Genomic DNA, 57,275 nt, shown 5'->3' on the forward strand with positions numbered 1-57,275 from the left:
ACCTTGGCGAACGCGGTCTGCGCGGTGAGGGCCTTGGCCTGTGCAGCTGTGGCTTTGGGAGAGGTGGCGTTGGCGGGTGCGGCGTTGGTGCTGCGAGAGTCACTGCTGCCGCAGCCTGCGAGACCGGCCGTGAGGACGGTGGCCGCTGCGGCGAGGGTGAGGGTCTTTCTCATGCCGACGATCATGAACGTTGGCCGGATTGTACGTAAGGGGTGTGGCTGAGTTGTGATGCTATGTTCGGGCGGTGCAGGTCACAGGACCGCCCACATCCGTTCCGGTCCGCAACTTGAAGGCGATCGCGTCGATCACCTCCCGGTGAGTCCCTCCAGGGACCACCCCGCATCGGTGTCCGGTCCGGGAGCAACGGCTCGCTCCGCGTCCACCGCGCGTCAGTCAACGGCACTTCCGGACCAACGATCCGCTGATCTGAACGAAACGCCCCAAGTCTGCGGGGTGACGGCCCGGACGGGCGGGTACCGCATCTCAATCGGGCCAGGCGAAGAACAACTCGCCTGGCCAGCTAGGCTCCCCGTGAACTTCAGTACCGGCGCAGGCCGGGGCTTCTTACGCGGGTGCTCCCAGTCGGGGCACGGGGGGTGGGCGAATGATGAATGCTTCTGCGTTCGGCAGACGGGCCGTCGCGGCGGCGGGTGTGGTGTCGGTGCTGGCGCTGACCGGCGCGTGCGGTGCGGACAGCGGGGACGACGCTGGAGCACGTGAGAAGTCTGCGAGTGCCGGGTCCCCCTCGCCTGCGAGCTCGGTGCCGCAGCAGGCATCCGGATCGCCCGTGGCCGAGACCGGGAAGGGGCTTGACCAGAAGGGCCTCGACCGCTTGGCGCTGACCGTGCGCGACGTCCCCGGCCATACCGTCGGCACCGTCACGGGCAAGGGCCGCCCGGTGGACCACGACGTGCTCACCGCCTACCGCGCCGTCACCCCCGCCCCTTGCCGCCCCGTCTACGCGGCCGCAGAGCTGGGCAGCCTGCACGACTTCACGGCCCAAGTCAGTCAGGACGTCGTGTCCGCCTCCGACGATCTCGGGCAGCACGCGAGCGTCGGCCTGACGTCCTACGCCCCTGCCGATGCCCGCAGGGTGATGACCGAACTGCGCGCAGCGCTTGCGAAGTGCGCTACCGCCGAGATGCGCCCGTCCGCTGCTCACCCCGATGCTGGGCTGGGGTATTCCGGCGCCCGGTCCCGGTCCGTTTCCGGCTACGGCGACGAGAGCCTCGCTTTCGACGCCACCCAGGTCGTCGTCGACGGCGGCAAAGGACCCAGCATCCCCATCACCGTCCTGGTCGTCCGCCAGGACTCCGTCATCGCCACCTTCATGTCCGTCAACCCCATCCAGCCCCCGACCATCCCCCAGGACATCGTCGACGCGCAGCTGAAGAAGCTCGCCTGACCTCTCCGGGCGGGGGGATGACGTACGCGCCGCGGTTCACAGCACACCTTCGAGCTCGCTCAGAGGGCCGAAGCACCTCACGCGCCCTGGCTCGCCAGAACGCGGAGGAGCTGAGGCAGGGCGGTGCCGATCGGCTCCCGCACGATCTCGTCGGCCCGGTCGTCGTACGGCGTCGGCTCGGCGTTGACGATGACCAGCCGGGCGCCGTGGTCGGCGGCCACGCCCGCGAGGCCGGCGGCCGGCTGTACCTGGAGGCTGCTGCCGACGGCGATGAAGACGGTGCAGGCCTTGCTGATGGCGAGGGCCTCGCCGAGGACGTCCGGGTCGAGCCGCTCGCCGAACATGACGGTGGCCGACTTGAGGATGCCCCCGCACTCCAGGCACGGCGGATCCTCCTCACCGGCCTCGACCCGGGCGATCGCGTCCGCCATCGGTCCCCGCGCACGGCACCCGGTGCACACCACCTCTCGTGCGGTGCCGTGCAGTTCGAGCACCTTGCGGGCGGGCATCCCGGCGAGCTGGTGCAGACCGTCCACGTTCTGCGTGATCACCCGAACGGGCGTGCCCGACTGCTCCAGCTCGGCGACGGCCCGGTGCGCCGCGTTCGGCTCGGCCCTCAGCGTCCGGTTCTTCCGCCGCATCTGCCAGGACCGGCGCCGGATCTCCGGATCGCCCATGTAGTACTCGTACGTCACGAGCTTCTCGGCCCCGGGATCCTTCCGCCACAGCCCGTTCGGGCCGCGGTAGTCGGGGATCCCCGAGTCCGTCGAGATACCGGCGCCGCTGAGGATGGCGACGAGGGGCTTGGTCATGTGTTCGAGGGTAGGGCGGGCCGGGCGCGGGCGGCGAGCGGATATCGCCAGGCCCGGCCGCCCGCCCGCTCGGCCGCCGGCGCGGCCCGCCCGCTCACCCCACGCGGTCGCCGTTCTCCAGCTCGGCGGTGCCCGAGCCCTCGGTCACCACGTCCAGCGCGATCAGGACGCGCCGTCCCAGCGCACCCGGGAGGTGGGCGGTGATCTCCTCGCGGGGCACCAGCCGCCAGGAGAGCAGCTCCTCCTCCTGGAGCCTGATCGCCGCGAGGTCCGTGTCGGCGAGGACACCGCCGTCGTACACGTACGCCACGATGGGCGGCCGGCCGGTGCCGTGCACCCAGTCCACGGTCAGCAGCCGGCCCATCTCGCGGTCCAGGCCGATCTCCTCCAGGGTCTCCCGGCGGGCGCCCTGGCGCGGGGTCTCCCCGTCGTCGGACTCGACGGTTCCGCCCGGCAGGGCCCAGCCGTCCCGGTAGTTGGGTTCGACGAGCAGCACCCGTCCCTCGGTGTCCCGGAAGAGCGCGGCGGCCCCGGCGAGGATCCGGGGGAGGCTCGCGATGTACGCGGCGTAGGTGTCGGTGGTGGTCACTCTGGCAGGGTAGCCAGCTCGCAGGCCGCGTTCGTCCGGGCCAGCCGCACCGTGCGCTCCGCCAGGTCGCTGACGCGGGCCCCGTCGAAGCCGAAGACGGCGCTGCGCACCGTGTCCTCGAGGGGGGCCCGCCACCGGTCCGGAATGGCCGCCGCGCCGGTCAGCACCCCGGCCACCGAGCCCGCCGTCGCGCCGTTGGAGTCGGTGTCCAGGCCGCCGCGCACGGTGAGGGCGATGGTCCGGGTGAAGTCGCCGTCGCCGTGGAGCAGCCCGGCGGTGAGCACGGCCGCGTTGGGGACGGTGTGGATCCAGCCGAGGCCCGCGGTCTCGGCGGCGACGGTGGTGAGGGTGTCCTCCCAGCTCAGCCGGGCCTCGTACAGGCAGACGACCCGGCGCACGGTCCGGGCCAGGCGGCAGCTCGCCGGTACCACGGTGAGCGCGGTGTCGACGGCCTGCCGCGCCGTCGGCGCGGTGAACGCCGCGGAGATCAGCGCGGCGGCCCACATGGCGCCGTACACCCCGTTCCCGGAGTGCGACAGCACCGCGTCGCGGCGGGCCAGGGCGGCGGCCCGGTGCGGGGCGCCCGGGCAGGTCCAGCCGAAGACGTCGGCGCGGATCAGCGCGCCGATCCATTCCTGGTACGGGTTGTCGTGGGTGGCGGTGAGGGGCGGTTTCAGCCCGATGGTGAGGTTGCGGTAGGCGGCCCGTTCCGCCGTGAAGGTCTGGAGGTACGGCAGCCGTTGCAGCCACAGCTCGCCGACCTGCTCGGTGCTGAAGCCGAAGCCGTGGGTCTCCAGGAGGTGCAGGCCGAGGATCGTGTAGTCGACGTCGTCGTCACGGCAGCTGCCGTGGATCCGCCCGCGCACGCACTGCCGCCACTCGGGGCGCAGCGCGAGCGCGTCGCTCTCGCCGGCGGGCTCGGGCAGGTAGTCGGTGAGCGGCAGGGCGGCGGCCCGCCGCAGATAGCCGTCGATGCGCTCCCGGGTCCACAGGTCGCCCCGCTCGACCGGTTTGCCGAGCATGTTGCCCGCGATCCGGCCGAGCCAGCCACCGAGCACACGGTCGGCGAACTCGGACCCCAGACTGCTCATGGCTGTGGTCTACCCGTTTTCGCAGGCGGTTCCCAGCCTCTTCCCAGGCTTCGGGCGGGGCATGACGGGGAGGGTGTCCTCCGGTTAAGGTCACAGCGGCGCGACTGGCCTTGACGTGCGCGGGGCCCGGAGAACAAGGGGATACAGGTGACACAGCGCGTGCTCATCGCCGCGGACAAGTTCAAGGGCTCGCTGACGGCCGTACAGGTCGCCGAGCGGGTCACGGCGGGGCTCAGGCGGGTCGTGCCCGGACTCGACGTCGAGGCGCTGCCCGTCGCGGACGGCGGGGACGGCACGGTGGCCGCCGCGGTCGCGGCCGGGTTCGAACGGCACGAGCGGCAGGTCGCCGGGCCGCTGGGCGAGGAGGTCACCGCCGCCTTCGCGCTGCGCGGCGACACCGCGGTCGTGGAGATGGCCGAGGCGAGCGGGCTGCAGCGGCTGCCCCGCGGGGTCTTCGCACCTCTGACGGCCTCCACCTACGGCTCCGGAGAGCTGCTGCGGGCCGCCCTCGACGCCGGTGCGCGCACGATCGTCTTCGGCGTCGGGGGGAGCGCCACCACCGACGGCGGCGCCGGGATGCTGTCGGCTCTCGGGGCGCGGTTCCTGGACGAGGACGGCGAACCGGTGCCGCCGGGCGGCGGCGGCCTCGCGGACCTGGCCCGCGCGGACCTGTCCGGGCTGGACCCGCGCCTGGCCGCCGTCGACCTGACCCTCGCCAGCGACGTCGACAACCCGCTCACCGGCCCGACGGGCGCGCCCGCGGTGTACGGCCCGCAGAAGGGGGCCGCGCCGGACGACGTGGCCGCTCTGGACGAGGCGCTGGGCCACTTCGCGAAGATCCTGGAGGCCGAGGTCGGCCCGCGCGCCGTCGAGTACGCGGCGGCGCCGGGCGCGGGCGCCGCCGGGGGCATCGGGTACGGCGCGCTGCTGCTCGGCGCCCGCTTCCGGCCCGGTATCGAGGTCATGCTCGACGTCCTGGGCTTCGCGCCGGCGCTGGAGCGGGCGTCGCTCGTCATCACCGGCGAGGGCTCGCTGGACGAGCAGACCCTGCACGGAAAGGCCCCGGCCGGGGTGGCGGCCGCGGCACGCGCCGCCGGCAAGGAGGTCGTCGCGGTGTGCGGCCGCCTCGCCCTGCCGCCCGAGTCGATCGGCCGGGCCGGGATCCGCCGTGCCTACCCGCTCACCGAGCTCGAACCGGACGTGGTGAAGTGCATCGCGGAGGCCGGGCCGATCCTGGAGCGGGTCGCCGAGCAGATCGCGCGCGACTTCCTGAGCTGAGGCCCTGCTGGGGGCTGCGCCCCCGCCGCCTCCTGCGTGGTTCACCTCTCGGCGCACCGGCCTCGTGTCCCCGCCACGGAAAAAGCGGAGGGCCCCGGACCAAGTGGCGGTCCGGGGCCCTCGACGGCTTCGGCTACGGCAGCTGCGCCGCCCGCGCCTCGCGCCGGTTGTCGCGGAAGTTGTTCACGCGGCGGGCCGTGGCGAACAGCGGGATCACCGCGCCCATCACCAGTTGCAGCGCACAGCCGGTCTGGAGGAGCAGCTGGCCGCCGGGGGCGTCGAAGGCCCAGGCCGCCAGGAGGCCCATCGACAGGACGATCCAGGCGAGCATCGCCCCGGCGAGGCGGCCGCGCGGCTTCGGGTACTCGACCCGGCTCACCATCAGCCATGCCGTGCCGAGGATCGCCAGCAGCGTCGCGAAGAACGGCAGCTCCAGAAGGACGATCGAGACGACCGTCAGCGCCCCGAAGGGGCTCGGCATGCCCTGGAACATGCCGTTCGTCGGCGTCACGCACGAGAAGCGCGCCAGTCTCAGCACCACGGCCAGGAGCACCATGACCGCTCCGACCGCGGCCACCTTCTGGTACGCGTCGTCGGCCACCATGCCGTAGACGAGCACGAAGTACGCCGGCGCGAGGCCGAAGCTGATCAGGTCGGAGAGGTTGTCCAGCTCCGCGCCCATGGGGGAGGAGCGCAGCTTCCTGGCGACCAGGCCGTCGAACAGGTCGAAGACGGCCGCACAGAGCATGAGGATGACGGCGGTGGCGGCGCTGTGGCGTGCCATGCCCGCCGACTGGTCGTCCCCGGTGAGGTGCGGGATCAGGATGCCGGTGGTGGTGAAGTACACGGCCATGAAGCCGCACGTCGCGTTGCCGAGCGTGAGGGTGTCCGCTATCGAGAGGCGGAGAGAGAGCGGCATCTCCTCCTCGTCCTCGCCGATCTCGTCGGCCTCGGGCACCCAGCCCGCCTGGGTCTCAGGATCAATCACGGTCAATGCGAGTCACCCCAGCCACGGTCTTCTGGCCGACCTCGACCGCGACCTCCACGCCCTCCGGCAGGTAGATGTCGACGCGCGAGCCGAAGCGGATCAGCCCGATGCGGTCGCCCTGCTCGACCTTCGTGCCCTGCGGGACGTAGGGCACGATACGGCGGGCCACCGCGCCGGCGATCTGGATCATCTCGATGTCGCCGAGTTCGGTGTCGAAATGCCAGACTACGCGCTCGTTGTTCTCGCTCTCCTTGTTGAACGCGGGAACGAAGCCGCCGGGGATGTGCTCCACCGACGTCACCTGGCCCGCGAGGGGCGCGCGGTTGACGTGGACGTTGAGCGGGCTCATGAAGATCGCGACGCGGGTGCGGCCGTCCTTCCACGGCATGATGCTCTGCACCACACCGTCGGCGGGGGAGATGACACGGCCCTGGGCGATCTCACGCTCGGGGTCGCGGAAGAACCACAGCATGCCCGCCGCGAGCGCGGTGGCGGGCACGGCGACGGCCTTGGCGGCGCCGGAGCGGCGGGCGCGGAGCAGGCTGACGGCTGCGGTGGCGACGGTCGGGAGAAGCCACGGCGATGCTCCGCGCGCGAGGCGTACGCCGGCCAGGCTGTCTCGATGTGCAGAGGTTTGGCTGTGGGGCATGGATGACCTTCGTAGCGGATGATGCCGCGCGGGAAATGGGGACGGCGGCTTTCCGGGATCGTACCGGTCGCGGGCCGCAACTGGGCAAGCCAGGAAGCCGAGTCGGCGGCCGAAGACCGTTGACGGGGTGTGATCTTCTTCTCGAAGAAAACACCCCGTACCCGGACAATCAACCCTGGAATCGATACTCTTCGAGCAGTCGTCGCCCGATGATCATTTTCTGGATCTCGGCGGTGCCCTCGCCGATCAGCAGCATGGGCGCCTCGCGGTAGAGGCGTTCGATCTCGTACTCCTTGGAGAAGCCGTAGCCGCCGTGGATCCGGAAGGCGTCCTCCACGACCTCCTTGCAGTACTCGGAGGCGAGATACTTCGCCATCCCTGCCTCCAGGTCGTTTCGCTCCCCGGAATCCTTTTTGCGTGCGGCGTTGACCATCATGGCATGCGCGGCCTCGACCTTGGTGGCCATCTCCGCGAGCTTGAACTGGATGGCCTGGTGCTGGGCGATCGCCTTGCCGAAAGTGTGACGTTGCTGGGCGTACCGGATGCCCAGTTCGAACGCGCGCTGCGCGACGCCGCAGCCGCGTGCCGCCACGTTGACGCGACCGACCTCGACTCCGTCCATCATTTGGTAAAAACCTCGGCCGGTGACCCCGCCGAGCACCCGATCGGCCGGAATCCGCAGCCCGTCCATGATCAGCTCGGTGGTGTCGACGCCCTTGTAGCCCATTTTGTCGATCTTGCCGGGGATGGTGAGGCCGGGGCGGACCTCTCCGAAGCCGGGCTCCTTCTCCACCAGGAAGGTCGTCATCGACTTGTGGGGGGCCGTGCCCTCGGGGTGGCCTTCGTCACTTCGCACGAGGACGGCCACGAGGGACGACGTACCGCCGTTCGTCAGCCACATCTTCTGGCCGTTCAGGACGTACTCGTCGCCGTCCTTCACCGCCTTCGAGGTGATCGCCGACACGTCCGAGCCGAGGCCCGGCTCCGACATCGAGAAGGCGCCCCGGATGTCGCCGGCCGCCATCCGCGGCAGGAAGTGCTCCTTCTGCTCCTGCGTGCCGTGCTGCTTGAGCATGTACGCGACGATGAAGTGCGTGTTGATGATCCCGGAGACGGACATCCAGCCCCGGGCGATCTCCTCGACGCACAGCGCGTACGTCAGGAGGGACTCGCCCAGGCCACCGTACTCCTCGGGGATCATCAGGCCGAAGAGGCCGAGCTCCCTGAGGCCGTCGACGATCTGCTGGGGGTACTCGTCGCGGTGCTCCAGCTCGGTGGCGACCGGGATGATCTCCTTGTCCACGAAGTCGCGGACGGTGGAGAGGATCTCCTGCTGGACGTCGGTCAGACCGGCGGTCTGGGCGAGACGGGCCATCGCTTACTTCCCCTGTTCCTTGAGCTCGGGGCGGCCCGGCTGCTCGCCGCCGCGCTCCTTGATGTACGTCTCGGTCGGCACCATCACCTTGCGGCGGAACACGCACACCAGCGTGCCGTCCTGCTTGTAGCCCTTGGTCTCGACGTAGACGATCCCGCGGTCGTTCTTCGACTTGGACGGCCACTTGTCGAGCACGGTCGTCTGGCCGTAGACCGTGTCGCCGTGGAAGGTCGGCGCCACGTGCCGGAGCGACTCGATCTCCAGGTTGGCGATCGCCTTGCCCGAGATGTCAGGGACGGACATGCCGAGCAGCAGCGAGTAGATGTAGTTCCCGACCACCACGTTCTTGCCGAAGTCCGTCGTCTTCTCGGCGTAGTTGGTGTCCATGTGGAGCGGGTGGTGGTTCATGGTGAGGAGACAGAACAGGTGGTCGTCGTACTCCGTGACCGTCTTGCCCGGCCAGTGCTTGTACGTCGCCCCGACCTCGAACTCCTCGTACGTGCGTCCGAACTGCATCGCGCTCACGCCTCCGGGATCTCGAACTTAGACGTGCGCTGCATGCCGGCCGCCCGGCCCTTGCCGGAGATGACCAGGGCCATCTTGCGGCTGGCCTCGTCGATCATCTCGTCGCCGAGCATCGCGGAGCCCTTCTTGCCGCCCGCCTCGGACGTGTAGTAGTCGTACGCGTCCAGGATCAGCTCGGCGTGGTCGTAGTCCTCCTGCGACGGCGAGAAGATCTCGTTGGACGCCTCGACCTGGCCGGGGTGCAGCACCCACTTGCCGTCGAAGCCGAGCGCGGCGGCGCGCTGCGCGACCTCGCGGTAGCCGTCGATGTTGCGGATCTGGAGGTAGGGGCCGTCGATCGCCTGGAGGTTGTTGGCGCGGGCGGCCATCAGGATCTTCATCAGGATGTAGTGGTAGGCGTCCGCCGGGTAGCCGGGCGGCTGCTCGCCCACGACCAGCGACTTCATGTTGATGGACGCCATGAAGTCGGCCGGGCCGAAGATGATCGTCTCGACGCGCTGGGACGCGGTGGCGATCTCGTTGACGTTGTTCAGGCCCTGCGCGTTCTCGATCTGCGCCTCGATGCCGATCTTGCCGACCTCGAAGCCCATGGTCTTCTCGATCTGGGTCAGCAGCAGGTCGAGGGCGACGACCTGCTGGGCCGTCTGGACCTTCGGCAGCATGATGCAGTCGAGGTTCTGCCCGGCGCCCTCGACCACGGTCACGACGTCACGGTACGTCCACTCGGTCGTCCAGTCGTTGACGCGGACCACGCGCGTCTTGCCGGTCCAGTCGCCCTCGTTGAGGAACTTGACGATGGTGTGCCGCGCCTCGGGCTTGGCGAGCGGCGCGCACGCGTCCTCCAGGTCGAGGAAGACCTGATCCGCCGGGAGACCCTGCGCCTTCTCCAGGAAGCGCGGGTTCGAACCGGGTACGGCCAGGCACGAGCGCCGCGGGCGGAGACGGTTGACGGTCGTCGTCATGCGGGGACCTCCAGAGGGTCGAGCTTGTTCGCTTTCCGGATCTCGTCGACGATGCGGCCGATGATTCCGGTGATGTCGAAGTCCTTCGGGGTGAAGACCGCGGCCACTCCGGCTGCCCTGAGCTGCTCGGCGTCTCCGTTCGGGATGATGCCACCGGCGATCACCGGTATATCTGTGGCACCGGCCACACGGAGTCGTTCCAGGACGTCGGGGACCAGCTGGGCGTGCGACCCGGAGAGGATCGACAGGCCCACCGCGTGCACGTCCTCGGCGAGCGCCGCGTCCACGATCTGCTCGGGAGTGAGCCGGATGCCCTGGTAGACCACCTCGAAGCCGGCGTCCCTGGCCCGCACCGCGATCTGCTCGGCGCCGTTGGAGTGCCCGTCCAGACCGGGCTTGCCGACCAGGAACCGCAGCTTGCCGCTGCCCAGCTCACGGGCGGTGGCGTCCACCTTGGCCCGCACCTCGGCGAGCGCCGAGCCCGCCTCGACGGGGACCGCGACGGGAGCCGAGGAGACCCCGGTCGGCGCCCGGAACTCGCCGAACACCTCGCGCAGCGCCCCGGCCCACTCACCGGTCGTCACACCGGCGCGGGCGCACTCCAGGGTGGCCTCCATGAGGTTGCCGGTGCCCTTGGCGGCCTCCTTCAGCCGCTCCAGGGCCTTGCAGGGCCGCGGGTGGTTGAACGGCGGCTGGTAGCGCGTGTCGCGCCACCGCCCGATCGCCGCCACCACCCTCGCCTCGACCGCCGGGTCGACCGTCTGGATGGCCGTGTCCAGGTCGGCGGTGAGCGGATTCGGCTCGGTGGTCTCGAAGATGTTGACCCCGACGATCTTCTCCTGACCGGACTCGATCCGGCCCCGGCGCTCGGCGTGCGACGCCACCAGCTGCGACTTCAGGTAGCCGGACTCGACGGCGGCCATCGCGCCGCCCATCTCCTGGATCCGGTCCATCTCCGCGAGGGAGTCCTCGACCAGCTGGGCGACCTTCGCCTCGATGACGTGCGAGCCCTCGAAGATGTCGTCGTACTCCAGCAGGTCGCTCTCATGGGCGAGCACCTGCTGGATGCGCAGTGACCACTGCTGGTCCCAGGGCCGGGGCAGGCCCAGCGCCTCGTTCCACGCCGGGAGCTGCACGGCACGCGCGCGTGCGTCCTTCGACAGCGTCACGGCGAGCATCTCCAGCACGATCCGCTGGACGTTGTTCTCCGGCTGCGCCTCGGTCAGGCCGAGGGAGTTGACCTGGACGCCGTACCGGAAGCGGCGCTGCTTGGGGTCCTCGATGCCGTACCGCTCACGGGTGACCTTGTCCCAGATGCGGCCGAACGCCCGCATCTTGCACATCTCCTCGACGAACCGGACGCCCGCGTTCACGAAGAAGGAGATGCGGGCGACGACGTCACCCATCCGCTCCTGCGGCACCTGGCCGCTGTCGCGCACCGCGTCGAGGACCGCGACGGCGGTGGACATCGCGTACGCGATCTCCTGGACCGGGGTGGCGCCCGCCTCCTGCAGGTGGTAGCTGCAGATGTTGATCGGGTTCCACTTCGGCAGGTGGGAGACCGTGTACGCGATCATGTCCGTCGTCAGCCGGAGGCTCGGCCCCGGCGGAAAGACGTGCGTCCCCCGGGACAGGTACTCCTTGACGATGTCGTTCTGGGTCGTGCCCTGGAGCTTGGTGATGTCCGCGCCCTGCTCCTCCGCGACGACCTGGTAGAGCGCCAGCAGCCACATGGCGGTGGCGTTGATCGTCATCGAGGTGTTCATCTGCTCCAGGGGGATGTCCTGGAACAGCCGGCGCATGTCACCGAGATGCGAGACGGGCACGCCCACCCGGCCGACCTCGCCGCGGGCGAGGATGTGGTCGGGGTCGTATCCGGTCTGCGTCGGCAGGTCGAACGCCACCGACAGGCCCGTCTGGCCCTTGGCGAGGTTGCGCCGGTACAGCTCGTTGGACGCCTCGGCGGTGGAGTGCCCGGCGTACGTGCGCATGAGCCACGGCCGGTCCTTCTCCCGCCTGCCTGGGGCGATCTGACGCTCAGTCATCTATGGCCTCGGGTGTCTCAGACGTTGCGGAAGCGGTTGATGGCGTCGAGGTGCTTGGCCCGCATCTCCTCGTCGCGCACGCCGAGGCCTTCCTCGGGAGCGAGGCAGAGGACGCCGACCTTGCCCTGGTGGAGGTTGCGGTGCACGTCGTAGGCGGCCTGGCCGGTCTCCTCCAGGGAGTAGACCTTCGACAGGGTCGGGTGGATCTTGCCCTTCGCGATCAGCCGGTTGGCCTCCCAGGCCTCGCGGTAGTTGGCGAAGTGCGAGCCGATGATCCGCTTCAGGGACATCCACAGGTAGCGGTTGTCGTACTCGTGGTTGTAGCCCGAGGTGGAGGCGCAGGTGACGATCGTGCCGCCCTTGCGGGTGACGTACACGGAGGCACCGAAGGTCTCGCGGCCGGGGTGTTCGAAGACGATGTCGACGTCCTCGCCGCCGGTGAGTTCACGGATGCGCTTGCCGAGGCGCTTCCACTCGCGCGGGTCCTGCTCCTGCTCGTTCTTCCAGAACTTGTAGCCCTCGGCGTTGCGGTCGATGATCGCCTCGGCGCCCATCGCCCGGCAGATCTCCGCCTTCTGCGGCGAGGAGACGACACAGATGGGGTTGGCGCCGCCGGCCAGCGCGAACTGCGTGGCGTACGAGCCGAGTCCACCGCTCGCGCCCCAGATCAGCACGTTGTCGCCCTGCTTCATGCCGGCGCCGTTGCGGGAGACCAGCTGCCGGTAGGCGGTGGAGTTGACCAGACCCGGAGCGGCGGCCTCCTCCCAGCTGAGGTGGCCGGGCTTGGGCATCAGCTGGTTGGACTTGACCAGCGCGATCTCGGCGAGACCGCCGAAGTTGGTCTCGAAGCCCCAGATGCGCTGCTCGGGGTCGAGCATGGTGTCGTTGTGACCGTCGGACGACTCCAGCTCCACGGAGAGGCAGTGCGCGACGACCTCGTCACCGGGCTTCCAGGCGTTCACGCCGGGGCCGGTGCGCAGGACGACGCCCGCGAGGTCGGAGCCGATGATGTGGTACGGCAGGTCGTGCCGCTTGGTCAGCTCGCTGAGGCGCCCGTAGCGCTCCAGGAAGCCGAAGGTCGACAGCGGCTCGAAGATCGAGGTCCACACCGAGTTGTAGTTGACACTCGATGCCATGACGGCGACCAGGGCCTCGCCCGGGCCGAGCTCGGGCAGGGCGACCTCGTCGAGGTGGATCGACTTGCGCGGGTCCTTGTCGCGGGTCTCCAGGCCCGCGAACATGTCCGTCTCGTCCTTGTGCACGGTGATCGCGCGGTAGGACTCGGGAAGCGGCAGGGCGGCGAAGTCGGCCGGCGTCGATTCCGGCGACTGGATCGCGTCCAGAATGGCCTGAGTGGTCACGGTGTTGCCTCCGGCGGTGTCCGCCCCCGAGGGAAGGGGCGCTGAGGGTTACGTCGGTGCTGCTGAGGGTTTCGGGAAGGTGCCCTGGTGCCGTCGGTTCGGCGGGGTGGTGCTCGGCGGCGCTTTGTGGCGCGGGAGGTTGCCTGTGACGCAGGCGTCCGGCGGGTGGGCCGATGGGCTCACCGGGACAGGCCGGACACCATCAACGTATGACACCGCGTGTCAGGCGGCAAGGCACTGAGTGCCAGAAATCGCTCTCAGATGAAATCTTTACGTAACAAATGAGCGATGATCGATCAAACCTACTGCCGAGTAGGCGAAAATGCCCCGTCTCGCGGAAGAGGTCCGGATGCCGGGGACGGACTGCGAGGCGTGGATCACACGGGCGGCGTGACGTACGCGGCAGGGCGCGGTCGGAGAAGATCCAGCCCGTCCGGCGGGTGAGGACGAGCGGCGGAGCCGCGGTTCGGTGACCGCGACCCGCCACGACCGTCGCCCTACGACCGCTCCTTCAGCGCCTGCTCGATCGTGCGCATCACCTCGTCCAGCGGCGCGTCCGTCCGCGCCACCGTCACCAGCACCTCACCCCGCGCACCCACCGAAGCCGGTGCGGTGGACCGGGGCGCGGCCTCCCGGCCGGCCCCGATCCCCGTGCCGAACGTCTTCCGCACGATCGCGAAGGCGTGGTCCAGCTGGGTCTCCACGTCCCCCTGGCCGTCCGCCCGCAGCCAGCGGCGCAGGACGTGGTTGTGGGCGGTGACCACCGCCGACGCCGCCACCTCGGCCAGCAGGGGGTCGTCGTTGGCGTCGTCCGCGTGGGCGTGCTCGTCGAAGTGGCCGAGGAGGTAGCGGGTGAAGAGACGCTCGTAACGGGCCACCGACGCGATCTCGGCCTCGCGGAGGGTGGGCACCTCGCGGGTGAGCTTGTAGCGGGCGACCGAGATCTCCGGCCGGGCCGCGTACATCTTCATGACTTCCTTGATGCCGCGGCACACCGTGTCCAGCGGGTGCTCGTGGGCCGGGGCCGCGTTCAGCACGGCCTCGGCGCGGATCAGCGTGTCGTCGTGGTCGGGGAAGATCGCCTCTTCCTTGGAACGGAAGTGACGGAAGAAGGTGCGGCGGGCGACCCCGGCCGCCGCCGCGATCTCGTCGACGGTGGTCGCCTCGTACCCCTTCGTCGCGAAGAGTTCCATCGCGGCGGCCGCCAGTTCTCGGCGCATCTTGAGCCGCTGGGCCGCCGCGCGGCTGCCCGCGGCACTCTCCGGCGCGTCGGGCGTGGCGGGGGTACGTGAGGACTTGGCGGGCTGGGGCATGACCCGAACGTACTGCATGTGCGCAGCTTGATGCGCATGTCCGGGGTTTCCCCCGCCCGCGAAGGGCGGGGGACCGTCCGCGGGGTCGAGCAGTCCGCCCCAGTCCTTGCCGTCCAGGTCGTCCCGGAACCAGTCGCCGACGCCGTCAGCGGCGGGCATATTCGCGGAAGCCGCGGCCGGTCTTGCGGCCGAGGCAGCCCGCGGCCACCAGGTGCTCCAGGAGCGGCGCGGGCGCGAGGCCCGGGTCGCGGAACTCCCGGTGCAGCACCTTCTCGATGGCGAGCGAGACGTCCAGGCCGACCACGTCGAGCAGCTCGAAGGGGCCCATCGGGTAGCCGCCGCCCAGCTTCATCGCCGCGTCGATGTCGTCGAGGGACGCGTAGTGCTCCTCGACCATCTTGATCGCGTTGTTGAGGTACGGGAACAGCAGGGCGTTGACGATGAATCCGGCCCGGTCGCCGCAGTCGACCGGGTGCTTCCTGATGCGGCCGCAGACCTCGCGGACTGTGGCGTGGACGTCCTCGGCGGTCAGCACGGTACGGACGACCTCGACCAGCTTCATGGCCGGCGCCGGGTTGAAGAAGTGCATGCCGATCACGTCCTGCGGACGCGAGGTGGCGCGGGCGCAGGCGACGACCGGGAGCGAGGAGGTGGTGGTGGCGAGGACCGCGCCCGGCTTGCAGACCTTGTCCAGCGTCGCGAACAGCTGCCGCTTGACCTCCAGGTCCTCGGCGACCGCCTCGACGGCCAGGTCGACGTCCGCGAAGGCGTCGTACGAACCGGCCGGGGTGATCAGGTCCAGGGTCCGCGCGGCCGCCTCGGCGGTCATCCGGCCCCTTCCGACGGAGCGGTCCAGGGACTTGCCGATGCGGGCCTTGGCCGCCCGCGCCTTCTCCTCGCTGCGGGCGGCGAGGACGACCTCGTAGCCGGCCTTGGCGAAGACCTCGGCGATCCCGGAGGCCATGGTGCCGGAGCCGGCGACGCCGACCGAGCCGACCGTGCGGCCAGGGGTGGGCGCGGCGTCGTCCAGCGGGGTGAGCGCGTCAGGGACGACGGTGGCGCTGCCGGGGGCCTCGTAGGTGTAGAAGCCGCGACCCGACTTGCGGCCGGTCAGGCCCGCCTCGCTGAGCTGCTTGAGGATCGGGGCCGGGGCGTGCAGCCGGTCGCGGGACTCGGCGTACATGGCCTCCAGGACCGTACGCGCGGTGTCGATGCCGATCAGGTCGAGCAGGGCGAGGGGGCCCATCGGCAGGCCGCAGCCGAGCCGCATGGCCGCGTCGATGTCCTCGCGGGAGGCGTACTTCGCCTCGTACATCGCGGCGGCCTGGTTGAGGTAGCCGAACAGCAGGCCGTCCGCGACGAACCCGGGGCGGTCGCCGACCGCGACCGGCTCCTTGCCCAGCTCGATCGCCAGGTCGGTGACGGCGGCGACGGCGCTCGGCGCGGTGAGGACCGACGAGACGACCTCGATCAGCTTCATCGCCGGGGCCGGGTTGAAGAAGTGCAGGCCGAGGACGCGCTCGGGGCGGGCCGAGTCGGCGGCCAGCCGGGTCACGGAGAGCGCGTTGGTGCCGGTCGCGAGGATGGTCTCGGCGCCGACGATGCCGTCCAGCTCGCGGAGGACCTGGTGCTTGATGTCGTACGACTCCGGGACCACCTCGATGACGAGGCCGGCGTCGGCGGCGGCCGTCAGGTCGGTGCCGGTGCGGACCCGGGCCAGCAGGTCGGCGCGCTCCTGCTCGGTGAGCTTGCCGCGCGCCACGGCCCGGGCCGTCGAGGCCTCCAGAGCGGCGAGGGACCTGGCGGCCTGGGCCTCGCTGACGTCGATGCCGATCACCTCGCGGCCGGCCCTAGCGAGGACCTCGGTGATACCGGTGCCCATGGTGCCGAGGCCGACGACGGCGATCGTCTTGAGCGGGGACCGGGGGGACAGGGAAGGGTCGGACTGGGGAGCGGCCATCGCGGGACTCCAGGAATGAGGGTGACGACTGGAAACGCGCCCGGGTGCGCCGAGGGGGCGCACCGGGTGCGGAGAGAGCTGCGTGAATGCGGGTGTAGCCGGGCTGACTGGCGCACACGCCCGGTGCTGCCGCCGCGGGCGCGCACACGCCCGGGAGCGGCGGATTCCGACCGGCCCTGTCCCGGAGCCGGGTCGTACTGCGGTACCGAGGTACCGAACCGACCTGTCACTCACGCGGCTGCGTCACCAAACCGGCGTGAGCGGTGGCGAGTGGGTGACTCGCTCGATTGAGCTTAACCGGCGGGTAACGAGCGCGCCAGCCCCCCGACTTTGTGATGTACGTCCCCCGGCCCCCGCGGCCCCTCTACGCTGGGCTTCGTGGACGAAGAGTTGCGATCACTCACGGAGCGTTTGCGGCAGGAGTCGCAGGGAACGGCTGCCTACGACCGGCTTCTGGCCACCGAGGACCACGACGAACTGGCGGAGGTGCTCATCGCCGCCGGACAGCCCCTGTGGGCCAGGGAGCTGGCGGCGTTCCGGCTGGGGACGGCCGGCGACCGGCGGGCCTTCGAGACCCTGGTCCTGCTCCTCAACCACCGCGACCCACCCCGCTGCGCCTCCGCCGCCCACGCCCTCGCCCGCCTGCGGGACCCGCGCACCGCCCGCGCGGCCGCCGCCCTCGCCACCAACGAGCTCCGCGTCGCCTACGCCCTGCACCCCGTCCGCCTGCTGGTCGAACTGCGGGCCCCGGAGTCCGTCCCCGCCCTGATCACCACCCTCGAACGCCGGCTGCGCCCGCACGATCCCTACCGCAGGGTCGCCCTCGCCTGCGTGGACGGCCTCGGCACCCTCGGCGACACCCGCGCCCGCCGCGTCCTGACCGAGGCCATGGCCCACCCCGCCCTCGCCGAGGCGGCGGTCCAGGCCCTCGCCCGCATCCCTAGGCAGAGGTGACGCCGAGCTCCCTGACGTACCGCACCTCGGGCACCGGCACCCCGTCGACCTCGTACGGCTCCTCGGCGCCGTCGGCGGCGAAACCCGCGATCTCGTAGAACCGCCGGGCGCGCGCGTTCCCCTTCAGTACCCACAGAAAGACACGGGAGTGCCCGGCGCACTGCTCCAGCACCGTCGCCAGCAGCGCCCGCCCCGCGCCGGTGCCGAGGTGCGCCGCGTCCACGTAGAGGGCGTACAGCTCGGCGTCGCCGGTGCGTACGTCACCCTCCCGGTACGGTCCGTGTGCCGCCCAGCCCACGATCGTGCCGTCGCGCTCCGCCACCAGCTCCGTCACCCCGTCCCCGCCGTCCCGGAACCGGGCCCGCCGCCGCTCGGCGTCCCGCTCGACACTGAGCCCGTCCAGGAACGGCTGCGGCATGAGGTCCCGGTAGGCGTACTGCCAGCCCCGGACGCGTATCTCCGAGACCCGGTCGCAGTCGTCGAGCGTCATGGGGCGGACACGGAGGGAAGCGTCAGGGGCCGAGGGGCCGGGGAGCCAGGCGTCGTTCATGGCGGCACTGTAGGGACCCGACGGCTTCGGCCGCCCGGAATTCGGCGTCAGCCGGCCACCACCGCCAGCGCCTCGATCTCCATCAGGAACCGCGGGCCGACCAGCGCGGCCACCTGGACGGCGGAGGCGGCGGGGAGGCGGTCGTCGGATATGTGGGCGGCGCGAGCCGCGCGGATGGCCGGCAGATGAGCCATGTCCGTGACGAAGTAGGTGAGTTTGACGACGTCTTCGAAGGTCGCTCCCGCCGCCGCGAGGCAGCGGCGCAGGTTCTCGAAGACCTGGCGGGCCTGGGCCGCCGGATCGCCCTCACCGACCAGTTCGCCGTCCTCGTCCAGCGGCAGCTGGCCGGAGACGGCGACGAACCGGCCGGTCGCCGCCACCACGTGGGTGTACTGGGCGGCGGGGGCGACTCCGTCGGGGGCGGGGAAGCGGGTCAGATCACTCATGCGTCCATGGTGGACCACGGGTCTGACAACGCCCCCGACGGGACGTCAGGACCGGCTCAGCCGCGGAAGCCCAGCAGGCGGTGCAGGGCAGAGCCGCGGGACGACGTCGAGGCGGCCTTGGTGGTCAGGGGCTTCGGGTCGGGGGTCTTCCGGCAGACCGCGTCGGCCGTGCCCTCGCCGCGCGGGACCGTGCCGTTCGTCAGGTAGGCGGCGAGGCGGGCGTCCAGGCAGGTGTTGCCGCTGAGCGTGATGCCGTGATTGCCGCCGCCCTGCTCCACGACCAGGCTGGAGCCGGCCAGCAGCCGGTGGACCGTGACGCCGCCCTGGTAGGGGGTGGCCGCGTCGTCCGTCGCCTGGAAGAGGAGTACCGGCGGGAGCTTGTCGTTGGTGATGTCCACCGGCTGCAGTGTCTCGGTCGGCCAGTACGCGCACGCCGCGTTGTACCAGGCGTTGTTCCAGAGCATGAACGGCGCCTTCTCGTACGCCGCCCAGTTGTCCTTGCGCCACTGGTTCCAGTCCCGTGGCCAGGAGGAGTCCCGGCACTGGACGGCCGCGTAGACGCTGTAGCCGTTGTCGCCGGAGGCGTCGACGGCGCCGAATTTCCGGTACGCCGCGACCAGCCCGGCCGTCTTCCCGCCGTTGACGTAGGCGGAGAACGCCTCGGCCAGGTAGGGCCAGTAGCCGTTGTAGTAGCCGCCCGGGACGAAGGTGTCCTCCAGCTCGGCGGCGCCCACCCGGCCGCCCGCCGGTCTCTTCGCCAGCGCGGCCCGCATGGCGTACCACTTGGCCTCGACCTTCTCCGGGTCGGTGCCGAGCCCGTACGCCGAGTCGTACTTCGCGATCCACGCCATCAGGGCGCGATGGCGGTCGTTGAACGCGTGGTCCTGCCTCAGGTTGTCGTCGTACCAGACGCCCGTGGGGTCGACGATCGAGTCCAGGACCAGGCGGTGGATCCGGTCCGGGTGCAGTTTCGCGTAGACCGCGCCCAGGTAGGTGCCGTAGGAGTAGCCGAGGTAGCTGATCCGGCGGACCCTGAGGGCCTGGCGGATCGAGTCGAGGTCCTGTGCGGTGCTGACCGTGTCGAGGTAGGGCAGCAGGTTCGCGTACTTCTTGCCGCACGCCGCCGCGAACGACCGCACCCGCTTGAGGTTCGCCTGTTCGAGGGCGGGGGTGGCCGGGACCGGGTCGGGGCGCACCGGCTCGAAGTAGCCGGGCGCGCAGTCGATCGACGGGCTGGACCTGCCGACCCCGCGCGGGTCGAAGCCGATGACGTCGTACTGGGCCGCCACCTTCTTGGGCAGGGTGGACGCGACGAAGCCCGCGAGGCCGAGCCCGCTGCCGCCGGGGCCGCCGGGGTTGACCAGCAGCGGACCCTGGGAGACCGCCGCGGTGTGCGGGACACGGGTGAGGGCGAGGGTGATCTTCTTTCCGCGCGGGTTCCGGTGGTCGAGGGGCGCCCGGACCGAGCCGCACTGGAGTGTCGGGTAGTCGGCGGTGCCGCATTTCCGCCAGGTCACCGGGGACACCTGGAGGGGGGCTCGGGCGGCGGCGGTCGCGGGCAGGGCGGTGAACGAACCGGCCACGACGGCGGCGGCGGCGCACAGCACGGCTGCGCGTGTTCGCATGTGTCCTCCCAGGACGGAGGGTCGTGGACCGCACGTGTCACGGTCCTCGCCGCATCGTCCCGGCAACGGGCCCCCAAAGAACGCATTCTGACGATTAATGACCCAATTGGGTCGAGGCTTGCGCCCGAACGCCCTCAGCCGTGAACGCGCTCAGAGCAGGGTGAGCTGGGTCGGCTCCGGCAGCGCCGGCTCCTCCTCCGGCGCCGGTACCGGGATCCGGCGGGCGGTGCCCGCGCGGTTCGGCCCGATGCCGTACTCCCCGGCCAGCTCGTGCACCTGGCGGGTGATCCGGCGCTGGTACCACTTGGGCGCGTAGGGGCCCTCGGCGTACAGCCGCTCGTAGCGCCGCACCAGATGCGGGTGACGGGCCGCCAGCCAGCTCATGAACCACTCGCGGGCGCCGGGCCGCAGATGCAGCACCAGGGGCGTCACCGAGGTGGCCCCGGCCGCCGCGATCGCCCGGACGGTGGCCCGGAGCTGGGCCGGGTGGTCGCCGAGGAAGGGGATCACCGGCGCCATCAGGACCCCGCAGCCGATACCCGCCTCGGCGAGGGCGCGGACGACGTCCAGGCGGCGCTCGGGGGCCGGGGTGCCCGGTTCCACGGTGCGCCACAGCTCGGGGTCGACGAAGCCGACCGAGACCGAGATGCCGACCTCCGTGACGTCCGCCGCCCGGCGCAGCAGGTCCAGGTCGCGCAGGATCAGGGTGCCCTTGGTGAGGATCGAGAACGGGTTCGCGTGCTCGGTGAGGGCGGAGATGATCCCCGGCATCAGCCGGTAGCGGCCCTCGGCGCGCTGGTAGCAGTCGACGTTGGTGCCCATCGCGATGTGGTCGCCGGGCCAGCGGCGTGAGCCCAGCTGGCGGCGGAGCAGCTCGGGCGCGTTCACCTTGACCACGATCTGGGTGTCGAAGCCGATCCCGGTGTCCAGGTCCAGGTAGCTGTGCGTCTTGCGGGCGAAGCAGTACACGCACGCGTGCGTGCAGCCCCGGTACGGGTTCACCGTCCATTCGAACGGCATCCGCGAGGCGCCCGGCACCCGGTTGATGATCGAGCGGGCCCGCACCTCGTGGAACGTGATTCCCCGGAACTCGGGCGTGTCGAAGGTCCGGGTCGTGACCGCGTCCGCGCCGAACAGCGCGGTGTCGGCCCGGCCGTGTTCGGTCTCCTCGGTGAGGTTCTCCCAGCGCATGACGCCTCCTCGGTAGCACTGCCCACAGAATAGAACATCTGTTCCCATGATCGTGCGAACGATCCGTGGAGACCGCGCGGACACCGAATCCGATCGCTTCCGGCACCCCGATTTGGGCGGCCGGGCGCCGGGGTGGTTGGCTTGGCGCAACCCCGAGAACTCAGGTGCTGGAGGAAAGCGATGGCGCAGGTCGAGGCCACTACGGAGCGGGTTGTCGGCGCGGATGCGGAGACGGTGTTCGACGCGCTCGCGGACTACACCGGCACACGCGCGAAGGTGCTGCCCGAGCACTTCAGCGAGTACGAGGTGCGCGAGGGCGGCGACGGCGAGGGCACCCTCGTCCACTGGAAGCTCCAGGCCACCAGCAAGCGGGTCCGGGACTGCCTCCTGGAGGTCAGCGAGCCCGCCGACGGCGAGCTGGTCGAGAAGGACCGCAACTCCTCCATGGTCACCACGTGGCGGGTCACCCCGGCCGGCGAGGGCAGGGCCAGGGTCGTCGTGCACACCACCTGGCAGGGCGCCGGCGGCATCGGCGGCTTCTTCGAGAAGACCTTCGCGCCCAAGGGCCTCGGCCGGATCTACGACGCGGTGCTCGACAAGCTCGCCGCCGAGGTCGAGAAGTAACCTCCCGGGAATCCTGGCCTGTTGGCTCCTCACCGGTTCGAGTGGATCTCCGGGCCGGTCGCACACGTGCCGTAACTCGTCGTGCTTGGTCGCAGTTGTCGCCCTACGGGAAACAGGGCGGCAATTGTGCGCAGGCGCGACGAGGGGAGCGGTACGTGGGCGGAACGACGCTGGTGCAGTACGAGGAACCGGCCGTGGCGCTGTGGGAGACCCCCGCGCCGGAACCCGCCCCGGCGCCCGGAATCGGGCCGCGCCGCACCTGGTTGGTGTTCTGCGGGCTGATGCTCGCCCTGCTCCTCGCCGCGCTGGACCAGATGATCGTGGCCACCGCGCTGCCGAGGATCGTCGGCGAGCTGCACGGTCTGGACCGGATGTCCTGGGCGATCACCGCCTATCTGCTCACCGCCACCGTCGGTCTCCCCGTCTACGGCAAGCTCGGCGACCTCATCGGCCGCAAGGGTGTCTTCCAGTTCGCGATCCTCGTCTTCGCCGTCGGCTCCGCGCTGGCCGGACGGGCCCAGAGCATGGACCAGTTGATCGCCTTCCGGGCCGTCCAGGGCGTCGGCGCGGGCGGGCTGATGATCGGGGTGCAGGCGATCATCGCCGACATCGTGCCGCCCCGGCAGCGCGGCCGCTTCATGGGGCTGATCGGCGCCGCCTTCGGCCTCGCCTCGGTCGCCGGGCCGCTGCTCGGGGGCTACTTCACCGACCACCTCTCCTGGCGCTGGTGCTTCTACGTCAACGTCCCCTTCGGGCTGGTCACCCTGGCCGTCATCACCGTCGTGCTGAAACTGCCCAAGCCCCGGCCCCGGGCTCGTTTCGACGTGCTGGGCGCCCTGTTGCTCGCCGCGGTCTCCACCTGCCTCGTGCTGCTGACCAGTTGGGGCGGGACGGAGTACGAGTGGGGCTCGCGCGTCATCCTCGGGCTCGGCGCGGGGGCGGTGGCCGCCACCGGGCTGTTCCTCGTCGTCGAGCACCACGCGGTCGAACCCCTCATCCCGCTGCGGCTGTTCAGGGACTCCGTCTTCAACGTCACCGGCCTGGTCGGGCTGATCGTCGGCGTGGCCCTGTTCGGCGCCGCCAGCTATCTGCCGACCTTTTTGCAGATGGTCGACGGCGCCTCGGCGACCGAGTCCGGGCTGCTGATGCTGCCCATGATGGGCGGCATCGTCGGCGCCTCGATCGTCGCGGGCCAGCTCATCAGCCACACCGGGCGCTACCGGATCCACCCCGTGCTCGGCGGCGGGCTGTCCGTCGTCGGCATGTGGCTGCTCTCCCGCCTCGAAGCCGGCACCCCGCGCTGGCAGTACAGCATCTGGATGGCCGTCCTCGGCGCCGGGATCGGCCTGGTGATGCCGGTGCTGATCCTCGCCGTGCAGAACTCCGTACGGCCCGCCGACCTCGGCACCGCCACCAGCGCCAACAACTACTTCCGGCAGATCGGCGGCAGCGTGGGCGCCGCCGTCTTCGGCACCCTCTTCGCCGACCGGCTCACCGACGCCCTGCACCGACGTCTGCCCGCCCAGGCCGGCGCCCGCCTGCCCGACCCCGAGTCCCTCACCCCGCAGCTCGTCCACGCGCTGCCCCCGGCCCTGCGGGACGCCTACATCCGCGCGTACGCCGACGCGATGCCCCGGATCTTCCTCTACCTGGTCCCGGTGCTCGTCCTCGGCCTGCTCATCGCCTGCTTCCTCAAGGAGAAACCACTGGTGTCCCATCCCACCGCCGAAACGGAGTCCGAAGCCGTGAACGCCTCGATCCCGCAGGCCCGGTCGTCGCACACCGGCGCCGGGATCCCCGTCTGCGGCACGGTGCAGCACCCCGACGGGACCGCGGTGCCGCGCGCCGCGCTCACCCTCATCGACGCCGTCGGCCGGCAGATCGGGCGGGGCGCCAGCGGCGAGGACGGCCGGTACGCCCTGGCCACGCCCGGCTCCGGGTCGTACGTCCTGATCGCCGCCGCCGGCGGGCACCAGCCGCAGGCCGTCACCGTGACGGTCGGCGAGCGGCCCGTCGAGCTGGACGTCGTCCTCGGCGGCGCCGGGCGGCTCGCGGGCAGTGTGGTCACCGCCGACGGCACACCGGTACGGGACGCCACCGTCACCCTCACCAACGTGCACGGCGAGGTCGTCGCCAGCGTCCGCAGCGGCCGCGAGGGCGGCTATGTGATCACCGAGCTGGTGGCCGGCGAGTACACCCTCGCCGCCAGCGCCCCCGCCTTCCGCCCGGCCGCCCTCCCGGTCACCGTCCAGGCCTCCCGGGAGACCCGGCAGAACGTCGAACTCGCGGGCGGCGCCGTGCTGAAGGGCACCGTCCGGGCCGGGGGCGGCCGGCCCGTGGAGGACGCCCGGGTGACCCTGCTCGACGCCGCCGGGAACGTCGTGGACACCCTCACCACCGGCGCCGACGGAACATTCCGGTTCGTGGACCTGTCCTCCGGCGAGTACACCGTCATCGCCGCCGGTTACCCGCCGGTCGCCACGGTCCTCCAGGTCGCGGGCGGCGGCCGCACCGAACGCGATCTCCAGCTCGGCCACGAGGACTGAAGAGGACCGGACCAGGACCGGGTGCGCACCGCACCGGGGCGCGGACCTGCGCGCCGGCGCGCCCCGGTGAAACCAATTCCAGGATTGCCACCCATCGCAACCGAACGCCACCGTACGGTAGTGACGGGCGGCACAGATCTTTTGCGGAGCCGTGGGGAGAGAGGGCCTGGGCCATGGACCATGGCAGCGAGCGGGACACACATCCCGGCCTCGGTGCTGGGGACGGCACGGCGGGCCGCATTCCCCTGGCCGTGGTCGTCGTCGACCGCGAGGGCCGGGTCTCGCACTGGAGCACCGGCGCCCGGCGGCTGTTCGGCGCCGCCAAGGAGGACGCGATCGGCCGCTCCGTCCTCGACCTGCTGCCCGTCTCCGGCGCGCTCTCCGACGACGAGATCACCCCGTACGGCGCCTACGCGGCGTACGACGGACTCGGCCCCGACCTGGAGGCCTCCCTCGACGGACGGCTGAACTTCCCCGCCGCCGGCCGCGCCCGGCTCACCGTGCCCGACCGCGACCGCGTCGACGTGCTCTGGTGGGCCTATCCGCTGGTCGGACCGGGGAACGAGCGGCTGCTGGTGCTCGCCGCCGACGCCGAGCGGCTGCGCCGGGCCGAGCGGGACGAGGGCGTCGTCTTCGAGCGCATCGCGCCCGGCTTCGCCCTGCACACCGACTTCCCCGGCGCCGAGGAACTCGCCCGCCGGCTGCCCGAGATCCTGCCCAGCATGAGCGTCGACGAGAGCGCCCGGATCGTCGCCCAGGTCCTCGAACTCGGCTACCCCATACTGGAGTTCAGCCAGAACGACCGGGTGCCCGTCACCCCCGACTGGGGCGTCGCCCGGCGCGCGGAGCGGCTGGCCCGCCGCGAGCGCGCCGCCCGGGTGGCCGCCCAGGGCCTGCCGGTACCCGCCGAACTCGCCGACGACGAGGGCGAGGACCTGGAGTACGCGGCCGTCCGCGAACGCCTGGAATTCCTCAACGAGGTCAGCGGGAAGATCGGCACCTCGCTCGACCTGTCCCGCACCATCATCGAGGTCAGCAGAGCCGTCGTACCCCGCTTCACCGATGTCGCCGGTACCTACCTGCGGGAACAGGTCGTCGCCGGCGAGGGGTTCCCGGACGGTGTCCCGGACACCACCACCATGTGGCACCGCGTCGCCGTCGAGCACACCGACGAACCCGGCCGCTGGGACGACGTCGTCCCGGTCGGCGAGGCCATGCCGTTCCCGGCGCACACCCCGTTCTTCCAGTGCATGACCACCGGCGAACCGGTCCTGGTGCCGCGGATCAGCGAGGAGATGGGCCACGCCATCGCCTCCCAGTTCGAGAAGCGGGACATCCGGCCGCTGATCACCGGCCGCTCGATGCTGGTCGTCCCGCTCAAGGCCCGCACGGTCGTGCTCGGCTTCATGGTCCTGCTGCGCCACCCCGAGCGCGAGATGTTCAACGACATGGACCGGGTCACCGGCGCCGAACTCGCCGCCCGTGCCGGGCTCGTGCTCGACAACGCGCGCATGTACACCTTCCAGGAGAGCGTCGCCGAGACCCTCCAGGACAGCATGCTGCCGCACATCCCGCCGCGCATGGCGGGCTGCGACATCGCCACCCGGTACCTGCCGGGCACCCTGCTCGGCCGCGTCGGCGGCGACTGGTTCGACTCGGTGAAACTCCCCGGCGCCCGCACCGCCCTGGTGGTCGGCGACGTGATGGGCCACGGTCTCAACTCGGCGGCGATGATGGGCCAGTTGCGGACCGCCGTCCAGACGATGGCGGCCATGGACCTGCCGCCCGCCCAACTCCTGCGCAACCTCGACGACCTGGCGCAACGCCTCGGCGACAGCTATCTCGCCACCTGCCTCTACGCCGTCTACGACCCGATCGAGAGCGAACTGCATCTTGCCAACGCCGGGCACATTCCCCCGGTGCTGGTGCGGGCGGTCGACGGACGCAGTGAACTCCTCGACCTGCCCACCGGGGCGCCCATCGGCGTCGGCGGAGTCGCCTTCCAGTCGCTGCGGGTACGTGTCGACCCCGGCGACCGGCTGGTCATGTGCACCGACGGACTGGTCGAGATGCGCGGCGAGGACATCGGCGTCGGCCTCGCCACCCTCTGCGAGTCCGCCGCCCACCCGGCCGCGTCCATGGACGACGCCTGCGACACCATCATCCGCGCCCTCAACACCCGCGGCGGCCGCAAGGACGACGTCGCCCTGCTGATGGCCCGCCTCAACGGCATCGAGCCGGAGGACGTCGCCGAACGGCGGCTCGCCCCGGACCCGGCCGAGGTCCGCCGCGCCCGTGCCGTGGTCCGCGAGCAACTCCACGACTGGGGCCTGGCCCGGCTCGCCGACTCCGCCGAACTGATGGTCAGCGAACTCGTCACCAACGCCGTACGGCACTCCCACGGCCGCGCGGTCCAGCTCCGGCTGATCCGCGGCGAGACCCTGCTCTGCGAGGTCGATGACGACGACCACACCCTGCCGACCCTGCTCAGCGCCGAACCCGGCGACGAGGCGGGACGCGGACTGCGGGTGGTCTCCACGCTCGCCCGGGAGTGGGGTACCAGCCGTACGGCCGCAGGGAAGACCGTCTGGTTCGAACTCACCGCCCGGCGCCGCTGACCCAGGGGCCGGTTCAGGGCGCTGGTCCAGGGGGCGCACGTCCGTCGAACGCGGGGCGAAGGAACGCGCCGGGCGCTTGTGGCCGAAAGGGACGCAGGGTAAACCGTACGGGCCCGTCACCAACGGCGGGTCATATGCGGCTGCGTCCTGGGGAGTCGGGCCATGAGCGTGACGAGTCGATACCGCGGTGCCTGGGAGGGCTTCTGGCGTGAGGCGCCCGACGAGCCGGGGGCGGTGTTCTGGGACGCCGACCCGGCGGTGACCGCCGCCGTGCACGTCCCCCTCTTCGAACCGCATCTTGCGGACCCCGGCCTGCCCCTGGTCGACCTCGGCTGCGGCAACGGCACCCAGACCCGCTACCTCGCCGAACGCTTCCCGCGGGTCCTCGGCACCGACATAGCCGAGGCCGCCCTCGACCACGCCCGGCACGCCGACCCCGCCGGACAGGCCGGCTACCGGCTCCTCGACGCGGCCGAGAAGAGCGAGGCCGAGGCGCTGCACGCGGAGCTCGGTGACGCCAACGTCTACATGCGGGGCGTTCTGCACCAGTGCGAACCCGGCGACCGGCAGCCGGTGATCGACGCGATCGCCACGCTCGTCGGCAGCCGCGGCCGCGCCTTCCTCGTCGAGCTCTCCGAGGCCGCCCGTCCCGTCCTCGGCGCCCTCGCCCAGAGCCCGTCGGGACCGCCGCCCAAGCTCGCCCCGGTCTTCCGGCACGGCATCGCCCCCGGCGAGGTCGCCGACGCGGCGGTCCCGGAGTACCTGCGCAATGCCGGTCTCACCGTCCTCGCGACCGGCGAACTCCCGCTGACGACCACGGAAGCCACCCCGGACGGCGAACGGATCGTCCTGCCCTCGAAGTGGGTGCTGGCGGGACGCGACAGCTGAGGGACGGGACCCGGCGGGCGTGCGCCGGCTCACCGGCCGGTGGCCGGCCCGCCGGGCGCACCGCGGCCCGTTCGCCCTCCGGCGCGGAGCGGGACGCGGCGGTTCGCCGGCCGACGGAAGCACGACGCTCCGCGACGCCGGCCTGCCCCCTGGGGTCTCGATATCGGCGTCATGCGTGCTGCCCGGCGCGCAGGGACCGCAGCGTGAGTGTTCCGTCGGACGAGCCGTCGACGCGGGTGCCGAACTCACGGCTGTGTCTGTCGAGGGTGGCGCGCAGCCACGCGGCGTCCTCGGGTGAGACGTGCTCCAGCCGCATCCTGCGCGCCTGTAGGGGCACCATGCGCACGTCGACCAGTCGGCCGCTGTCGGCCTCCACCGACACCAGGTACAGCACTCTGAGGTCGTCCCGGTAGCTGTCGTGTCCGGTGATGCCCTCGTAGTCGTCGACGAGGTCGCCACAGCCGTAGAGGACGAGCCTGTCTCCGTACACCTCGAGCGGGCGCGGGTGATGCGAGGAATGTCCGTGCACGATGTCCACGCCCGAGTCGACGAGCGCATGGGCGAAGCGGATCTCGGCGCGGGAGACGTGATAGCCCCAGTTGGGGCCCCAGTGGACCGAGGCGACCGCGATGTCCCCCGGCCGCCGGACCTGTCGCAGACGCTCGGCGAACGCGGACGCGGCGGCCACCGACGGCTCCATGACGACGTCGACGCCGCCCCGCTGCCCCGTGGCGGCCCAGCCCACCGGAATACCGCTGGACGGCAACCCGAACGAAAAGACCAGCACGCGCCCGTCCGTGGCCAGGGGCACGATCGCCGGCCGCCTCGCCCGCATCTCGTTCCGCCCGGCCCCCGCGCACCGCAGTCCCGCCTCTCCCAGGGCGTCGAGCGTCTCGTGGAGGCCATGCGGGCCGAAGTCCAGCACGTGGTTGTTGGCCAGGGCGCAGACGTCCGGGCGGGCCGCGGCCAGGCACGGCAGGTTGGCCGGGTTCATCCGGTAGTGGACGCCCTTGCCGGGTGCGAAGTCCCCGTCACCGGTGACAGCGGTCTCCAGATTGACCACCCGGACATCGGGGGCGACGGCGTCCAGGACCGCCAGTGCCTCGCCCCACGGCCAGCGGAAGCCGACCGGCCGGGGAATCGGCCCGTTCGCCGCCTCGGCCATGTCCACGTAGGCCCGGGCGTCGCGGACGTACGTCTCCCGCAGCGCGGGATGACCGGGATGGGGGAGAATCTGGTCCACCCCCCGGCCGAGCATCACGTCCCCGCCGAGGAACAGGGTGACCACGCCTTCGCGCACCCTTCCACGCTAAGGCCGTCGCGGGTGAGGGGCGAACACTCCGCGCGACGGGGTGCCGCACGTGGACGGGGGCCCCGTGGCCGGTGCACCGGTCGCGGGCCGGGGCGGTCGCGGCGTCCGTCGCACCGGCTCCTCGGACAGCCGCACGGCGGTCCGGGCGGGCCGTGCGGGCCGGCGCCGTCGACGACGGAGCGCCGACCGGCAGCCCGCCCCGGGCGGTGCCGTCCTGACAGCGAGGCCCCGCCGCGCGACCGAAGTGCCTCAGCGGTCGTGCGCGACCACGGCGACAGGCGCGAGCACGTGATGCAGGACGGCGTGGGTGACGTGGCCGATGTGCGCACCGAGGGCGCCGGTGCGGATCCGGCGGCCCACGACGGTCAGGGCGGCGTCGCGGGAAGCGTCGACGAGGACCTGCGCCGCACCACCGCAACGGCTTGCCTCGATGACCTTGAGGTCCGGGAACTTCAGCCGCCAGGGACGCAGCGCGTCGGTGAGAGCGGTGGCCTGCTGTCGCGCGAGCGAGGCGTGGAGCTCGACGCCGTGGAAGCGGCGGAACTCGCCGGGCGGCTGGGTCCAGCCGTGGACCACCCTCAGGGCCGCGCCCCGGCGCGCGGCGGCCTCGAAGGCGAACTCCAGGACTGTGTCGTCGTCGGCGCTGATGTCCAGGCCGACGACGACGGGCCTGACGGGCGGGGTGGCGGACGGGTCACCGGCGGCGTCCTCTCCCGCCCTGACGAGCACCAGGGGCCGGGCGGTGCGGACGATGACGTTCAGGCTGACCGAGCCGAGGAGGAACCCGCCGAGGCCGCCGAGGCCGCGTGAGCCCAGCACCAGCAGCTCCGCCGCGTCCGCCGCCTCGGCCAGGGCGGGGACCGGGTTCCCGGTGACCCGATCGGTGAGCACGTCCACGGTGGGGTGGTGCATCCGGAGTTCGGCCACTGCCTCGGCGAGCATCCGTTCCGCCCGGTCGTACTCCGTCTCCGATCCGGACCGCTGTGCCCCCGTCCCGGGCGCCGGCTCGCACACACGGAGGAGCTTCAGAGGCAGGGCTCGCAGCCTCGCCTCACGGGCCGCCCAGTCGGTGGCGGCGCGGCATTCCGGCGAGCCGTCAACGCCTACGGTGATGGTGCGGGTCACGGTGTCCGCCTTCCGGGTTGTACATCAGACGGGTGGTGAGCGGGTTCTCCACCTGGCCTGCGACAGCGTCGCGAGCCTTGCCTCGGCCCCGTGGAGAAGTGCTCCTGCCGGGGTCACGGCGACCTCCGGAGTCCGTCGGGTTTCCTACCGTTCCAGTCTTCCGTTCCGCCGTCGGCCGTCCAGAGCCGAACGGCCCTGCCGTGACGGCGTGACGGCCCTGTCCGGTGCGGGCGCGGGCGCGGGCGGTGACACCCAAGGAGCGGCCGACCGGCAAGCGGCCGGCACATGAGCCCGCGGGATTTCCCCGCCGGCACGCCCAGGCCGACCCGCCGGGCCCACCCCCGGCGGGGGCCGAACAGCCCGGGTCCAGGTCCCTGAAGGTCCCTGTGCCGCCGGCCGTTCGCGGTCAGACTGGAGAGCGGGGGACCACCACGACCGGCGGTGATCACCATGTCCGACGCCACCACCACCGACCTCTACGAAGTGACCATGGCGCTGTCCTATCTCCGGGAGGGCATGCGGGCCCCGGCCACCTTCGGCCTCTTCGTCCGGGACCTGCCCCCCGGCCGGGGATTCCTGGTCGCGGCCGGGCTGGAGCCCGCTCTGGACTTCCTGGCCGGTTTCCGCGTGGAGCGGGCGGACGTCGAGGACTTCGCGGCCGCCCTGAAGCGACCGGTGGAGGACCTGCAGCCGCTGCTCGGTCTGTCCTTCGAGGGCGAGGTGCGGGCGGTGCCCGAGGGGCACGCGGTGTTCGCGGACGAGCCGCTGCTGGAGGTGACCGCGCCGCTGCCGCAGGCACAGCTCGTCGAGACGTACCTCCTGAACCAGGTCTGCCACCAGACGGTGGTGGCGTCCAAAGCGGCCCGCTGCGTGCTGGCCGCCGCCGGGCATCCGTTGGTGGACTTCTCACTGCGCCGCACGCACGGCCCCGGGGCGGGGTTCCAGGCGGCCCGCCTGGGAGCCGTCGCGGGCTTCGCGGGCACCAGCAACGTCGCCGCGGCGACCGCCCTCGGCTTCCCGGCCTCCGGCACCATGGCGCACTCCTACATCGAGGCGTTCCCTGACGAGGAAGAGGCGTTCCGCGCCTTCGCGCGCTGCCACCCCGGCCCGGTCACCCTCCTCGTGGACACCTACGACACCGAGGCGGGCGTGCGGATCGCGGCACGGGTGCTGAAGGACCTACGGCGCGGCCCCGGCTGCGCGATCCGCCTGGACAGCGGTGACCTCGGCGCCCTCGCCCGCGGGGCGCGCGCGGTCCTCGACGCCGCCGGGCTGCCCGAGGTGCGGATCGTGGCCAGCGGCGGTCTCGACGAGTACGGCGTGGCCCGGCTGGTACGCGCCGGTGCCCCGATCGACGTGTACGCCGTGGGCACCCGGGTCGGTGTCGCCGCGGACGCACCGTACCTGGACTGCGCGTACAAGCTCGTCGAGTACGACGGCCGTCCTGTGATGAAGCTGTCCTCGGCGAAGGTCACCGCCCCGGGCCGCAAACAGGTCCACCGCCGCGCCGGGCACCCCGACGTCATCGCCCTCGCGGTCGAAGCGCCACCGGAGTCGACTCGGCCGCTTCTGCACACGGTGATGCGCGGCGGGCGGCGCACCGGGCCGCCGGACCGCTGGCAGGACGCCCGCGAGCGCCTGAGCGCGGACCTCGCGGAGCTGCCGGACTCCGCACTGAGAATCGAGGACCCCGAACCGGTGCGGCCCGTCCGGTCCCGGGCGCTGGAGGAACTCACCGCGCGGGTGCGCGCGCAGATCGAGGACCGGCTCCCCTCGCGAGCCGCCCGCTCCGTCTGACCCCGGCTGCCGGGTCGACCGGTCGAGGCCCCGCGACCATGGCCCCTGACAGCTCGTGGACAGCTCGTGCGAGCCCGCACGCGCACGGGATCGCCGGTCAACGGGGCGGCGTGTGGACTCCCGGCCACGGACGCCCGGGGGGCGATGACGCGTCGACAGCGTGGGCATCGTCCCTTCCGTCGTCCTGTCCGTCGTCCTGGCGGCGTTCCTGGCGCAGGGCGTCGAGGACGACGGAGCCGTCGACGGTCTCGTGGGTGACCAGGTCTTCGGCCAGGCGCTCCAGGGCGGGCCGGTGGTCGCGCAGCAGCGTGATCGCACGCTGTTCGGCCTGGCGCAGCAGGCGGGCGACCTCCTCGTCGACGACGCGCTGGGTCTGCTCCGAGTACGCCGGCCGGCCGGGCTCCTCGGCGGTCTCACCCAGGTAGTGCGGGTGGGTGGAGGCGTAGCCGATCGGGCCGAGTTCGGGGGAGAGGCCGAACTCGCGGACCATGCGGGTGGCGATCTGGGTGGCTCCGGCCAGGTCGTTGGCGGCTCCTGTCGATCCCTCGCCGAAGACCACGAGTTCGGCCGCGCGCCCGCCCAGGCGCACCGCCAGCAGGTCGGTCAGATAGGTCTCGCTGTACAGGTGTCGTTCCGCTTCGGGGAGTTGTTCGGTGACGCCGAGGGTGACACCGGCGGGCAGGATGGTGACCTTCGCCACCGGGTCGGCGTGCTCGCACAGCGCCGCGACCAGGGCGTGCCCCGATTCGTGGACGGCCACCGAGCGGCGTTCCTCGGGCAGCAGCGCGTTGGAGGACTCCCGTCGTCCGAGCAGCACACGGTCGCGGGCGGCGTCCAGGTCGTGCGGTTCGATGCGGGTGCGGTCGCCGCGTACGGCGTTGATGGCGCCCTCGTTGACCAGGTTGGCGAGGTCCGCGCCGGAGAACCCGGGCGTGGCGCGCGCCACGGCATCCAGGTCGACGTCCGGTGCCAGGGTCTTGTCGCGGGCGTGGACGGCGAGGATCGCGGCCCGCTCGGCCTGGTTGGGCAGCGGCACGGTGACCTGGCGGTCGAAGCGCCCGGGGCGCAGCAGGGCGGGGTCGAGGGCGTCGGGCCGGTTGGTGGCGGCGAGGACGACGATGCCGCTGGCCTCGTCGAAGCCGTCCATCTCGGACAGCAGCTGGTTCAGGGTCTGCTCGCGCTCGTCGTTGCCGCCCAGCCGGGCCCCGCCGGCGCGACGCGATCCGAGCGCGTCGATCTCGTCGATGAAGATGATCGACGGAGCGCGTTTGCGGGCGTCGCCGAACAGGTCGCGTACCCGGGAGGCGCCGACCCCGACGAACATCTCCACGAACGCGGAGCCGGTCACCGACAGGAACGGTACGTCCGCCTCGCCGGCGACCGCCCGCGCGAAGAGTGTCTTGCCGGTACCGGGCGGTCCCACCATGATCACGCCACGGGGTCCCTTGGCTCCCGCCGCGGCGTACCGGGCGGGGTTGCGCAGGAAGTCGACGACCTCGCTGATCTCCTGCTTGACCCCGTCGTAGCCGGCGATGTCGCCGAACCTGGTGGTGGGCCGCTCCGCCTCGATGATCTTCGCGCGCGAGCGTCCGATGGCGCTCAGTCCGCCGGTCACCGACCCCGCGGCCCGGCGCCCCATCCACACGAAGAAGCCGATCAGCAGCAGGAACGGCAGGAACGAGAAGAGCACGGACAACCACGCCGAGCCGCCCCCGCCGCTGCTCTGACTGGCCTTGACCTGTACGTGGTGGGAGGTCAGCTGCTGCTGGAGCTGGGCGCCGGTGCCCAGCGCGGTGGGGATCTGGGTGGTGAACTTCGTGCCGTCCTTCAGGCTGCCGCTGACCGCGCCCTTGTCGTTGACGTCGACCGTCTGCACCTGGCTGGCCCCGACCTTGGCCACGAAGTCGCTGTAGGACAGTGACGTGGCATGGGGCCCGGAGCGGGCGCGCGAGAGCAGCAGGACCAAGACGAGCGTCATCAGGATCCACCAGAACATCCACCGTCCGCCGAGCGGCCGCGGTTGCCGGGACGGAGGCTTGGGCGGCTCGTGCGGCGGCCCCGGCTTGGCGGGCGGCGTCAGATGCCGGTGCGGCATCCGCACTCGTGTGATCACCGGTTCCACGCCCTTCGGTCGGCATCGGCCCCGCCCCCCAGCCTCAACCCAGCCGTTCCTGGGCGGCAGGGGTCGAAAGGCCCTGACAGGGGGCCGTCCGGCCGGACGGACAGGGCGAACGCGGCGGGCGAGGTCATCGAGAGCGTCACGGTCACCGGCCACAAGGGAAGACGCCGTTGCGGGGCCCGCGGCCCCGCAGTCAGAATCTGCCCGCCGCGTGAGCGGCCGGGGCCATGTGGTCGGTGAACCAGTCACGGGCCAGGTCGGTGACCTTCTCCAAGGTCCCCGGTTCCTCGAAGAGGTGGGTCGCGCCGGGGACGACCGTGAGCTGGTTCTCGCAGCGCAGCCTGGCCTGTGCCTCGCGGTTGAGACCGAGAACCAGTTGGTCGTGGCCCCCGACGATCAGCAGCGTGGGCGCCGTCACCGCCGGCAGCCGCGGTCCGGCGAGATCGGGCCTGCCGCCGCGGGAGACGACCGCGGCGATCCCTGACCCCGGCTCGGCGGCGGCCCAGAGCGCGGCGGCCGCACCGGTGCTCGCGCCGAAGTATCCGATGGCCGACGCCCGGGCCTCGGGCTGCTCGCGCAGCCAGCCGGTGGCGGCCGTGAGCCGACGGGCGAGCAGGTCCGTGTCGAAGACGTTGGCCCGGTCGGACTCCTCCGCCTCGGTGAGGAGGTCGAACAGCAGCGTGCCCAGCCCGGCCCGGTTCAGGCCGGCCGCGACGAACCGGTTGCGCGGGCTGTGGCGGCTGCTGCCGCTGCCGTGCGCGAACACCACGATCCCCGGTGCGCCCTCGGGGACCGTGAGCTCTCCCCGCAGTACCAGCGGGCCGGCTCGCACAGCGGCCTCCCGGTCCTCGGGCAGGGCATGACCCGGCGGAACCCGGCGGGTGCTCACCGGGCGGGCGAAGGCGTCCTCCAGGCAGGCGACGACCTCGTCGTCGTCGGTCTGGGAGAAGTCGGCGTAGAACTGACCGATGGCGTAGAAGTTCCACGGCGTGTGCGGGCACACCAGTTCGTCGGCGTCCGCGCCCAGCCGTGTGGTCCAGTCATGCGGTGCCACGGGAACCGCGAGCACGACCCGTGCGGCCCCGCGAGCACGGGCGATCCGGCAGGCCGCTCGCGCGGTCGAACCCGTGGCCACCCCGTCGTCGACGACCAGCACCGTGCGGCCGTCGAGCCGCAGGGGTTCCCGCCCGCCCCGGTAGCGTCGGGCGCGGCTCTCCAGCACCTCCCGCTCGCGCGCCTCGACCGCGGCCAGCTCGTCCGGGGTGACCCGGGCGCTGCGCACCACCTCGTCGTTGATCACTCGGACGCCGCCCTCGCCGATGGCGCCCATGCCCAGTTCCGGCTGGACGGGCACGCCGAGCTTGCGTACGAGGCAGACATCCAGCGGTGCGCCGAGGGCCTGGGCGACCTCTGCGGCGACGGGGACCCCTCCGCGGGGGAGCCCCAGCACCACGACGTCGGGACCCTTGATGTGCTTCAGCCGGGCCGCCAGCTGTCGGCCGGCGTCTCGGCGATCAACGAAGTACATGATGCGGCCTCCTTTCCGCGGCGGAACACGGCGGAACACGGCGGAACGCGGGGGAACACGCGGGCACGGCGAGCGACGTGATGTGCGCGTACCTCCATCCTCACCCCGGCCGTCCCGCATTCCCAACCAGTTCCGAACAGACGGTGCACCCACGAGAGCCGAACTGGCCGTGGTGCCCGGGCAGGAGCTGTGGTTGAGCGAGGGCGTGGGCTTACCGCCGCGTTACGCCGTCCCCGGACCCAGCGAGGGGGCGGGCCCACGGGAGCCGGTTCCCCGGCCCGGTGCTCAAGGCCGTACCCACAGTTTGTCGTGGTGTGGAACGGTCGTGCCGCCGCCGGCCCGCACCGCTTCCACCACCGATTGGTGCAGATCTCGGCTGCCCTGCCGAGAGGGACAGGGCACCGGGCTTCCGGTCAGCGTGAACCACCGGGAGGTGCCGCTGTACTGGACCCTGACAACGGCCTGCCTGCCGTCCCACGTGGTGTGCACGGTCAGCTCCCCGGTCACGACGCCCGCCTCGTCGGTACGCACGCCCCCCTGACCTGTGAACACACCTGTCGTCGTCCATGATGTCTGGACCATGACGCCTTCGGCCTTTCTTCGTGGATGCGGAGGTCTCTTGCTTCCGGCAGCCCGCTTCCTGGTACTCCGCGGGCCCACCCGGCTCAGACCGGGGACGGGGCTGCCGCTTCCCACCTGCTCCCTGCGCGTCCGCGCTTTCGGCGCAGAAACCGCGCCCTTTACGGCTGCCCTCATGGTGACCGGCCGGCCCACGGCAGGGCGTGTGCCGTTCGTCCCCTCGGCAGGGGCCGAACGGCCCCGGCGCGCCGAACGGCCCCCGCACCCGTCGAGGCGGTGTGCTAGTTGTGCCCGGCCAGGGAAAGAACCGACGATCTTCGGGACCTCACGAACCGCTCGGGGGCTCAGGCCAAACCCGGATCCCGGTGGAAGAGCCGATGTGCGGGGCGGGTGTGCCGCCGTTCGGGACCGTGGTGCGAGCCGATGCCCTCGTCGTCGCAGCCGACCCACATCGAGGGGTCGTCCGGCGTACGGGGAATGAAGACGATCCGCGGCTGCGCGGGAATCGGAGTCGGCTCCCCGGCCGCAGCGCTCTGCCGCAACAGGTCGAGGTCCTCTCGCAGGTGGTCGGCGTCCGCTCGGGCCCGGCGGACGTCCGGGCCGTTCCCGAGGCGGATCCGGATGCGATCCACCACTGTGACCAACTCGTCGAGAGCATGCCGGGCGTGCACCAAGTCCTCGTGAACCGACATCTGGCCCTTCACCTCCGTATGCGTGACGGAACGTTCCACGGTCCGCCGCGGCGTGTTCGAGCGTCGTCCTTCCATGCTGTCCGGGTCGGCGCCCTCCGCGTAGGGGCCATCAGGCTCCACGGCGAGGGCCGAACAGCCGCAGCCGGAGCGGAACATCATCGGGCGAAGGCGGCAAGGCCGACGGCGTCCCGGACCGCGAAGTGCGCAGCTCGCTCGGCGGGGCGTTGGAACTCGCCCAGCGGGTGGGCGGTACGTCCGGCAGGCTGCTCGCGTCGCCGGCCCGCTCGGCGTTCGTCGGCGGCATGGACCCCGGGCTGACCGTCGGTGCCGCGGTGGCGGCGCCCGGTGCCGCGCTGGCCTTCGCCGCTCTGCCGTCCCGGCCGCCCGCCGACGCTCCGGCATCGGTGGATCCACCGGATCCGGAGGAGAACTGACCGTGCGGGCCCGGCCCCGACACGTCTGCCGAGTACCGGGCGATCACCCGGCCTCCTGTGCACCGTGGGAACTCAAGCGGCCGGCCGCGGTGGACCAGGCGGACCGCCTGATGGGCATCGGCACCCGCGGCGACCTGCCGCGGATCCTGCTGTGCCGGGACGACGCCCTGGAGGCCGGATTCCACGCCTTGAGGCCCTCCGTATGCGGCGAAAAGCGGATCGGGGGATCCTCGAATGGGAGAACGATGTCAGGCACTTCTTACGGGACGGAGGCCGCCGCTGTGCAACCAGTCGTCACCGTGGGCCTCGACGGCTCGCCCGAGAGCATCGCCGCCGCCCGCTGGGCCGCCGACGAGGCCGAGAAACGCAAGCTCACCCTGCGCCTGCTGCACGCATGGCCGCTGCTGGCACCGGAACCGGCCCGCCTTCCCGCGGAGGTCGACCAGAACTACTGGGCGAAGCGTCTCGTCCACACCGCGCAGGCGGAGCTCCAGGCGCGCCATCCGGGGCTGTCCGTGGTCGGAAGCCTGGTCGCCGACGACGCCCAGGACGCCCTCGTGCGAGCGGCGTCGGAGTCGGAGATGACGGTGCTCGGTTCGCGAGGTCTGGAGCCCGTGCAGAGCTATTTCCTGGGTGATGTCAGCATGCCGGTCGTCGCCCGGGCCGAGCGGCCCGTGGTGCTGGTGCGGGCCGGGCCCCGGCAGGAGGGACCGCCCGCGGCCGTGCCGGGCCGGGTGGTCGTGGCCCTGAAACTGCACGGCTCCTCGGACAACCTGCTCGACTTCGCCTTCCACACGGCCGCGGCCAGAGGGGTTCCTCTCCTGGCCGTCCACGGCCGCAGCGTGCCGCTGCACGCACGGCTGCCCTGGGGCGTGGACCACGAGGTCGGGGAGCGGATGACGCGGGACGCGCACGAGCAGCTGGGCAGGGCTCTGCACCCGTGGCGGGAGAAGTACCCCCGGGTGGACGTGGCCGACAGCGTCCGGCTGGAAAGTCCGGCCAGGGCCGTCGTACAGGCTGCCGAGCAGGCCTCGGTGCTGGTCGTGGGCCGGCGCCGGCATCGTCCCGGTCTGGCGCCCCACCTCGGTCCCGTGGCACAGGCCGCCATCCATCACGGGCGCTGCCCTGTCGCTGTCGTTCCCCATGACTGAGCCCGGCCTGCGCGGCACACCGGCGCCGCCGGTGCCACGGTCCGACGCGCCCCCGTCGCGCTCCACCGCCGGACGCGACGGCGGGCCGCCGCCACGCGCCGGGGTGTGCGAGACGCACACCGCGACGCTGTTCTTCGTCGGTGACCGGGTCTACAAGCTCAAGAAGCCGGTCGATCTCGGATTCCTGGACTACACCACGGTCGCGGCGCGCCGAACCGCCTGCGAGCGCGAAGTCGCCCTCAACCGCCGTTTCGCACCCGACGTGTACGTGGGCCTGGGCGAGTTCCGCAGCCCCGACGAGCAATCGCCCGAACCAGTCGTGGTGATGCGCCGCATGCCGGAGGACCGCCGTCTCTCCGGCCTCGTACGGGACGGGGCCGCCGTGGACGACGTCCTTCGGACCGTCGCCCGCCACCTGGCCGCCTGGCACGCGGCCGCACCCCGCGGACCCGACGTGGACGCTCAGGGCACGCGGGACGCGCTGTCCGCGCGGTGGGAAGCCAACTTCGCACAGGTCCGCACACTGACCGCGGACACGGCCGGGGCCGACCGCGGCACGCAGGCCGAGCGGCTGGTGCGCCGCTATCTCGCCGGTCGCAGGCGGCTGTTCGACGCCCGTATCCAGCAGGGCCGAGTGGTCGACGGCCACGGCGACCTGCTCGCCGAGGACATCTTCTGCCTCGACGACGGACCCCGTGTCCTGGACTGCCTGGAGTTCGACGACGGTCTGCGCCGTCTCGACGGCCTGGACGACGCCGCCTGCCTCGCCATGGACCTCGAACGGCTCGGCGCTCCGGAGGCCGCGGCGCACTTCCTCGCCCGGTACTGCGAGTACTCCGGTGACCCCGCGCCCCCTTCGCTGTGGCACCACTACGTCGCCTACCGCGCCTTCGTCCGCGCCAAGGTCTCGGTGATCCAGGCCCGCCAGGGCGCGCCCGGCGCGGACGCGGCCTCGCGCCTGCTTGCCGCCATCGCACTGCGGCATCTGCGCGCCTCCGCCGTCTGCCTCGTCCTCGTCGGCGGACTGCCCGGCAGCGGGAAGTCCACCCTCTCCGGAGCACTGGCCGACCGGCTGGGCGTCACGCTGCTCAGCAGCGACCGGATCCGCAAGGAACTGGCCGGCATTCCCGCCGGGCAGTCCGCGGCCGCCGGCTACGGCGAGGGGCTGTACACGCCCGAGTGGACGGCCAGAACCTACGCCGCCCTGCTCGACCGCGCTGCCGCCCTGATGTCCCTGGGCGAGTCGGTCGTGCTGGACGCCACCTGGTCCGACGCGGGGCAGCGGGAAGCGGCCGTGCGGATGGCCGAACGCGTCAGCGCCGACCTGACGGCGTTGCACTGCCACGTGCCGGTCGATGTGTCGGAGGCCCGCCTGAGCACGCGCGCCCCCGGCGCGTCCGACGCCGGTCCCGGCATCGCCCGCGCCATGGCCGTCAGGGAACCGCCGTGGCCCGCGGCAGTGGCGGTCGACACCAGCGGCGCGCTGGAGTCCGCGGTCGAACAGGCGCTGGCCGCCGTACGCCCGTGGCGGACCGGCCAGGCCCCGGTCTTCCGCCGGCCCCGCACGGAGCCCGGCGACCCGGGAGAAGCGAGGGGGTGAACGCCGTGCGGGCGCTCGCCTCGTGGCCGTATGGGCGCTCGGTGCCGCGCGTCTTCGCCCCGGCACCGTCGCGCGACCGGCGTCAGGGAGCCGGCACGACGCGTCGGCCGCCGGGGTGAGCTCGCATGATCGCTGAACTCTCCGCAGAATGGTCTGTATCCGACCCGCCACGCGGGACCCGGCGCCGCACGGGGGCGAGAGTGCCGCGACCGCCAGGCGGGCGGCTCGTATCCGGGAGGCACCATGCACCACCGAACGGTCGAGGAGCTCATGACCCGGCCCGTCGTCCGGGCACGGCGGGACACCCCGTTCAAGGAACTGGTCAGGCTGCTGGCGGAGAACGACGTCACCGCCGTACCCGTGGTGGACGATCTGGGGCGCCCCATGGGGGTGGTGTCCGAGGCCGACCTGCTGCGCAAGAGCGCCGATCAGACCGACCCGTCGGGCCGGACCGCCGTCCCGCACCTGGAGGCCTGGGAACGGGCGAAGGCCGAGGGGGCCCGGGCCGAGGAGCTGATGTCGGCTCCCGCGGTGTGCGCCCGTCCGGAGTGGAGTGTGGTGGAGGCGGCCCGTCTCATGGAGACCCAGCACGTCAAGCGGCTGCCCGTGGTCGACGAGGCGGACCGGCTGCTGGGCATCGTCAGCCGTCGTGACCTGCTGCGGGTCTTCCTGCGCGGCGACGACCCCATCCGCGAGGAGATCACCAGGGACCTGCTGCACGGCACGCTCGGGCTCGAACCGGCGGACGTGACCGTCGAGGTGCGTGCCGGGCGGGTCGAACTCGGCGGCACCGTGGAGTACCGCAGCCTGATTCCCGTCGTGGAACAGCTGTGCCGGGGCGTGGACGGCGTGGTCTCGGTCACCGGGAACCTGGCCTGGCGGAGGGACGACGCCCGGCCCGCTCCGTCCGGTTCCTGAGTCCGAGTACGAGGTACGCCGACCTCGTACTCGGGGGCCTCACGGTGGGGAACCGGCCGCGCCCTGGGACCTGCCGACCAGGAACCTCGTGGCGTCCGCCAGGGTGGTCAGTTCCGGGTAGTCCTCCTCGTCGATACGGACTCCGGTGCGCTCGGACAGCAGCTCCACCAGGCTGAGGAAATCGAGCGAGTCGAGTTCGAGCACGTCACGGAACCGGTCGTCCGGCCGGACCAGGCTGAAGTCCGCGTCGGGAACGATCCGCGTGATCGACTCCTTGATCACCGCCGTGGCCTCCGCGTCGGTCAGGGGATGCACAGGACTCACAGCTCCTCCGGTCTGCGCAGCAGTCGGTCGACCGCCGTGAGGTAGCGGGCTCCCACGGCCCCGTCCGTGGCCCGGTGGTCGGCGGCCAGGGTCGCGGTCACCACCGGGCGCACGCCGAGCATGCCTCCGGCCGCCCAGGGCCGTTCGACGACCGCGCCGAAGCCGACCAGGGCCACCTGGGGCGGATGGATGACGCCGTACACGCTCTCCACGCCCTGGTCGCCCAGGTTGGTGACGGTCAGGGTGGCGCCGGACGCCTCGCTGCCGCGCAGCCGTCCCCGGCGGGTGCGCTCGACGAGGTCCTTGAGACGGTTCATGAGGGCGTCGGGCGGCAGGGTGTCGGCGTCGTGGATCACCGGCGCCAGCAGCCCGCCCCGCCGCAGCGAGACCGCGACGCCCAGATTCACCTCGGACGCGGCGACGAACCCGTCGTCGCGCCAGTAGCCGTTGAGGCTCGGCACCGCGCGCGCGGCCAGCGCGGCGGCCCTCAGCAGCAGGGCGGCCGGCACGAGCCGGTCGGCGGGCGGACGGCCGCGGTTGACCCGGTGCAGCCAGTCCACGGCGGCCGTGAGATCGATGGTGGTGGACAGGTAGTAGTGCGGGATCTCCCGCTTGGAGCGGCTCATGAGTTCGGCGACGGCCCGGCGCATCGCGTCCGTACGCTGTTCCGGGCGGTCGGCGGCCGGTACGGCCGCGGGCGTGCGCCGTGCCCCGTTCTGGGGCCGCTTCCGCTCGCCCTGCCCGGCGCGGGCGCGCACGTCGGCCGCCCGTACCGCCCCGCCGTCCCCGCTACCCCGTACGTCCGTCAGGTCGACGTCGAGGTCGTGGGCGAGACGTCGGGCGTACGGGGTCGACCGCACCCTGGACACGTGGGGCGGCGGGGCGTGTTCGACGTCGGCGCGGGTGACACGTCCGCCGGTGCCGGTGCCGTGCAGCGTCGTCAGGTCGACGCCCCGCAGCTCTGCCAGGTGCCGCACCAGCGGTCCGGCTCCGAGAGCCGCGGCGGCCTCGGTGGGCACCGGCGGTGGGGGCTGCCCGGGTCCGGCTGCCGTCCGTACGGGCCGGCCGGCCGGCTTCGTCCTGCGGGTGTGCGTCGCCTCCCGGGCCGGCTCTCGTCGGGGTTCGGGGCGCTCGTGCGGTGCGGCGGCCGGTGCCCGGGAGGCCGCCCGCGCCCCCGCCGCGGCCCCGCCCTCGATCACCGCGAGCGGGGTCCCCACCGGTACCCGGGTTCCCGCCGGGACGAGGAGCCGTCCCACGGTTCCCGACTCGAAGCACTCGACCTCGATGGCCGCCTTGTCGGTCTCCACGACCGCCACGACATCGCCCTTGCGCACCTGGTCGCCGGGGGCCACGAGCCACTCCTGGAGCAGCCCCTCGGTCATGTCCGCGCCGAGTGAGGGCATGGTGAACTCGGTCATGTCAGCCCGGCCTTCCGGTGGCCGGCGCGGGCTCGCCGACCGTGCGGCGGGCGGCCGCGACGATTCCGTCGGTCTGGGGGAGCGCGGCCTCCTCGAGCCGGCGCGCGTACGGCATGGGCACCTCGGCGCTGCACACCCGCTCGACGGGGGCGTCGAGGTCGTAGAAGTGCTGCTCGGCGAGGCGGGCGGAGATCTCGGCGGCGAGGCTTCCGGTGCGCCAGCCCTCGTCGACGACGACGGCCCGGTGGGTGCGGGCGACCGAGCCGCCGATCGTGGCGTCGTCCAGGGGGCGCAGGGTGCGCAGGTCGATGACCTCCGCGCTGATGCTGCCGTTCGCGAGGTCGTCGGCGGCGGCCAGTGCCTTGGGCAGCGAGCCGCCGTAGGTGATCAGGGAGACGTCCGTGCCGGACCGGCGGACCGCCGCGTGGTCGAGGTCGACGGGGCCGGCGTCGGCGGGCAGGTCGCCGGAGACGTTGTACAGGCTGCCGTGCTCGAAGATCAGCACGGGGTCGGGGTCGGCGAGCGCGGGGGCCAGCATGTGGCGGGCGTCGGTGAGGGTCGCCGGGGCCAGGACCCGCAGGCCGGGGATGTGCGCGTACCAGCCCTCCAGGCTGTGCGAGTGCTGGGCCGCCAGCTGGCGGCCCGCACCGGTGGTCATCCGGATCACGATCGGGACCGGCAGCTGGCCGCCCGACATGTGCAGCAGGGTCGCCGCGTTGTTGAGGATCTGGTCCAGGGCGAGCAGGCTGAAGTTGACCGTCATGATCTCGACGACCGGCCGCAGGCCGGCCAGGGCCGCGCCGATGCCGGCGCCGACGAACGCGGACTCCGACAGCGGGGCGTCCCGGATCCGGTCGGGCCCGAACTCCTCCAGCAGACCGAGGCTGACGCCGAAGCAGCCGCCGTACCGGCCCACGTCCTCGCCCATCAGGAAGACCCGGTCGTCGGCCCGCAGCGCCTCGCGGAGGGCCTCGCGCATCGCCTCCCGGTAGGTCGTCTTCCGGTCGGAGGCGGCGGCCGGCTTCGCGGCAGGGGTGTGGGTCGCGGTCATGGCGGGCTCGCCTCCACCGGGCTGGTGACGTACTTCAGCAGATCCTCGACGGGCTCCTCGGGCGCCGACTCCGCCGCCGCCACGGCACTGTCGAGCTCGGCGGCCAGCCGGTCCTCCAGGGCGCCGCGGGCCTTGTCGGACAGCTCCTTCGCCTCCCGCAGCCGCCGGGCGAGCCCCTCGACCGGGTCCCTTTCCTTCCAGCGCTCGATCTCGGCCTTGTCGCGGTAGCGGTCGGAGTCGTACATGGAATGGGCGCGGAACCGGTACGTGCGCATCTCCAGGAAGTGCGGCCCGCTTCCGCCCCGCACCCCCTCGGCGGCCCGCCGGGCGGCGTCCTCGACGGCGAGGACGTCCATGCCGTCGACGGCCCAGGAGGCCATGCCGTACCCGGCGGCACGCAGCGCGAGGTCCGTCTGGGCCTGGTGGCGGGCCAGCGCGGTGCCCATGGCGTACAGATTGTTCTCACAGACCAGCAGTACGGGCAGCTGCCAGAGCGCGGCCAGGTTGGCGGTCTCGTGGAACTCGCCCTCGGCGAAGGCCCCGTCGCCGAAGAAGCAGCAGGTGATCCGGTTCCGGCCGGTCATGCGGTCGGCGAGGGCGAGGCCGGCCGCGATCGGCAGCCCGCCGCCGACGATGGCGTTGCCGCCGTAGAAGCGGCGCTCGGTGTCGAAGAGGTGCATGGAGCCGCCACGGCCGTGGCTGCAGCCGGTCGCCTTCCCGAACATCTCCGCCATGATCGCCTCGGCCGGCACCCCGCGGGCGAGTGCGTGGCCGTGTTCGCGGTACGTCGACACGACGGCGTCGTCGTCGGTGAGCGCCTCGTTGACGCCGACGGCGACGGCCTCCTCACCGATGTACAGGTGCATGAAGCCCCGGATGCGCGCCGCGCTGTACAGCTCCACGCAGCGTTCCTCGAACCGGCGGACCCGCAGCATCGACTCCAGCAGGGCCAGCCGGTGCGCGGCCTGCGGGTTCGGCCGGGTACGGGTGGTGCTCATACGGACCGCTCCGTCCTCCGCGTGGCCCCCCGCGGGCAGGCGGCGGCGCCGTGGGCGGAGTCCTCCAGGGTGGAGATGTCGCCCTCGGGCAGGCCGAGTTCGCGTGCCCGCAGCAGGCGGCGCATGACCTTGCCGCTGCGGGTGTGCGGCAGGTGCTGGTCGAAGGCGATCTCGCGGGGCGCCACGGCCGGGCCCAGCCGGCGGCGGGAGAAGGCCAGCAGGTCCTGCCGCATCGCCGTGGTCGGGTCGAAGCCGGGTCGCAGTGCGACGAACGCCTTGACGATGTTCCCGGCGACGGGGTCGGGACGGCCGATGACCCCGGCCTCAGCGACCGCCGGATGCTCCATCAGGGCGCTCTCCACCTCGAACGGCCCGATGAGGTGTCCCGCCGACTTGATGACGTCGTCGGCGCGGCCGACGAACCAGTACCAGCCGTCCGCGTCGCGCCGCACCAGGTCGCCGGTGAGGTACCAGCCGTCCGCGAAGGCCGCCGCGGTGCGCCGCTCGTCGTGCAGATAACCCCGGAACATGGACGGCCAGCCGGGCCGCAGCGCCAGCTCGCCCTCCACGCCGGGCTCCTCCAGTACGGTGACGTGCCCGCCCTTCACCTCGGCCCGGCCGTCCTCGCCGCGCCGCAGCACGGCCGCTGCCACGCCCGGCAGCGGACGTCCCATCGAGCCGGGGCGGATGTCGCAGGCGGCGAGGTTGGCGATCATGATGGCGCCGGTCTCGGTCTGCCACCAGTTGTCGTGCACCGGCAGCCCCAGCACGTCCCGCCCCCACAGCACGGCCTCCGGGTTGAGCGGCTCGCCGACCGAGGCGATGAACCGCAGCGCGCCCAGGTCGAACGAGCGGGGTAGGTCGTACGGCCCGGTCCGGGGTGTCGTCCGCATCAGCATGCGCAGGGCCGTCGGCGCCGTGTACCAGACGCTCACCCGCTGCTCGGCGAGGATCCGGTACCAGCGGCGGGCGTCGTAGTCGCCCTCGTCCACGACGACCGTCACCCCGTGCATGAGCGGGGCGACGATCCCGTAGGACATGCCCGTCACCCAGCCGGGATCGGCGGTGCACCAGTACACGTCGTCCGGGTGCAGGTCGAGGGCGTACCACGCGGTCACGTAGTGGGCCACGGCGGCCTCGTGCACGTGCACCGCTCCCTTGGGCGTGCCCGTGGTCCCGCTGGTGAAGTGGAGCAGGGCCATGTCGTCCGGCGCGGTGGGCGGAATGCTGAACGTGTCGTCCGCGTCGGCCATGAGCGCGTCGAAGGAGAGCGTGCCCGCCGGCGCGTCCGCGCCGCCGCCGACGATCAGCACATGCCGCAGACCGGGCAGCCCGTCGCGCTGTCCGGCGACCTTCCTGCGGTACAGCTCCGCCGTGGTGACCAGCACCCGGGCGTCGCTCAGCCGCAGCCGCTGGGCCACCGGGTCCGGGCCGAAGGCGGAGAACAGCGGGCACAGGACGCTGGTGTTCTTCAGCGTGCCCAGGACCACGGTGTACAGCTCGGGGCAGCGTCCCAGCAGTGTGACCACCCGCTCGCCCCGACCGACGCCGAGCCTGCCGAGCACGTTCGCGAACCGCGCGGTGGACCCGGCCAGCTCCCCGTAGGTCACGCAGGTCACGGAGTCGTCCCGCCCGACGCAGCGCAGGGCGACCGCCGCCGCGCGAGCCGACGCCGCGTGCCGGTCCACGGCCTCGTACGCGATGTTCAGCCCTCGTCCGCCGGGCAGCCCCCGCAGCGCGTCCCGCGCCCGCGACCACGAGAAACCCGCGCACTCCGCGTCGTAGTCACGCAGATTCGGGGCAACCCGAGGCGGGGTGGTCTTCCGGACGGTCTCCCCTCGCATGCGGCCCCTCCTTTCTCCGGGCCTCCTCCGATCATCCGTCCGGACGGCATCTTCCGCACCGGGGGAACGGCCCCGCGCGCTCCCAAGCCGGCCGCGGCAGGGTCCGAATCCCGCCGGGGCCCCTGCGCCACCGTTCCGACCTGCGGTTTCTCGGCGAGGTCAACAGCTCGGCCCCGGACGGGACGTCCGGGGCCGAGTGGAGTCCCGGTACGGGGACGTCAGGCGACGCGGGTCAGCGCGGGGCACTCCCAGGTCGCGTCGATCACCTCCGGGCGGGGCCGGTACATGCGCAGGGCCACGAACCAGGCGCCCTTCTTCGCGGTGGGCAGCCAGTTGGCTTCCCTTTCCCGGTCGGGCGGCTCGCTCTGCAGGTGGATGGTCAGTCCGCCGTCCTCGTCCCACCGCAGACCGGCGCTGCGGTCACCGACCGAGTAGCGGTCGGCCGGGTTGGCGATGAGGTTCATGTCCTCCCCGTAGGCGGTCAGCGACCAGAACGCGTCGACCGGGGGCAGGCCCCCGCCGGGGAAGTGCAGTTCGTACCGGCCCTCGGGGGCCAGCTTGTCGCCGTCCGCGTCGTCGAAGTTGAGCAAGTAGACCGCTTCGGCGGGGTCGTTGGCGGCGACACCGATCAGCGACTGGTCGGCGGCGCGTTTGAGGAAGTCGTCGCCGAAGCGTCCCATCTGCGGGGGAGGGTAGCGCCAGCCGTTGACGAGGTGGGCCCAGTCGCCGCTCAGGATCTGCTGCCTGAGCAGGGGCACACCGACGGCGGCGGCCCGGATCAGGCTTCGTTTCACCGCGTCGGGCTGCGCCTCGACGTCGAGGCCGGGGCCCACACCGATCTGGGCGAACTGCTGGAGAAGCACGTGGTGATGGGAGGGCGGGGGGTTCTCGGCCAGCATCGCGTTCAGCGTCTTCCACGGCCCCAGGGGATCCTCCTCCGCCAGGACCGGCGTCAGGACCTCACGGCTCTCGGGGACCTTCGCGTCCGGCCTGCCGAACAGGCTGAGCGGGGTGAGCCGGAACTGCCTCTGGAGTTCCCGGACGCGTGGCACGTCGTCCGGGCCGCTGACGAGGGTGCGGCCGAGGATGAGAACCCACGGGCTCGGGGCCTTCTTCAGGCGCCGCACCTCGGCGGGTAGCTCTCCCTGCCATTCCGGACCGACCAGGGCGAAGCTGCCCGCGCCTGAGCCGGTGGTGCGCTGACCGACGTAGTCGAAGTTGTCGGACGTGATCCCCACCAGTTCGAAGGTGAAGTACCGGTCACCCATGTCGGGATGGGAGAGGACGACCGGCTCGCTGCCGAGGTTCACCCAGGCCGCCGAATACAGGGTGTCGTTGTTGGGGCAGCCGCCGTCGCGGTAGGTCGCGTCCAGCAACCGCTCGGCGTGCCAGAAATGGTTGACGGCCGCGTACGGAACCGTCGAGGGGTTCCGCGGCTGTGTCACCCAGTCGTGCCTCAGCCCGGCGTTGTAGATGTACGGAAACCCGTAGACGAACGCCTGCTGACCCAGCGTGTAGGCGTACTCGCCGCGCCAGTCGTCCACGCGCCCGGTCAGGAGCGGCTTCACCGCCTGACCCAGCATGGGCACGATGTCCGGCAGATGGCGGGCGCGCTCGACCGTGGACTTCGGGTGGAGGACCGCCCGCCCGGCGGCCCGTGCCACCGTGACTGCCGCGTCGGCCACGTCCTCGGGTATCCGCCGCCAGGCAGGGTTGTTCTGTGATGTTTGGGACATGTTCACACCACTTCACTCAACAGCGTCGAGGGCCGGGTCTGCGGACCCCGACCGCGTGGTCACTCCCCCCAGCGGCCATCTTCTCCCGCGTCGCCGGTCGGCGCAGCCGGAGAGCTCCCGACCACGTCCCGTGGGTGTGTGAACGGCACTCGTACGGCGGAACGGCGAAGCCGCCGATGAGCGGGGAGCCACTCAGCGTCAGGTCAACGCGGACGAACGCCCGGAACCTCCGTGTCCGCGCGGCGTGCCCCACACCGAGACCGTCGTGGACCTGCGGTCTTCGACCGTGCGGTCACAGCTCCCGTACGCCGGACGAAGGCGGTGGGCGGCGTCCGGCAGCCGTGGACGACAGGCGACCGCGGCCCGCAGGGCTGCGAAGCCGCCATGTGCGACCGGCCGCTGGCCCCTCGCACGTGGGAAGGATCCGCCCACGATGCCTGCAACGTGGCCGAGTTGTCCGTCCGGCCCGGGCGCCGGCCGTGCCTGGCGGCGTGTGGGACGCCCCGTAGGAAGTTCCCTCGACGACGCGTAACGTGAGGCGGCGTGAAGATCCCCGTCATCGGTGCCCGGTGTCGCAGACTGCTGTCACTCACCGCATGACAAGCCTGTGACCTGCGAGCAGAAGGGCGCGCATGAAGATCCTCATCAGCGCCGACATGGAGGGCGCCACCGGGGTGACCTGGCCCGGTGACGTGCTGCCGGGCACGCCGCAGTGGGAGCGGTGCCGGCCGATGTTCACCTCCGACGTCAACGCCGCCGTCCTCGGCTTCTACGACGGCGGCGCCGACGAGGTCCTCATCAACGAGGCCCACTGGAGCATGCGCAACCTGCTCCTGGAGCAGCTCGACGAGCGCGCCGAGATGCTGACCGGCCGCCACAAGTCGCTGTCCATGGTCGAGGGCGTCCAGCACGGCGACGTCGACGGCATCGCCTTCGTCGGCTACCACACCGGCGCCGGCATGGAGGGCGTCCTCGCCCACACCTACCTCGCCAACTCCATCACCGGCGTCTGGCTGAACGACGTCCGTGCCAGTGAGGGCCTGCTCAACGCGCACGTCGTCGCCGAGTACGGCGTCCCCGTCGTCCTCGTCACCGGCGACGACCTGGCCTGCGAGGACGCCCTCGGCTACGCGCCCGAGGCGCTCAAGGTCGCCGTCAAGGACCACGTGTCGAGGTACGCGGCCGTCTGCCGGACGCCCGCCAGGACCGCCGGCGACATCCGCGCCGCCGCCAAGGACGCGGCCCGGCTCGCCGTACGGCACGAGCCGGTGACCGGCGGGCCGTTCACCGTCGCCCTGGAGTTCGACGCCGAGCACCTCGCCCAGGCCGCCACCGTCGTCCCCGGCGTGGACCGGATCGGCGAGCGGAAGGTGGCGTACACCGAGGGCACCATGTACGACGGCATCCGTACCTTCAAGGCGGTCACCACGATTGTCTCGGCCGCGGTGGAGGAGCAGTATGGCTGACCAGCAGGCACTGGACGAGGTGGTCCGGTTCACCTCGGAGCTGATCCGGATCGACACCAGCAACTTCGGCGGCGGCGACTGCCGGGAGCGGCCCGCCGCCGAGTACGCGGCCGAGCGGCTCGCGGGAGCGGGCCTGGAGCCGATCCTCCTTGAGCGGACCGCGGGACGCACCAACGTCGTCGCCCGCGTCGAGGGCACGGACCCCGCCGCCGACGCGCTGCTCGTCCACGGCCACCTCGACGTCGTACCCGCCCAGGCCGCCGACTGGAGCGTCGACCCGTTCTCCGGGGAGATCCGCGACGGGGTCGTGTGGGGGCGGGGCGCCGTCGACATGAAGAACATGGACGCGATGATCCTGGCGGTGGTGCGGGGCTGGGCCCGGGAGGGGGTGCGGCCGCGCCGGGACATCGTCGTCGCCTTCACCGCCGACGAGGAGGCCAGCGCCGAGGACGGCTCCGGGTTCCTCGCCGACCACCACCCCGAGCTGTTCGAGGGCTGCACCGAGGGCGTCGGCGAGTCGGGCGCCTTCACCTTCCACGACGGCACCGGACGGCACCTCTACCCCGTCGCCGCCGGCGAGCGCGGCACGGCCTGGCTCAAACTCACCGCGCGCGGCCGGGCCGGACACGGCTCCAAGGTCAACAAGGAGAACGCGGTCACCCGCCTCGCCGCCGCCGTCACCCGCATCGGCGCCCACCAGTGGCCGCTCCGCCTCACCCCCACGGTCAGCGCCGCCCTCACCGAACTTGCTGCCCTCTACGGCATCGAACCCGACCTCACCGACGTCGACGTGCTCCTCGACAAGCTCGGCCCGGCCGCCCGACTGGTCGAGGCCACCGTCCGCAACAGCGCGAACCCGACCATGCTGAATGCCGGTTACAAGGTCAACGTGATCCCCGGCGAGGCCGTCGCCTTCGTCGACGGACGCTATCTGTACGGCACCGAGGACGAGTTCCGCGCCACCCTCGACCGCCTCACCGGCCCCGACGTCGACTGGGAGTTCCACCACCGCGAGGTCGCCCTCCAGGCACCGCTGGACTCACCGACGTACGCCCGGATGCGCGCTGCCGTCGAGGAGTTCGCCCCCGACGGGCACGTGGTGCCGTACTGCATGTCGGGCGGCACCGACGCCAAGCAGTTCTCCCGGCTCGGCATCACCGGCTACGGCTTCGCCCCGCTCAAGCTCCCCGAGGACCTGGACTACCAGGCCCTGTTCCACGGCGTCGACGAACGCGTCCCCGTCGAGGCCCTGCACTTCGGCGTCCAGGTCCTGGACCGCTTCCTGCGCACGGCGTAGCACGGCATAGGCGAGTAGGAGAGAACGTGGAGACGAAGGCGTACGGCTCGTGGCCCTCACCCGTCGACGCGGCCCTGGCCGCGGCCCACGACGGCTTCGCCGAGTGGGTGGGCTTCGTCGGCGACGAGCCCTGGTGGACCGAACCCCGGCCCGCGGAGGGCGGCCGCAGAACCCTGGTACGCGGCGGCAGCGGCGAGTCCGTGCTGCCCGCGCCGTGGAACGTCCGCAGCCGGGTCATCGAGTACGGCGGACGGCCGTGGGCTGGCGCCGTCCCCGACGACGGCGGTCAACCGCTGCTGGTCTTCGTCCACTTCGACGACCAGCGGCTGTACCGGTACCAGCCCGGCGAAGCACCCCGGCCGCTGACCCCGCCCGGACCCCGCTGGGCCGACCCGCAGTTGCTGCTCGACCGGGGCGAAGTCTGGTGCGTCCTGGAGGAGTTCACCGGAGAGGCGCCCACCGACGTACGGCGGGTGCTGGCCGCCGTACCGCTGGACGGCTCGGCCGCCGACGACCGGGCCGCCGTACGCGAACTCACCGACGGCCGGCACCGGTTCGTCACCGGGCCGCGCCTGACCCACGACGGGCGCCGGGCCGCCTGGCTCGCCTGGGACCATCCGCGGATGCCGTGGGACGGCACGGAGCTGCTGGTCGGCGAGGTCGGCGCCGACGGCGTCCTGCACGAGGTCCGCACCGTGGCCGGCGGTCCGGCGGAGGCCGTCGCGCAGGTGGAGTGGTCCGCGGACGACCGGCTGCTGTACACGAGCGACCGCGGCGGCTGGTGGAACCTGTACCGCGACGACGAACCCCTGTGCCCGCGCGAGGAGGAGTTCGCGGGCCCGCTGTGGCGGCTCGGCCAGAACTGGTTCGCGCCGCTCGGCAACGGGCTGATCGCCGTCCTGCACGGCCGCGGGGCGATGGCCCTCGGGATACTCGATCCGGAAACCGGTGAGATCGCCGACGCCGCCGGACCGTGGACCGAGTTCTCCGCCACGCTCGCCGTGCACGGCACCCGCGTCCTCGCGGTCGGCGCCGGCCCGCGCACCGCCCACGAGGTCGTCGAACTCGACACCGCCTCCGGCCGCACCCGGGTCGTCGGCACCCCGCACCAGGACCCGGTCGACCCCGCCTACTACCCCGAGCCGCAGGTCCGCACCTTCGCCGGGCCCGGCGGCCGCGAGGTGCACGCCCACATCCACCCGCCCCACCACCCCGGCCACACCGCCCCCGAGGGCGAGCTGCCGCCGTACGTCGTCTGGGCGCACGGCGGCCCCACCAGCAGGGCACCGCTCGTCCTCGACCTCGCCATCGCCTACTTCACCACCCGGGGCATCGGCGTCGCCGAGGTCAACTACGGCGGCTCCACCGGATTCGGGCGCGCGTACCGGGAGCGGCTGCGCGGGCAGTGGGGCGTGGTCGACGTCGAGGACTGCGCGGCCGTCGCGCTCGCCCTCGCCGAGGAGGGCACCGCCGACCGTGCCCGGCTCGCGATCCGCGGCGGCAGCGCCGGCGGCTGGACCGCGGCCGCCTCCCTGACCGGCACCGACGTCTACGCCTGCGGCGCCATCTCCTACCCCGTCCTCGACCTCACCAGCTGGGGTGCGGGGGAGACCCACGACTTCGAGTCCCAGTACCTGGAATCCCTGATCGGCCCGCTGGCCGAGGTGCCCGAGCGGTACGTCGAGCGGTCGCCCAGCCGGCACGTCGACCGGCTCACCGCGCCGTTCCTGCTGCTCCAGGGGCTGGACGACGTGATCTGCCCGCCCGCCCAGTGCGAACGCTTCCTCGCCCGGCTCGACGGCCGCCCGGTACCGCACGCCTACCTCACCTTCGCGGGCGAGGGCCACGGCTTCCGGCGTGCCGACACCCTGGTCCGTGCCCTGGAGTCCGAGCTCGCCCTTTACGCTCAGGTGTTCGGGCTGGACGTGCCCGGAATTCCCGAGCTGGAGCTGGTGAAGTGAGCGAAGTGACCGCGGTGACGGCAGCGACCGGACCGACCGGAGCGACCGGAGCGACCGGACCGGCCGGACCGGCCGGGGCGACCTCGGTGGCCGGACTGGCGAGGCCGCCGAGGCTCTTCGCCGGGGCGCGGGTCGCGGTCGTGGCGCCGAGCGGGCCGGTGGTGGAGGAGCGGCTCCAGGCCGGCCTCGACATCCTGCGCGGCTGGGACCTCGACCCGGTCGTGGCACCCCATGTGCTCGCCAGGGACAGCGAGCTGGGGTACCTCGCGGGCTCCGACGCGGACCGCGCGGCCGACCTCCAGCAGGCCTGGTGCGACCCCTCCGTGTCCGCCGTGCTCTGCGCGCGCGGCGGTTACGGCGCACAGCGCATGGTCGACCTGCTCGACTGGGAGGCGATGCGGGCGGCCGGGCCGAAGGCGTTCGTCGGCTTCAGCGACGCGACCGTGCTGCACGAGGCGTTCGCGACCCGGCTCGGGCTCGCCACCCTGTACGGGCCCGTGGCCGCCGGCGCGGACTTCGTCAAGAGCGCCGAGGCACAGGACCATCTGCGGGCCACCCTCTTCGCCCCGGAGACGGTCCGCACCATCCCCTCCCGGGGTGCCGCGCTGGTGGGCGGCCGGGCCAGGGGCGTCACCGTCGGCGGCTGTCTGCGGCTGCTCGCGGCCGGCCTCGGCACCCCGCACACCCACACCGGCGCCCGCGGCGGACTGCTCGTCCTGGAGGACGTCAGCGAGCGGCCGTACAGCCTCGACCGGAGCATCACCCAACTGCTGCGGTCCGGCTGGCTCGACGGCGTCGCCGGGATCCTGCTCGGCTCCTGGGACCGGTGCGGGCCCTACGAGGAGGTACGGCCGATGCTCCTCGACCGGCTCGGCGGGCTGGGCGTGCCGGTGCTGGACGAGTTCGGGTTCGGGCACTGCGAGGCGGCCCTGACCATCCCGCTCGGGGTGGCCGCGGAACTGGACGCGGACGCGGGCACACTCACCCTGCTGGAGCCGGCGCTGCGCTGACGGCCCTCGGGACCTGGGGAGCGTATGCCACGGAACGCCTGAGCCGGCTCCGCGTAGGGTGACGGGATGCCGCACACCGCTTCCCGTTATCTCGCCGAGGGCCCCCGCGTGGGCATCCGCCACTACACCTACGAGGACGGCGCCGAGTTCATCGCCCGTGCCCGGGAGAGCAAGGACCTCCACCAGCCGTGGCTGTTCCCGCCCACCACGGACGCGGCCTACGCCGGCTACGCGGGACGCCTGATCGAGGACCGCAGCAAGGCCGGGTTCCTGGTGTGCGAGAAGGAGGGCGGGGAGCACGGCAAGGAGATCGCCGGGTTCATCAACATCAACAACATCGTCGAGGGCGGCTTCCAGTGCGGTGCGCTCGGCTACGGCGTGTTCGCGCACGCGGCCGGGCGGGGGCTGATGCGGGAGGCGATGGGCCTCGTCGTGGACCACGCTTTCGGGCCGATGCGGTTGCACCGGCTGGAGATCAACGTGCAGCCCGGCAACGCCGCGTCCATCGCGCTCGCCCGCGGTGCCGGGTTCCGGCTGGAGGGGTTCTCACCGAACATGATCTACATCGACGGGGCCTGGCGGGACCACGAACGCTGGGCGATCACGGCGGAGATGCGCACCACCGGCTGACCTTTGCGCACGCCGCTGGCAGGCGGCCGTCGGCCGGCCGGGGGCAGCGGCTCGGTGACGAGCCGCTGCCCGCGCGGTACGGCGTCCGGATGCGGCCGCAGGGCCTTCGATCAGTCCTGGTGCTGGTCGACGTACTCGAAGACCGAGCCGTCCGGGTGCATGGCGAGCAGATTGCGGCCGACGGGTGTGGGCACCGGCCCGGCGAGGATGCGCGCGCCGAGGCCGTCAAGGAGCCGGTGGGCCGCGTCGACGTCCTTCACCGCGATGGTCGCGGTCACCTTGCGCAGCACCTCCAGTTCCGCCTCCGGACCGCTCATCAGAAGGAACGAGCCGACCGCGGCGACCTGCACGCCGCCGCGTTCGAAACGCAGGGCTCTGCCGCCGGAGAGGCGTTCGTAGAACGGGATCGCGGTATCGAGGTCGTCGACGCAGATGCGCAGGGAGGCGCCCAGAATCTCCATGCGTACGAGCCTAGTTGCCGCGGGCCGGGAGGACGCCACCTCCGCTGATCTCCTGTTACGGCATTACCCGTCCGGGTACCCGCAGGGCATGGAACACCTGGATCATCTCGAACATCTGGACAAGGACCTTGTCGACGAGCTGGCACAGGTCGCGCGCGAGACCGTGCGGGAGGAACTGCGCGAGCAGGGCCGCAAGCGGCGGCGGGCCGCCATGCTGTACGGCGCGTCCGGGGCGGTAGCCCTGTACGCGGGGGCCGCGGTGGCGCTGGCCATGGGGCTGGCGTGGGCGATCCTGCTGCCGGCGTGGGCCGCGGCGCTGGTCACCGCGGTGATCCTGGGGGCGGTTTCCTACGGGCTGCGGGAGGCGGGGCGGCCCAAGAGGCCGCATGCTCCGCACCGGGTGGTCGGGGGGACGGCGCCCGGGGGGCCGCCCGGGGGGCTGTCGTATCCGCCCATGCCGCAGGCTCCGCCGGCGGAGCCGGGTACCGACCCGGAGTCGCCTCATCACCGGGGTTGACGTAGGGCGCCGGTGGAGTGGGGGCGGGCCGGCCGCGGATCGCAGGCGCCTGCTCGCGCCCACGCGGCGGCGGCCGCGTACGGATCACCGCCCCGCGCCCCTCTTCGGGAGCGCGTCGCAGGAGGCGGTGGTTTCGACGCGCGGCGTTTCGAGGTCCCGCCTACGGTTACGTGGGAGGCCCTGGACCTCGTCGTATCGCCGGAGGCGCACCGTGAGTCGTCGACCCCGGATCGTGATTGTCGGCGCGGGGTTCGCCGGGTACCGCGCGGCCCGTACGCTCGCGCGGCTGGCTCGGGACCGTGCCGAGATCACCCTGCTCAACCCCACCGACTACTTTCTGTATCTGCCCCTGCTGCCCCAGGTCGCCGCGGGGATCCTCGATCCCCGGCGGATCGCCCTCCCGCTGCCCGGTGCCCTTCGCGGGGTGCGGACGGTGCTCGGGGAGGCGGATCATGTCGATCTCGACGGGCAGCGTGTGCACTACACCGACCCCGAGGGCGGCGGCGGCAGCCTCGGCTACGAACGGCTGGTGCTGACCGTCGGCAGCGTCAACAAACTGTTGCCCGTCCCGGGTGTGGCCGAGCACGCGCACGGGTTTCGCGGGCTGCCCGAGGCGCTCTATCTGCGGGACCACGTGATCCGGCAGATCGAACTGGCCGCCGTGGCCGGCGACCCCGCACTGGCCGCGGCCCGGTGCACCTTCGTCGTCGTCGGTGCCGGGTACACCGGGACCGAGGTCGCCGCCCACATGCGGATGCTCACCGCCGAGCTGGCCCGCCGCGACCGCCTGCCGCGGGGGGTGCGGCCGCGCTGGCTGCTGCTGGACGTGGCGCCCCGGGTGCTGCCCGGGATGGACGAGAAGCTGTCCCGAACGGCCGACCGGGTGCTGCGCCGCCGGGGGGTCGAGGTACGGATGGGGACCTCCGTGAAAGAGGCCACCCGGGACGGGGTGCTGCTCTCCGACGGGGAGTTCGTCGCGTCACGGACCCTCGTGTGGTGCGTCGGCGTACGGCCCGACCCGCTCGTGGAGGCCATCGGGCAGCCGCTGGAGAAGGGGCGGCTGATCGTCGATCCGTACCTTCAAGTGCCCGGCTGCGCCCACGTGTTCGCCTGCGGGGACGCGGCCGCGGTGCCCGACCTCGTCAATCCCGGCGGGTTCACGCCGATGACCGCGCAGCACGCCTGGCGGCAGGGCCGGGTGGCCGCCGAGAACGTGGCCGCCTCGCTCGGCGCCGGACGGCGCCGGCGCCCCTATCGCCACCGCGACCTGGGGTTCGTCGTCGACCTCGGTGGTGTGCAGGCCGCCGCCGACCCGCTGGGGGTGCCGCTGTCCGGGCCGCCCGCCGGGCTGGTGACCCGCGGCTACCACCTCGCGGCGATGCCCGCGGGGCGGGTCCGGGTCGCCGCCGACTGGCTGCTGGACGCCGTACTGCCGCGCCAGGGCGTCCAGCTGGGCCTCGTCCGGTCCTGGTCGGTGCCCCTGGACACGGCCTCGCCTGAGCTGCCGAAGGC

General features: G+C 72.4%; 49 protein-coding genes (2 of these 49 running past the window's edge). 19 read left to right on the top strand and 30 right to left on the bottom strand.

Going from position 1 to position 57,275, the window contains the following annotated elements; all coding sequences use genetic code 11:
- Nucleotides 1–185, bottom strand: partial view of a hypothetical protein gene (locus AB0P24_RS06490; RefSeq protein WP_365791082.1) — the beginning only. It extends 361 nt beyond the left edge of the window; the window shows 185 of its 546 coding nt (coding positions 1–185); it begins with the start codon at nt 183–185; its stop codon lies off the left edge, out of view.
- A 602-nt stretch (nt 186–787) separates the two neighbouring features.
- Here AB0P24_RS06490 and AB0P24_RS06495 point away from each other — a divergent pair.
- Nucleotides 788–1,405 carry a hypothetical protein gene (locus AB0P24_RS06495; protein ID WP_365791083.1) on the top strand — a complete coding sequence of 206 codons (618 nt, stop codon included), beginning with the start codon at nt 788–790 and terminating at the stop codon, nt 1,403–1,405.
- 77 nt (nt 1,406–1,482) lie between these two features.
- On the opposite strand, the gene AB0P24_RS06500 is transcribed toward AB0P24_RS06495, so the two are convergent.
- The 3 genes from AB0P24_RS06500 to AB0P24_RS06510 all read right to left on the bottom strand — a co-directional run bounded on the left by AB0P24_RS06500 (nt 1,483) and on the right by AB0P24_RS06510 (nt 3,897).
- Complete coding sequence (locus tag AB0P24_RS06500) at nt 1,483–2,217, bottom strand: Sir2 family NAD-dependent protein deacetylase (protein ID WP_365791084.1); 735 nt, start codon at nt 2,215–2,217, stop codon at nt 1,483–1,485.
- Nucleotides 2,218–2,311: 94 nt separating this feature from the next.
- Nucleotides 2,312–2,806: an NUDIX hydrolase gene (locus tag AB0P24_RS06505; protein WP_365791085.1), complete on the bottom strand. Its 495-nt coding sequence runs from the start codon at nt 2,804–2,806 to the stop codon at nt 2,312–2,314.
- Nucleotides 2,803–3,897: an ADP-ribosylglycohydrolase family protein gene (locus tag AB0P24_RS06510; protein ID WP_365791086.1), complete on the bottom strand. Its 1,095-nt coding sequence runs from the start codon at nt 3,895–3,897 to the stop codon at nt 2,803–2,805. The genes AB0P24_RS06505 and AB0P24_RS06510 overlap by 4 nt, the downstream gene beginning before the upstream one ends.
- 159 nt (nt 3,898–4,056) lie before the next feature.
- Here AB0P24_RS06510 and AB0P24_RS06515 point away from each other — a divergent pair, with 159 nt between their 5' ends.
- The gene (locus AB0P24_RS06515; protein ID WP_365791141.1) at nt 4,057–5,175 is read left to right on the top strand and encodes a glycerate kinase; all 1,119 of its coding nucleotides are present in this window, start codon (nt 4,057–4,059) and stop codon (nt 5,173–5,175) included.
- Nucleotides 5,176–5,308: 133 nt separating this feature from the next.
- On the opposite strand, the gene pssA is transcribed toward AB0P24_RS06515, so the two are convergent.
- The 9 genes from pssA to AB0P24_RS06560 all read right to left on the bottom strand — a co-directional run bounded on the left by pssA (nt 5,309) and on the right by AB0P24_RS06560 (nt 16,353).
- Nucleotides 5,309–6,133 carry a CDP-diacylglycerol--serine O-phosphatidyltransferase gene (pssA, locus tag AB0P24_RS06520; protein ID WP_365791142.1) on the bottom strand — a complete coding sequence of 275 codons (825 nt, stop codon included), beginning with the start codon at nt 6,131–6,133 and terminating at the stop codon, nt 5,309–5,311.
- Nucleotides 6,134–6,155: 22 nt separating this feature from the next.
- Nucleotides 6,156–6,812 (bottom strand): phosphatidylserine decarboxylase, encoded by a 657-nt coding sequence (locus tag AB0P24_RS06525; protein WP_181803088.1) that lies wholly within the window; start codon nt 6,810–6,812, stop codon nt 6,156–6,158.
- A 169-nt stretch (nt 6,813–6,981) separates the two neighbouring features.
- Entirely contained in the window at nt 6,982–8,187 is a 1,206-nt protein-coding gene (locus AB0P24_RS06530; protein ID WP_365791087.1) for an acyl-CoA dehydrogenase family protein, read from the bottom strand.
- 3 nt (nt 8,188–8,190) lie between these two features.
- Nucleotides 8,191–8,703 carry a MaoC family dehydratase gene (locus AB0P24_RS06535; RefSeq protein ID WP_365791088.1) on the bottom strand — a complete coding sequence of 171 codons (513 nt, stop codon included), beginning with the start codon at nt 8,701–8,703 and terminating at the stop codon, nt 8,191–8,193.
- A 5-nt stretch (nt 8,704–8,708) separates the two neighbouring features.
- A complete protein-coding gene (locus AB0P24_RS06540; protein ID WP_365791089.1) occupies nt 8,709–9,674 on the bottom strand; it encodes a CoA ester lyase in 966 nt (321 codons plus the stop codon).
- The gene (locus AB0P24_RS06545) at nt 9,671–11,719 is read right to left on the bottom strand and encodes a protein meaA (RefSeq protein WP_365791090.1); all 2,049 of its coding nucleotides are present in this window, start codon (nt 11,717–11,719) and stop codon (nt 9,671–9,673) included. The genes AB0P24_RS06540 and AB0P24_RS06545 overlap by 4 nt, the downstream gene beginning before the upstream one ends.
- A 17-nt stretch (nt 11,720–11,736) precedes the next feature.
- On the bottom strand, nt 11,737–13,080 hold the full coding sequence (gene ccrA, locus AB0P24_RS06550; RefSeq protein ID WP_365791091.1) for a crotonyl-CoA carboxylase/reductase: 1,344 nt from the start codon (nt 13,078–13,080) through the stop codon (nt 11,737–11,739).
- A 497-nt stretch (nt 13,081–13,577) separates the two neighbouring features.
- Complete coding sequence (locus tag AB0P24_RS06555) at nt 13,578–14,393, bottom strand: TetR family transcriptional regulator (RefSeq protein ID WP_365791143.1); 816 nt, start codon at nt 14,391–14,393, stop codon at nt 13,578–13,580.
- Between the two features lie 145 nt (nt 14,394–14,538).
- Entirely contained in the window at nt 14,539–16,353 is a 1,815-nt protein-coding gene (locus AB0P24_RS06560; protein ID WP_365791092.1) for a 3-hydroxyacyl-CoA dehydrogenase family protein, read from the bottom strand.
- A gap of 378 nt (nt 16,354–16,731) precedes the next feature.
- On the opposite strand from AB0P24_RS06560, the gene AB0P24_RS06565 reads away from it, so the two are divergent.
- The gene (locus AB0P24_RS06565) at nt 16,732–17,307 is read left to right on the top strand and encodes an adenylosuccinate lyase (protein WP_365791093.1); all 576 of its coding nucleotides are present in this window, start codon (nt 16,732–16,734) and stop codon (nt 17,305–17,307) included.
- Here AB0P24_RS06565 and AB0P24_RS06570 read toward each other — a convergent pair.
- The 4 genes from AB0P24_RS06570 to AB0P24_RS06585 form a co-directional block, all read right to left on the bottom strand.
- Complete coding sequence (locus tag AB0P24_RS06570; RefSeq protein WP_365791094.1) at nt 17,294–17,857, bottom strand: GNAT family N-acetyltransferase; 564 nt, start codon at nt 17,855–17,857, stop codon at nt 17,294–17,296. The two genes, AB0P24_RS06565 and AB0P24_RS06570, sit on opposite strands and share 14 nt — an antisense overlap.
- 47 nt (nt 17,858–17,904) lie before the next feature.
- Entirely contained in the window at nt 17,905–18,303 is a 399-nt protein-coding gene (locus AB0P24_RS06575; protein WP_365791095.1) for a RidA family protein, read from the bottom strand.
- Between the two features lie 56 nt (nt 18,304–18,359).
- The gene (locus tag AB0P24_RS06580; RefSeq protein WP_365791096.1) at nt 18,360–19,928 is read right to left on the bottom strand and encodes an alpha/beta hydrolase; all 1,569 of its coding nucleotides are present in this window, start codon (nt 19,926–19,928) and stop codon (nt 18,360–18,362) included.
- Nucleotides 19,929–20,078: 150 nt separating this feature from the next.
- Nucleotides 20,079–21,119, bottom strand: coding sequence for an Rv2578c family radical SAM protein (locus tag AB0P24_RS06585; protein WP_365791097.1), 1,041 nt, complete (start codon nt 21,117–21,119; stop codon nt 20,079–20,081).
- Nucleotides 21,120–21,299: 180 nt separating this feature from the next.
- On the opposite strand from AB0P24_RS06585, the gene AB0P24_RS06590 reads away from it, so the two are divergent.
- From AB0P24_RS06590 to AB0P24_RS06605, 4 genes are all read left to right on the top strand, one after another.
- Nucleotides 21,300–21,743 carry an SRPBCC family protein gene (locus AB0P24_RS06590; protein ID WP_365791098.1) on the top strand — a complete coding sequence of 148 codons (444 nt, stop codon included), beginning with the start codon at nt 21,300–21,302 and terminating at the stop codon, nt 21,741–21,743.
- A 155-nt stretch (nt 21,744–21,898) separates the two neighbouring features.
- Complete coding sequence (locus tag AB0P24_RS06595) at nt 21,899–24,289, top strand: MFS transporter (RefSeq protein ID WP_365791099.1); 2,391 nt, start codon at nt 21,899–21,901, stop codon at nt 24,287–24,289.
- Between the two features lie 173 nt (nt 24,290–24,462).
- Entirely contained in the window at nt 24,463–26,907 is a 2,445-nt protein-coding gene (locus tag AB0P24_RS06600) for a SpoIIE family protein phosphatase (protein ID WP_365791100.1), read from the top strand.
- Between the two features lie 162 nt (nt 26,908–27,069).
- Entirely contained in the window at nt 27,070–27,795 is a 726-nt protein-coding gene (locus AB0P24_RS06605) for a class I SAM-dependent methyltransferase (protein ID WP_365791101.1), read from the top strand.
- Between the two features lie 169 nt (nt 27,796–27,964).
- Here AB0P24_RS06605 and AB0P24_RS06610 read toward each other — a convergent pair whose 3' ends face one another.
- Together AB0P24_RS06610 and AB0P24_RS06615 are read right to left on the bottom strand one after the other, a co-directional pair.
- Nucleotides 27,965–29,095, bottom strand: a complete 1,131-nt coding sequence (locus AB0P24_RS06610) for a CapA family protein (protein ID WP_365791102.1) — start codon at nt 29,093–29,095, stop codon at nt 27,965–27,967.
- 261 nt (nt 29,096–29,356) lie between these two features.
- Nucleotides 29,357–30,232, bottom strand: a complete 876-nt coding sequence (locus AB0P24_RS06615) for a universal stress protein (RefSeq protein WP_365791103.1) — start codon at nt 30,230–30,232, stop codon at nt 29,357–29,359.
- Between the two features lie 450 nt (nt 30,233–30,682).
- Between AB0P24_RS06615 and AB0P24_RS06620 the strand changes: the two genes are divergently transcribed.
- Complete coding sequence (locus AB0P24_RS06620) at nt 30,683–32,029, top strand: nicotinate phosphoribosyltransferase (protein ID WP_365791104.1); 1,347 nt, start codon at nt 30,683–30,685, stop codon at nt 32,027–32,029.
- A 97-nt stretch (nt 32,030–32,126) separates the two neighbouring features.
- On the opposite strand, the gene ftsH is transcribed toward AB0P24_RS06620, so the two are convergent.
- The 4 genes from ftsH to AB0P24_RS06640 form a co-directional block, all read right to left on the bottom strand.
- Complete coding sequence (gene ftsH, locus AB0P24_RS06625) at nt 32,127–34,124, bottom strand: ATP-dependent zinc metalloprotease FtsH (RefSeq protein ID WP_365791144.1); 1,998 nt, start codon at nt 34,122–34,124, stop codon at nt 32,127–32,129.
- A gap of 217 nt (nt 34,125–34,341) precedes the next feature.
- Nucleotides 34,342–35,676 (bottom strand): phosphoribosyltransferase family protein, encoded by a 1,335-nt coding sequence (locus tag AB0P24_RS06630; RefSeq protein WP_365791105.1) that lies wholly within the window; start codon nt 35,674–35,676, stop codon nt 34,342–34,344.
- Nucleotides 35,677–35,961: 285 nt separating this feature from the next.
- Complete coding sequence (locus AB0P24_RS06635; RefSeq protein ID WP_365791106.1) at nt 35,962–36,258, bottom strand: hypothetical protein; 297 nt, start codon at nt 36,256–36,258, stop codon at nt 35,962–35,964.
- A 341-nt stretch (nt 36,259–36,599) separates the two neighbouring features.
- Nucleotides 36,600–36,947: a hypothetical protein gene (locus AB0P24_RS06640; protein WP_365791107.1), complete on the bottom strand. Its 348-nt coding sequence runs from the start codon at nt 36,945–36,947 to the stop codon at nt 36,600–36,602.
- A gap of 200 nt (nt 36,948–37,147) precedes the next feature.
- On the opposite strand from AB0P24_RS06640, the gene AB0P24_RS06645 reads away from it, so the two are divergent.
- The 4 genes from AB0P24_RS06645 (at nt 37,148) to AB0P24_RS06660 (ending at nt 41,050) form a co-directional block, all read left to right on the top strand.
- Nucleotides 37,148–37,381: a hypothetical protein gene (locus tag AB0P24_RS06645; RefSeq protein WP_365791108.1), complete on the top strand. Its 234-nt coding sequence runs from the start codon at nt 37,148–37,150 to the stop codon at nt 37,379–37,381.
- A 281-nt stretch (nt 37,382–37,662) separates the two neighbouring features.
- The gene (locus AB0P24_RS06650) at nt 37,663–38,532 is read left to right on the top strand and encodes a universal stress protein (RefSeq protein WP_365791109.1); all 870 of its coding nucleotides are present in this window, start codon (nt 37,663–37,665) and stop codon (nt 38,530–38,532) included.
- A gap of 103 nt (nt 38,533–38,635) precedes the next feature.
- Nucleotides 38,636–40,132 (top strand): AAA family ATPase, encoded by a 1,497-nt coding sequence (locus tag AB0P24_RS06655; RefSeq protein ID WP_365791145.1) that lies wholly within the window; start codon nt 38,636–38,638, stop codon nt 40,130–40,132.
- A 243-nt stretch (nt 40,133–40,375) separates the two neighbouring features.
- Complete coding sequence (locus AB0P24_RS06660) at nt 40,376–41,050, top strand: CBS domain-containing protein (RefSeq protein WP_365791110.1); 675 nt, start codon at nt 40,376–40,378, stop codon at nt 41,048–41,050.
- Nucleotides 41,051–41,089: 39 nt separating this feature from the next.
- On the opposite strand, the gene AB0P24_RS06665 is transcribed toward AB0P24_RS06660, so the two are convergent.
- The 6 genes from AB0P24_RS06665 to AB0P24_RS06690 form a co-directional block, all read right to left on the bottom strand.
- Nucleotides 41,090–41,365: an acyl carrier protein gene (locus tag AB0P24_RS06665; RefSeq protein WP_365791111.1), complete on the bottom strand. Its 276-nt coding sequence runs from the start codon at nt 41,363–41,365 to the stop codon at nt 41,090–41,092.
- 5 nt (nt 41,366–41,370) lie between these two features.
- Entirely contained in the window at nt 41,371–42,792 is a 1,422-nt protein-coding gene (locus AB0P24_RS06670) for a dihydrolipoamide acetyltransferase family protein (RefSeq protein WP_365791112.1), read from the bottom strand.
- Nucleotide 42,793: 1 nt separating this feature from the next.
- Entirely contained in the window at nt 42,794–43,843 is a 1,050-nt protein-coding gene (locus AB0P24_RS06675; RefSeq protein WP_365791113.1) for a pyruvate dehydrogenase complex E1 component subunit beta, read from the bottom strand.
- The gene (gene pdhA, locus AB0P24_RS06680; RefSeq protein WP_365791114.1) at nt 43,840–44,841 is read right to left on the bottom strand and encodes a pyruvate dehydrogenase (acetyl-transferring) E1 component subunit alpha; all 1,002 of its coding nucleotides are present in this window, start codon (nt 44,839–44,841) and stop codon (nt 43,840–43,842) included. Before pdhA ends, AB0P24_RS06675 begins: the two co-directional genes overlap by 4 nt.
- Entirely contained in the window at nt 44,838–46,685 is a 1,848-nt protein-coding gene (gene acsA, locus AB0P24_RS06685; RefSeq protein ID WP_365791115.1) for an acetate--CoA ligase, read from the bottom strand. The genes pdhA and acsA overlap by 4 nt, the downstream gene beginning before the upstream one ends.
- Before the next feature lie 218 nt (nt 46,686–46,903).
- Nucleotides 46,904–48,421, bottom strand: coding sequence for a DUF1254 domain-containing protein (locus tag AB0P24_RS06690; RefSeq protein WP_365791116.1), 1,518 nt, complete (start codon nt 48,419–48,421; stop codon nt 46,904–46,906).
- 632 nt (nt 48,422–49,053) lie between these two features.
- On the opposite strand from AB0P24_RS06690, the gene AB0P24_RS06695 reads away from it, so the two are divergent.
- The 5 genes from AB0P24_RS06695 to AB0P24_RS06715 all read left to right on the top strand — a co-directional run bounded on the left by AB0P24_RS06695 (nt 49,054) and on the right by AB0P24_RS06715 (nt 54,785).
- Nucleotides 49,054–49,887 carry a M55 family metallopeptidase gene (locus AB0P24_RS06695; protein ID WP_365791117.1) on the top strand — a complete coding sequence of 278 codons (834 nt, stop codon included), beginning with the start codon at nt 49,054–49,056 and terminating at the stop codon, nt 49,885–49,887.
- On the top strand, nt 49,880–51,184 hold the full coding sequence (locus AB0P24_RS06700) for a M20/M25/M40 family metallo-hydrolase (protein ID WP_365791118.1): 1,305 nt from the start codon (nt 49,880–49,882) through the stop codon (nt 51,182–51,184). Before AB0P24_RS06695 ends, AB0P24_RS06700 begins: the two co-directional genes overlap by 8 nt.
- Nucleotides 51,185–51,210: 26 nt before the next feature.
- Nucleotides 51,211–53,145, top strand: a complete 1,935-nt coding sequence (locus AB0P24_RS06705; protein ID WP_365791119.1) for a prolyl oligopeptidase family serine peptidase — start codon at nt 51,211–51,213, stop codon at nt 53,143–53,145.
- Between the two features lie 86 nt (nt 53,146–53,231).
- The gene (locus AB0P24_RS06710) at nt 53,232–54,155 is read left to right on the top strand and encodes an LD-carboxypeptidase (protein WP_365791146.1); all 924 of its coding nucleotides are present in this window, start codon (nt 53,232–53,234) and stop codon (nt 54,153–54,155) included.
- A gap of 66 nt (nt 54,156–54,221) precedes the next feature.
- Nucleotides 54,222–54,785 carry a GNAT family protein gene (locus AB0P24_RS06715; protein ID WP_365791120.1) on the top strand — a complete coding sequence of 188 codons (564 nt, stop codon included), beginning with the start codon at nt 54,222–54,224 and terminating at the stop codon, nt 54,783–54,785.
- Nucleotides 54,786–54,895: 110 nt separating this feature from the next.
- Here the strand turns inward: AB0P24_RS06715 and AB0P24_RS06720 are convergent, their stop codons facing one another.
- The gene (locus tag AB0P24_RS06720; RefSeq protein WP_365791121.1) at nt 54,896–55,246 is read right to left on the bottom strand and encodes a VOC family protein; all 351 of its coding nucleotides are present in this window, start codon (nt 55,244–55,246) and stop codon (nt 54,896–54,898) included.
- A gap of 88 nt (nt 55,247–55,334) precedes the next feature.
- On the opposite strand from AB0P24_RS06720, the gene AB0P24_RS06725 reads away from it, so the two are divergent.
- Both AB0P24_RS06725 and AB0P24_RS06730 read left to right on the top strand, forming a co-directional pair.
- A complete protein-coding gene (locus tag AB0P24_RS06725; protein WP_365791122.1) occupies nt 55,335–55,763 on the top strand; it encodes a phage holin family protein in 429 nt (142 codons plus the stop codon).
- Between the two features lie 211 nt (nt 55,764–55,974).
- Nucleotides 55,975–57,275 carry the 5' portion of an NAD(P)/FAD-dependent oxidoreductase gene (locus AB0P24_RS06730; RefSeq protein ID WP_365791123.1) on the top strand. 43 nt of this gene lie beyond the right edge of the window, so only the first 1,301 of its 1,344 coding nucleotides appear in the window; it begins with the start codon at nt 55,975–55,977; its stop codon lies beyond the right edge, outside the window.

Source organism: Streptomyces sp. NPDC086519 (genome assembly GCF_040686075.1).
GTDB lineage: Bacteria > Actinomycetota > Actinomycetes > Streptomycetales > Streptomycetaceae > Streptomyces > Streptomyces shenzhenensis.

Excerpts from the sequence above, each read along its gene's own strand:
- AB0P24_RS06500 (WP_365791084.1), bottom strand. The coding sequence starts at position 2,217 with ATGACCAAGCCCCTCGTCGCCATCCTCAGCGGCGCCGGTATCTCGACG.
- AB0P24_RS06510 (WP_365791086.1), bottom strand. The coding sequence starts at position 3,897 with ATGAGCAGTCTGGGGTCCGAGTTCGCCGACCGTGTGCTCGGTGGCTGG.
- AB0P24_RS06525 (WP_181803088.1), bottom strand. The coding sequence starts at position 6,812 with ATGCCCCACAGCCAAACCTCTGCACATCGAGACAGCCTGGCCGGCGTA.
- AB0P24_RS06530 (WP_365791087.1), bottom strand. The coding sequence starts at position 8,187 with ATGGCCCGTCTCGCCCAGACCGCCGGTCTGACCGACGTCCAGCAGGAG.
- AB0P24_RS06535 (WP_365791088.1), bottom strand. The coding sequence starts at position 8,703 with ATGCAGTTCGGACGCACGTACGAGGAGTTCGAGGTCGGGGCGACGTAC.
- AB0P24_RS06540 (WP_365791089.1), bottom strand. The coding sequence starts at position 9,674 with ATGACGACGACCGTCAACCGTCTCCGCCCGCGGCGCTCGTGCCTGGCC.
- AB0P24_RS06545 (WP_365791090.1), bottom strand. The coding sequence starts at position 11,719 with ATGACTGAGCGTCAGATCGCCCCAGGCAGGCGGGAGAAGGACCGGCCG.
- AB0P24_RS06555 (WP_365791143.1), bottom strand. The coding sequence starts at position 14,393 with ATGCCCCAGCCCGCCAAGTCCTCACGTACCCCCGCCACGCCCGACGCG.
- AB0P24_RS06560 (WP_365791092.1), bottom strand. The coding sequence starts at position 16,353 with ATGGCCGCTCCCCAGTCCGACCCTTCCCTGTCCCCCCGGTCCCCGCTC.
- AB0P24_RS06570 (WP_365791094.1), bottom strand. The coding sequence starts at position 17,857 with ATGAACGACGCCTGGCTCCCCGGCCCCTCGGCCCCTGACGCTTCCCTC.
- AB0P24_RS06575 (WP_365791095.1), bottom strand. The coding sequence starts at position 18,303 with ATGAGTGATCTGACCCGCTTCCCCGCCCCCGACGGAGTCGCCCCCGCC.
- AB0P24_RS06580 (WP_365791096.1), bottom strand. The coding sequence starts at position 19,928 with ATGCGAACACGCGCAGCCGTGCTGTGCGCCGCCGCCGCCGTCGTGGCC.
- AB0P24_RS06585 (WP_365791097.1), bottom strand. The coding sequence starts at position 21,119 with ATGCGCTGGGAGAACCTCACCGAGGAGACCGAACACGGCCGGGCCGAC.
- AB0P24_RS06590 (WP_365791098.1), top strand. The coding sequence starts at position 21,300 with ATGGCGCAGGTCGAGGCCACTACGGAGCGGGTTGTCGGCGCGGATGCG.
- AB0P24_RS06600 (WP_365791100.1), top strand. The coding sequence starts at position 24,463 with ATGGACCATGGCAGCGAGCGGGACACACATCCCGGCCTCGGTGCTGGG.
- AB0P24_RS06605 (WP_365791101.1), top strand. The coding sequence starts at position 27,070 with ATGAGCGTGACGAGTCGATACCGCGGTGCCTGGGAGGGCTTCTGGCGT.
- AB0P24_RS06620 (WP_365791104.1), top strand. The coding sequence starts at position 30,683 with ATGTCCGACGCCACCACCACCGACCTCTACGAAGTGACCATGGCGCTG.
- ftsH (WP_365791144.1), bottom strand. The coding sequence starts at position 34,124 with ATGCCGCACCGGCATCTGACGCCGCCCGCCAAGCCGGGGCCGCCGCAC.
- AB0P24_RS06630 (WP_365791105.1), bottom strand. The coding sequence starts at position 35,676 with ATGTACTTCGTTGATCGCCGAGACGCCGGCCGACAGCTGGCGGCCCGG.
- AB0P24_RS06635 (WP_365791106.1), bottom strand. The coding sequence starts at position 36,258 with ATGGTCCAGACATCATGGACGACGACAGGTGTGTTCACAGGTCAGGGG.
- AB0P24_RS06640 (WP_365791107.1), bottom strand. The coding sequence starts at position 36,947 with ATGTCGGTTCACGAGGACTTGGTGCACGCCCGGCATGCTCTCGACGAG.
- AB0P24_RS06660 (WP_365791110.1), top strand. The coding sequence starts at position 40,376 with ATGCACCACCGAACGGTCGAGGAGCTCATGACCCGGCCCGTCGTCCGG.
- AB0P24_RS06670 (WP_365791112.1), bottom strand. The coding sequence starts at position 42,792 with ATGACCGAGTTCACCATGCCCTCACTCGGCGCGGACATGACCGAGGGG.
- AB0P24_RS06675 (WP_365791113.1), bottom strand. The coding sequence starts at position 43,843 with ATGACCGCGACCCACACCCCTGCCGCGAAGCCGGCCGCCGCCTCCGAC.
- pdhA (WP_365791114.1), bottom strand. The coding sequence starts at position 44,841 with ATGAGCACCACCCGTACCCGGCCGAACCCGCAGGCCGCGCACCGGCTG.
- acsA (WP_365791115.1), bottom strand. The coding sequence starts at position 46,685 with ATGCGAGGGGAGACCGTCCGGAAGACCACCCCGCCTCGGGTTGCCCCG.
- AB0P24_RS06690 (WP_365791116.1), bottom strand. The coding sequence starts at position 48,421 with ATGTCCCAAACATCACAGAACAACCCTGCCTGGCGGCGGATACCCGAG.
- AB0P24_RS06695 (WP_365791117.1), top strand. The coding sequence starts at position 49,054 with ATGAAGATCCTCATCAGCGCCGACATGGAGGGCGCCACCGGGGTGACC.
- AB0P24_RS06700 (WP_365791118.1), top strand. The coding sequence starts at position 49,880 with ATGGCTGACCAGCAGGCACTGGACGAGGTGGTCCGGTTCACCTCGGAG.
- AB0P24_RS06715 (WP_365791120.1), top strand. The coding sequence starts at position 54,222 with ATGCCGCACACCGCTTCCCGTTATCTCGCCGAGGGCCCCCGCGTGGGC.
- AB0P24_RS06720 (WP_365791121.1), bottom strand. The coding sequence starts at position 55,246 with ATGGAGATTCTGGGCGCCTCCCTGCGCATCTGCGTCGACGACCTCGAT.
- AB0P24_RS06725 (WP_365791122.1), top strand. The coding sequence starts at position 55,335 with ATGGAACACCTGGATCATCTCGAACATCTGGACAAGGACCTTGTCGAC.